Genomic DNA, 54,120 nt, shown 5'->3' on the forward strand with positions numbered 1-54,120 from the left:
CTGCGCGCCAACCTCGAACGCGTCCGCGACCGGGTCGCCCTCGAGCCCAGCTCCACCCGCGACGCCGCCCGCTCCACCCTCGCCGGGCTGTCGCGACGCCTCGAGGACATCACCGTCCGCGCCCAGCGTGGCGCCGACGTCGGTGGACTCCTCCCTCCGCTCGAGGCTGACGCCTCCGTCTTCGAGCGCGACCTCATCGTCGGCAACTCCCAGCGACGGGCCGCGCGCCACGACCTCGAGGCCACGCGCGAGCTGCGCGCCGAGCTGGTCGCCCGCGCTGCCGCGCTCACCTCTCTCGTCACCCTGTGCGTGCGGACCATCGATCCCGCGCCGCACTACGCCGTACCCGACGTCGAGGCGCTCGGCCCCGTGCCCAACACGCCTGCCGAGATCGAGAGACACCGTCACAAGCTCCAGCGGGTCGGGCAGGCGCTCGGCGTCGCCGAGGGTGCGTACGCCGATGCGCTGGCCGAGCACCGCCAGCTCGCCGACCTCCTCGACGGCCTGCGCGCCAAGGCCGCCGCGCACGGGCTGGCCGACGTGGCCGACCTCACGGCGAGCGAGCAGCAGGCTCGCGACGTGCTCGCCCGTCAGCCCGCACCGATGGCCGTCGCCCGGTCGTTGGTGGCGGCCTACCAGTCATGGCTCACCCAATTGTTGAACCAGGAGTCCGCATGAAGTGTCAGCAGCCCGGGTGCACCGGTTCGATCCAGGGACGGCTACTGCGACGTCTGCGGCATGGCTGCCGACGCGGCCTCCGCGCCCTCCCCCGCCGCGGCGACGTCGGGTGGCTCCTGCAGCCAGCCGGGCTGCACCGGCACCATCGAGGACGGCTACTGCAACGTCTGCGGCTCCCCAGCGGCCGCCGCTGCCTTCATCGAGCAGCCCGACCCGGTGACGAGTGGCACGGCGTCGGCCAAGACCTCGGCCAGCCGCATCCAGTCCGCCGCCATCGGCTCACGGCGTGCCGGCGGCACCAGCGCCACCCGCCGCGCCGGCCACGGCTCGCAGCGGATGCGGGCCGCGCGCCTCGGAGCGGGGCTCACCGTCGTACCCGCAGCACCGTCCGTCGATGCGCTCAAGGCCGTGATCGCCGACCCGTCGGTCCCCGAGGACAAGCGCACGTGCTCCAAGTGCGACTCCCCCATCGGCCGCTCGTCGGCCGGCAAGCCCGGCTGCCTGAGGGCTTCTGCCCCAAGTGCGGGCAGGAGTTCTCGTTCACGCCCAAGCTCAAGCCCGGCGACCTCGTGGGCGGACAGTACGAAGTGGCCGGCGCCATCGCGCACGGCGGCCTCGGCTGGATCTACCTCGCCAAGGACCGCAACGTCTCCAACCGCTGGGTGGTGCTCAAGGGCCTGCTCAACTCCGGTGACCCCGACGCCCTCGCGGCCGCGATCGCCGAGCAGCAGTTCCCCGGCGCAGGTCGAGCACCCGCTGATCGTCGAGATCTACAACTTCGTCACCCACGAGGGCGCCGGCTACATCGTCATGGAGTGGGTCGGCGGCCGCTCGCTCAAGCAGATCCTCAAGCAGCGGATGAAGGACAACAAGGGCGCCTACGACGCCCTGCCCGTCGACCGTGCGCTCGCCTACATCCTCGAGATCCTGCCCGCGTTCAGCTACCTCCACGACCTCGGCCTCGTCTACTGCGACTTCAAGCCTGACAACCTCATCCGAGGTCGGCGACGCGGTCAAGCTCATCGACATGGGCGGCGTCCGCCGCATCACCGACGAGGAGTCCGCGATCTTCGGCACCGTCGGCTACCGGGCGCCCGAGGTGCCGCAGGTCGGCACCAGCGTCGCCTCCGACATCTACACGATCGGTCGCACGCTGGTCGTGCTCTGCATGGAGTTCCGCGGCTACCGGGGCACCTACCTCCACACCCTACCGCCGCCGGACACGACGCCGCTCTTCCAAGAGCACGACTCGCTCTACCAGCTGATCGCCAAGTGCTGCGCGACCGATCCGGCCGACCGCTTCCAGTCGGCCGAGGAGCTGCGCAGCCAGCTGCTGGGCGTGCTGCGCGAGGTCGTCGCCGCCGGGACGACGGGTACGGCGCTGACCTCTGCCGCCTCCCCCTGTTCGAGGCACCGGCCACGTCCGCGTCCGCGCTCGACTGGTCGCAGCTGCCCGCGCTGCGCCCGGATCCGTCCGACCCGCAGCACTCCTGGCTGACCAGCGTCGGCGACGCCGAGCCCGCCGACCTGCTCAAGGCGCTCGAGCAGGCCCCCGAGGAGTCGGCCGAGGTGCTGCTGCGCCGGGCGCGCGCCTCCATCGAGCTCGGCGACACCGCCGGTGCCCGCACGTCCACCGCCCAGCTGCTCACCCAGGGACCCGTGGGAGTGGCGGGCCCTGTGGCTCGACGGGCTCGCGGCGATGAAGGACGACGACTGGGAGCAGGCCAAGGCCTCGTTCAGCGCCGTCTACCAGCAGGTGCCGGGCGAGCTCGCCCCCAAGCTCGCGCTCGCGATCGCCTGCGAGAACGGCTCGTTGCCCGAGGTCGCCGAAGGCCTCTACGCCACCTGTGCGGCCACCGATGCCGCCTACGCCCCACCCGCTGCTTTCGGTATGGCGCGGGTGCGGGCCGCCGCCGGTGACACGGCCGGCGCCGTGCGGGCCCTCGACCCGGTGCCGTCGACCAGTCGGGGCTACCCCGAGAGCCGTCAGCTGCGTGCCGACGTGCTGCTTGCCGGTGCCCCCCGACGACCCGGGGGGTCCTCGACCGTGGCGTTGACCAGCATCGCCTCGGTCCGGATGGACCCGGCCGAGCGTCAGCGCTACACCGTGCGGATCCTCGGGCACGCGCTCGACGCCGTGACCAAGGCCGGTCCGTCCGGAGGCGGCAAGGCCACGGTGGGCGGCGTGACCGCCCAGGAGGTGCCGCTCCGCGATGCCCCGGAGAACGCCTATCGGGCGTTGGCCCGCGAGGCCGACTCCCTCGACGCCCGCGTGACCCCGGTGAACCAGGGCCAACGCCGTACGCAACAAGACACTGGTGTGACTGTGACCAACCGAACCTGTCCCTCCTGCGGCACCGTCGCGGAAGGCGAGTCCAACTTCTGCGAGGAGTGCGGCGCAGCACTCTCCGCAGGACCCGCGGCCTCCGACGCGCCCAAGGTGCTGATCACGGAGCCCGCCCCGGCCGAGCCCAGCCCGATGGACGACCTCGGCAGCGGCCCCATCTCGCGCGCGACCAGCCAGACCTCGGCGCCGCCCGCGGCTCCGACCGCGATCCCGGCGTGCGCGAGCTGCGGCGGCACCGTGGGACCCGACGGCTACTGCGAGCAGTGCGGCGTCAAGGCCCTCAGCCCGCGCGACCACTTCCGCGAGCAGGCCGCCCCGTGGGTGGCCGGGGTGTGCGACAAGGGCATCCGCCACCACCGCAACGAGGACGCGATGGCAATGGTCGCCAGCGCCGATGGCGCAGCCGCCGACCGGCGGGCCGTGCTGATCGTGCTCGACGGTGTGTCCAACACCGACGACTCGCAGGTCGGTTCGCTGGCCGGCGCGCAGGCGGCCCTCGACGCACTGCGGGTGCCGTTGCCGCGCGGGATGGGGACCCCCGACGGCGTGCTCGCCGCCGTCACCCGCGCCATGTCCGAGGCCGTGAAGGCGGCCAACGCCGGGGTCGTCTCCGCCGCTCCGGCCGACGCGAAGAACCCCGCCTCCGCGACCTACTGCGCGGCCGTGCTCGAGGGCGAGACGCTCACCTACGCCAATGTCGGCGACTCGCGGATCTACTGGCTGCCAGACGGAGAGCCCGGCGTGCAGCTCAGCGTCGACGACTCGGCGGCCCGAGGACCAGATGGAGGCCGGGGTGCCGCGCGAGGTGGCCGAGACCTCGGCGCAGGCGCACGCCATCACCAAGTGGCTCGGGCGCGACAGCGAGGACCACACCCCGCGCGTCGGCCAGCTGGAGCTCGCCACCCCGGGCTGGCTGCTCGTCTGCTCCGACGGGTTGTGGAACTACGCCTCCGAGCCTGCAGCGCTGGCCACGCAGATCGCGACCGCGGCGCAGACCGATCCCGCCGCGCTCGCCCTCGCGCTCACCGACTTCGCCAACGGGTGCGGCGGCCGGGACAACATCACCACCGTGCTGGCCCGCGTCGAACGCGTCACCACCGTGCAGAATGCCGATCAGACACCGACCACGAAGGAGCAGCCACATGGCTGAGTTCGCCGCCACCGTCTACCAGAACGAGTTCCTGCCGGACGGCGGGACCGACGTCAACGCGATCGTCACCGTCACCTGCACCGGAGCGGGCACGGCCGGCCAGACCGGCTCGGGCGCGGTCGGGGAGATCATCATCGTCGACACGTCCGGCTCGATGGGCTACGAGACGATGGAGGCGGCCAAGGACGGCGCCCGGGCGGCGCTGGCAGAGATCCTCGACGGCACCCGCTTCGCGGTGATCGCCGGCACCGAGGGCGCCACCCCGGTCTTCCCGCCCGTGCAGTCCGGCCCGGCGCTGGCCGTGATGGACGCGTCGAGCCGCGAGCAGGCCTCCGCGGCCATCTCCAGCTTCCGCGCTTCGGGCGGTACGGCGATCGGTTCCCGGCTCGACCCGGCCGGCACCGTCTTCGCGTCAGTCCCCGAGGTCACCCAGCGCCACGCGATCCTCCTCACGGACGGCGAGAACGGCGAGCAGCCGAAGGTGCTGGACGACGCGATCAAGCGAGCCACCGGCTACTTCCAGTGCGACTGCCGCGGCGCCGGCACCGACTGGAAGGTCGAGGAGCTCCGCCGCATCGCCACCGCGCTGCTCGGCACCGTCGACATCATCCCGTCGCCCGCGGAGATGCGGGAGCAGTTCAAGGCGATGATGCAGACCGCGATGGCTCGCGGCGTCGCCGACGCCCAGCTGCGCGTGTGGGCCCCGCAAGGCGCCCGGGTGATGTTCGTCCGTCAGGTCGCGCCGACCGTGGAGGACCTCACCGATCGTCGCGTCGAGGTCAACGCGCTCACCGGCGGCTATCCCACCGGCGCATGGGGCGACGAGTCGCGTGACTACCACGTCGCCGTACGCCTCCCGGCGAAGGCGGTCGGCCGGAGCAGCTCGCCGCGCGGGTGCAGGTCGCCATCGGCGCCGACGTCGCGGCCCGGGGCCCGGTGAAGGCCACGTGGTCCAACGACTCCGAGCTGACCGCCAAGATCGACAAGCAGGTCGCGCACTACACCGGGCAGACCGAGCTCGCCTCGATGATCCAGGAGGGGCTCGCCGCCAAGGCGGCCGGTGACGACGCCACCGCGACCACCAAGCTCGGCCGGGCCGTCCAGCTCGCCGCCGAGACCGGCAACGAGGAGGCGACCACGCGACTGAAGAAGGTCGTCGACGTGGATGACGAGAAGGAAGGGACCGTCCGCCTGAAGAAGTCCGTCGACAAGGCCGACGAGATGGCGCTCGACACCGCTTCCACCAAGACGTCGAGGATCAAGAAGTCATGAAGTGTCCTGCCGGCCACGACTCGACGGCGTCCGACTACTGCGACGTCTGCGGGGTGGCGATGCCCGCGGGTGCTTCCCCGGCGACGGCCCCGCCCGAGCCCGCGGCGCCCGCTGCCACCGAGTGCCCCAGCTGCTCGGCCGCCAACTCGAAGGACGCGCTGTTCTGCGAGGCGTGCGGCTATGACTTCACCACCGGCTCGATGCCGCGGCGTGCGGACACACCTCCGGCCGCGCCTGCCGCCGCCGACACCGGCAACATCTCGCCGGCCCTGTCGACCGGGTGGGTGGCGGAGGTCTGGATCGACCCGGACTGGTATGCCGACCGGGGAGGCACCGACCAGCTGCCCTCCCCCGGCCTCCCCGACGTCGTGCCGCTCAAGAACACGTCGATCCTGATCGGTCGCGCGTCCAAGAGCCGCAACATCACCCCCGACATCGACCTCAGCTCCGACACCGGCATCAGCCGTCGGCACGCCCAGCTGACCACCGACGGCAGCCGTTGGTGGGTCGAGGACCTCGGCTCGTCCAACGGCACCTACGTCGGCGGCGCGGTCGACGCCCTGCCCAAGACCCCGGTGGCCGCCGGGCAGAAGCAGGAAGTGAAGACCGGCGACCGGATCTACCTCGGCGCTCGGACGCGGATCGTGGTCCGCAAGGCCGCTCCGGGCGAGGTCTGAGCCGGTGATCCAGCCCTTCCGCGTCGGCTTCGTGACCGGCGCGACCCCCGACAAGTGGGCCCGCGCTCGGCGCGAGCGACGCCGTGAGACCCTCCAGCTCGTGCCGATGCTCGAGTCCGAGCAGGAGGACGGCGTCCGCAGCGGAGACTTCGACATGGCGCTCGTCCGGCTGCCCGTCAACCGCGACGGGCTGCACTGCATCACCCTGTACGACGAGGTGCCGGTCGTCGTCGCCGGCGCCGAGCATTTCGTCGCGGCTGCGGACGAGGTGGCGCTCGCAGACCTCGCCGACGAGCAGCTCGTCCGTCCGCACGCCAGCGGCTGGACCCCGTCCGCCTTCCAGATGGACTGGCCGCCGATGTCCGAGAAGGACGCCATCGAGACCGTGGCCGCCGGCACCGGCGTCGTCATCCTGCCGATGTCGATCGCCCGGCTGCACCAGCGCAAGGACATCGTCCAGCGCCCGGTCACCGACCTCGATCCGACGCAGATCGCACTGGTCTGGCTGCTCGATCGCGACGCCGAGGACACCCAGACCTTCGTCGGTGTGGTCCGCGGCCGATCCGTCCGGAGCTCGCGCTAGCAGTTCTCGCGCAGCCACGCGCCGAGCTCGACCGCGCTGGCCTCGATCGCGGCCGGCCAGTCCATCGCCGACTCGTCGGCCGAGTCGGACACGTGCTTGACGAGTCGGACGGGCACGCCGAACTGCTGCGCGGCCCATGCGACGGCGTAGCCCTCCATGTCGACCCAGGTGCGCCTGCTTCGCGAGTCGCGCGCACGAGCGGGTCGGTGACGAAGGTGTCGCCGGTGGCCGGGACGATGTCGGAGTCGCCCACGGAGAGGCGCTCGCGGACGTCGTACCCCAAGGACCTCAACATGTCCGCGCTGATGTCGTGGTTGAGCACGACGCCGGGTTCGTGCAGCCCGACGACGTCGTCGCGCAGTGATCCCGCGGTGCCGATGTTGATCACGACGAGCCCCTCGAGCGTGGACTGCGCGGCCAGTGCGCGGGCGGTGGCGACGCCCGCCGCGGTCTTGCCCATACCCGTGATGACCAGCGGAAACGACGACGGGACATGGGCTGCTTCGGCGGCCGTGGCGGCCACGACGAGGGTCTGCACGCGGTCACGCTAGCGGGTCGGGAGTTGACGGACACTGGTCCAGACCACCTAGGGTCGAACGGTTGCCCCTTTCAACCAACTCACCCCCTCGGGAGGTGTCACGACCTCGTGACCCGGGCTCCGCCGCACGATCACAAGCACCACGACCACCCGATCACGGACGCGATCAAGACCCCGACCGACACCGTGATCCCGCACCCCGCGCTCGATGTCGAACCGCCCGCTGAGTCGGCACGACCACAGGTCATCGACAAGATCGTCTTCAGCGTCACGGCGGTGATCGCGATCGCGTTCGTCGCCCGGGGGTTCCTCGACACGGCGTCGCTCTCCAGCGCCTCGGGCGATGCCCTGACCGGCACGATGAAGTATCTCGGCTGGCTGTTCGTCCTCTCCGCCTCGGGCTTCGTGGTGTTCGCGCTCTGGCTCGCGCTCGGCAAGTACGGCAACATCCCGCTCGGTCGCGACGACGACGAGCCGGAGTTCTCCACCACCTCGTGGGTGGCGATGATGTTCTCCGCCGGCATGGGCATCGGACTGATGTTCTACGGCGTCAACGAGCCGCTCACGTTCTTCGCCGACACGGCCGGCTTCGCGCCGCCCGGCACCGAGGGGCTCTCCGATCCCCAGCGCGCCGAGTCCGCCATGGCGCACACCCTCTTCCACTGGACCCTGCACCCGTGGGCGATCTATGCCGTCGTCGGTCTCAGCGATCGCGTACGGCGTCTACCGCAAGGGTCGCCTGCAGCTGATCAGCGCCGCGTTCGAGCCCCTGCTGGGCCGGCACGCCCACGGGCCCGCGGGCAAGGTGATCGACATCCCGGCGATCTTCGCGACCCTCTTCGGGTCCGCTGCCTCGCTCGGTCTCGGCGCGATCCAGATCGCGTCCGGCCTCGAGATCGTCGGCGGCATCGGCACTGTCGGCAACGGCGTCCTCGTCGGGATCATCGCGGTCCTGACAGTGTGCTTCGTGCTGTCCGCCGTGTCCGGGGTGGCCAAGGGCATCCAGTGGCTCTCCAACATCAACATGGTGCTGGCGCTCTCGCTGGCGGCCTTCGTGTTCGTCGTGGGTCCGACGATGTTCATCCTCAACCTCGGTGCCGAGCTCGATCGCGTCGTACGCACGAGAGCTCCCCACGATGGCGGGACGCACCAACGCCGAGGGCGAGGAGGCGGCCGCGTGGCTGAGCAGCTACACGGTCTTCTACTGGGCCCGGTGGATCAGCTGGACCCCGTTCGTCGGCATGTTCATCGCGCGCATCTCGCGCGGTCGCACGATCCGTCAGTTCGTCACTGGCGTGCTGCTGGTGCCCTCGCTGGTCAGCCTGATGTGGTTCGCCATCTTCGGTGGCTCCACGATCAAGCTGCAGATGGACGGCACCGACATCTACGGCGCCGGCGGCGTCGAGGGTCAGCTCTTCACGATGCTCGACCAGTTCCCGCTGGCGACCGTCGCGAGCGTCGTGGTGATGGTGCTGGTCGCGATCTTCTTCGTGTCCGGGGCCGACGCCGCATCCATCGTGATGGGGTCGCTGTCGTCCAACGGCGCGATCGAGCCGAAGAAGTTCCCGGTGATCTTCTGGGGCTGCGCCACCGGCGGCGTGGCCGCGGTGATGCTGCTCGTCGGTGGTGACACCGCGCTCGACGGGCTCAAGACGATCACCATCGTGGCGGCGGTGCCGTTCGTGCTGGTGATGATCGGGCTGTGCGTCGCGCTGGTGCGCGATCTCAGCACCGACTCGATGATCGTGCGTACGCGTTATGCCCGCGAGGCAGTGCACGACGCCGTGATCGCCGGGGTCACCGAGCACGGTGACGACTTCCGGCTCACGGTCGAGGAGGAGCCGGCCTCGGAGCCGGCCTCGGAGCCGTACGACTCGAAGGATTGACCGACGCTGGGCACGTCCTCACCGGGACGTGCTCAGCGGCCGTCCCTCGTGGAAACCGGCCGCTGACTGGAGCCCGATGACCGCGCTTCGTGGAACTCGGCCAGCGACGAGGCACCGGCATAGGTGCACGACGACCGCAGCCCGGAGCAGATCTGGTCGATCAGGTCCTCGACGCCCGGGCGGGCCGGGTCGAGGTACATCCGCGAGGACGAGATGCCCTCCTCGTAGAGCCCCTTGCGCGCCCGGTCGAAGGCCGACTCGCTCGACGTACGGTTGGCGACCGCCCGCGCAGACGCCATCCCGAAGCTGACCTTGAAGGCTCGCCCGTCGGCGTCGTGCATCAGGTCGCCCGGCGACTCGTGCGTGCCGGCGAACCACGAGCCGATCATCACCGAGCTCGCGCCCGCCGCCGGGGCGAGCGCGACGTCGCGCGGGTGCCGCACTCCCCCGTCGGCCCAGACGTGCTTGCCCCGCGCCCGTGCGGCGGTCGCGCACTCGAGCACCGCGGAGAACTGCGGCCGTCCGACGCCGGTCATCATCCGCGTCGTGCACATCGCGCCCGGCCCGACGCCGACCTTGACGATGTCCGCACCCGCGTCGATCAGCGCATCGGTCCCGGCCGCGTCCACGACGTTGCCGGCCGCGATCGGCACGCTCGGGTCGAGGGCACGGATCGCCTTGAGGGCCTCGATCATCCGCTCCCCGGTGCCCGTGCGCCGTGTCGACCACGAGGGTGTCGACCCCGGCCTCGAGCAGGCTCGCCGCCTTGGCCGCAACGTCACCGTTCACCCCGACCGCGGCCGCGATCCGCAGGCCACCGTTCGCGTCGACCGCAGGCGTGTAGAGCGTCGCCCGGAGCGCGCCGAGACGAGTGAGTACGCCGACGAGCTCTCCCGCAGGGGACACGGCCACCGCCAGCGTGGCCTTGGCATCGTCCAGCGACTCGAAGACCGCCCGCGGGTCGGCGTCGTGCGCAACCCGGACGAACTCGCGCTTCATCACCCGGCCGACCTGCGCGAACCGGTCGACCTCGGCGCAGTCGTCCTCGGTCACGACGCCGACGGGCCGACCTTGATCAACGACCACCGCGGCCCGGTGGGCGCGCTTCGGGCATCAGCGCCAAGGCCTCGGCCACTGTCTGGGTGGGGTGCAGCTCGATCGCGGTGTCGAAGACGTGGTGCCGCTTCTTGACCCAGCTCACGACGTCTGCGACGACCGGGATCGGGATGTCCTGCGGGATCACGGTCAGGCCGCCGCGACGCGCCGTCGTCTCGGCCATCCGCTTGCCGGCGATGGCGGTCATGTTGGCGACGACGAGCGGCAGTGTCGCGCCGGTCCCGTCGTCGGTCGAGAGATCGACGTCGTAGCGGCTGGCGATCGCGGAGCTCCGCGGCACCATGAAGACGTCGTCGTAGGTCAGGTCGTGCGGCGGAGCCGCGTCGTGGAGGAAGCGCACCCGGCGAATCTACGCCGCAGGCAAGCGGCGCGGGCGCAGGCCGACGTCGCGCAGCTCGAGCTCGGCCAGCCGCGTCACCACGACCGGGTCCCGTCGTCGCCAGTCCCCCGCCGGGTCGTCGCTGACCTTCGCCAGCACTCGCATCGGCTGGTTCGTCAGCGCCCGCAGCGCGAAGAGGTCGAGGTCGTGCCCGGAGTCGATGAACTTCACGCCCGCAGTCGCCTCCCGGATGAATCTCAGCCGGCCGGGCACGTAGAACGCCATCACGACCGGGATCGGGATCAGGGCGATCGACAGCCCCAGCACGAACGCCAGCTTCTCCACCGCCGCCACCGACGACCGGCCGGCCGCGGCGAGCCCGTCGGAGGCATCCGCTGCCTTGTCGAAGGGCGTCGCGACGTCGTCGCCGATGAGGGGTACGTCGTCGAGCCGGCCACCGGCGTCACGCAGCTGTCCCGCCATGGCGGACGCCGACTCGTCGGTCTGCCGACCGGGCGCGGCCAGCGCCATCGTGCCGTCGTGGACGACCAGCCCGATCCACACCCACATCACGAGCCGGGCGACGAAGGTCAGGTCCGCCACGATCTGGAAGGTGCGACGACGAGCCGTATCGGCGTAGAGCTTCATGCGTTCATAGTGCCCGCTGGAGCTCAGCCCGGGTCGTGTCGATGTCCGCGCGTCGTGCGCCAGCTGCCCACGGCCGGGCGCATCGCGGCCCGCCCCTCGACCACGGTGTGGCTCAGGTAGGCGACCCCACTGGCGTTCAGGGCATGCATCGCCGACAGGGTCTGCTCGTCTCCCCCGACGTGCCGGAAGACGACCGGGCTCAGCGATCTCGCCGTCACGAGCTCGAGCCGCTCGTCGTCGGCGACCAGCTCTTCGACGTACGCCGCGAGGTCGACGCCGTCACGGATGTGGGCGCGGAGTCCCTCGAGCCCGTAGGTGCGCAGCACCGCCCAGAGCTTCATCGCCCGGAAGCGGCGGCCGAGCTGCGGGTGCCAGTCGCGGTAGTCGACGACCTCGCCCGACTCGGAGGCGGGGTTGCGGAGGTACTCGGGGGTGATCGACAAGGCATCCGTCAGCGTCGAGCGGTCCCGCACCCACAGCACGCTGCAGTCGAACGTGGTCAGCAGCCACTTGTGCGGGTTCGTCACGATCGAGTCGGCGAGGTGCACGCCGCTCAGCAGGCGGTCGCGCAGCTCCGGGCAGACGGCGGCCACGCCCGCCCGGGCGGCGTCGACGTGCAACCACGCCCCGACACCGTCGATCGCCTCGGCGATCGCCTGCACGTCGTCGATCGCCCCGGTCGAGGTGGTGCCGACGGCTGCCTGCACGAAGAGCGGCGTCCAGCCGTCGTCGATGTCGTCGGCGAGCACCAGTTCGAGCTCCCGGACATCCATGGCCCGGGGTGGCGGGATCGACCGCGATCGAGCGCACGCACTCGGCGCCCGGGCCGGCCATCATCACAGCCTTCATCAGTGACGAGTGCGCCTGCGACGAGGCCGTAGACGGCCCACTTGCGCGACCCGACGCCGGCCTCGCGGGCAGTTCCGTGGCTGGCGGCGTGGAGGGCCGCGAGCAAGGCCGTGAACGTCGCGGTGGACGCGGTGTCCCGGATGACTCCCCCGCCGCGGCCGTGCTCGAGGAGCCGGAACTGCTCGGGCAGACCGAGCGCCTGTGCCAGCCAGTCGACGACGACCTGCTCGACCTCGGTGACCGAAGGGCTGGTGGCCCAGATCATCCCTTGTGCGCCGATGCCGCTCGAGATGAGGTCGCCGAGGATCGCCGCGGGCGACGAGTTGGCCGGAAAGTAGGCGAAGAATCGTGGGTGCTGCCAGTGCGTCAGGCCGGGCACGACGAGCTCGTCGAGGTCGGCCAACAGTGCGTCGAACGGCTCCCCGACCTCCGGGGGCGACGCCGGCAGCGTGCGGCGTACGGCGCCGGGAGACACCGGGACAGCACCGGCAGGTCGTCCGGGCCGGCCCAGTAGTCCGCGATCCAGTCGATCGCCGCGTGACCCTGCCTGCGGAACTCCTCGGGACTCATGTGCGCCCTGTCATCTGGCATGGCCCGAACGTACTGGTCACGGTTGAGCCGGTGTACTCAGGGACGGTCGGGTAGCGCGACAGGTCCGGCGGCACGCGGATCGGGCGAGGCTTCTGCCATGCCCACCTCACCGAGCACCACCGCCAAGAACACCACCGCCTTTGCCGCCCGGGCCGCGATCTCCTTCGGCGCCGCGTTGTTCGCGATGCTGGTCGGCATCTACTTCATGGATGCCGATCCCCGGATCAAGGGCTTCATGGCCCTCGGCACCCTCTACCTCACGACGTCGAGCTTCACGCTCGCCAAGGTCGTTCGTGACATGCAGGAGGACAGCATGGTCGTCCACCGCCTCGACGCCGCCCGTCTCGACAAGGCCCTCGCGCAGCACGACCCCTTCAAGTCCGCCTGACGCCGTACAGAAAGCACCGAAGCCCCTCCCGGATGGTCCGGGAGGGGCTTCAGGTGCGTGTACGGCGAACGGCGATCAGCGCAGCTCGGCGCTGGTCAGGCCCGGGATTCGGCGGGCGATGATCAGCAGCTGGATCTGCTGGGTGCCCTCGAAGATGTCGAGGATCTTGGAGTCGCGCGACCACTTCTCGAGCAGCTCGGCCTCGCTGTAGCCGACCGAGCCGGCCAGCTCGACGCAGCTGAGCGTGATGTCGGAACCGACGCGGCCGGCCTTCGCCTTGGCCATCGAGGCCTCGAGCGAGTTGGGCTTGCGGTTGTCGGCCATCCACGCCGCCTGCATGGTCAGCAGGTGCGCGGCCTCCCAGTCGGCCTCCATCTGGAGGAACTTGGCGGCGGCGGCCGACTGGACCTGCGCGGGACGGTCGTAGTCGATGACGATCCCGGCCTGTGCGAGCAGGTCGCGGGTCAGGTCGAGCGAGGCGCGCGCACAGCCCACGGCCATCGCGGCGACCAGCGGCCGGGTGTTGTCGAAGGTCGCCATGGCGCCGGCGAAGCCCTGCTTGACGTCGATCTCCGGCGATCCGAGCAGGTCGGAGGCGGGGACGCGGCAGTCGGTGAAGGTGATGACCGCGGTGTCGGAGGCGCGGATGCCGAGCTTGTGCTCGAGCCGCTCCACCTTCATGCCGGGGTTGCCCTTCTTGACCACGAACGACTTGATCGCGGTCCGGCCGAGTGCCTTGTCGAGGGTGGCCCACACGACGACGGAGTCGGCCCGGTCACCGGAGGTGACGAAGATCTTCTCGCCGTTGAGGACGTACTCGTCGCCGTCGAGGCGCGCCGTGGTGGTGATCGAGGCGGAGTCGGAGCCCGTGCTCGGCTCGGTGATCGCCATCGCTGCCCACGTGCCGGCGAAGCGCTTGCTCTGCTCGTCGTTGGCGACCGAGGCGATGGCCGAGTTGCCCGGGCCCTGTCGCGGCATCGAGAGCAGCAGGCCGGTGTCACCCCAGCACATCTCGGCGACCGAGAGGACGGAGGCGAGGTTGGCACCGTTCTTCACGGAACCGTCATCGGCACTCTCGTCGCGGCGGACACCGGTCGCGCCGGCGCCCTCGCCGGCGCCCGAGTCGGACAGCCCGTCGATCATGGCCGCGAGCATGTCGAGTTCCTTGGGGTACTCGTGCTCGGCCCTGGTCGTACTTGCGCGAGATCGGACGGAGCATGTTCATCGCGACCCGGTGGGCCCGGTCGACGAGCACGCGGTGCTTCTTGGGGGTCTCGAGATTGATCATCAGACGAGCACCGAACCTTCCATGATTCCGACGGCACGCAGATCGTGGTACCACCGCTCGACGGGGTGTTCCTTGACGAAGCCGTGGCCGCCGAGGAGCTGGACGCCGTCCAGCCCGATCTGCATGCCCTTGCTGGCGCACAGGTTGCGGGCCGGGGCGATGTCGCGGGAGAAGTCCTTGCCGGCGGCGGCCCGGGAGGCCGCCTTGTAGGTCAGGAGCCGCATCGACTGCAGCTCGATCGCGATGTTGGAGACCATGAACGCCACGGCCCGGGCGGTGGCTGATCGGCTCACCGAAGGCCTCGCGCTCGTTGACGTACTTCGTGACGTAGTCGAGGACGGCCCGGCCGGTCCCGACCGCGAGGGCACACCGGGCGAGGCGCGAGAGGCGCACGCACTCGGTGTACGTCGAACCGTCGGTCTCGCCCAGCACGGCCTCGGCCGGCACCCGGACGTTCGCGAGGGTCAGCTTGGCGAGGGACGCGGCCCGGACACCCATCGACGGGTCGGCCTCGACGGTGAGCCCCTCAGCTGCCGACTCGACCAGGGAACAGCGTCGGCGAGCCGTCGAGCAGGGCGCCGACGATGAAGAGCTCGGAGTCGGCACCACGCACGACGCTGGACTTCACGCCGTCCAGGACGTAGCCGTCGCCGGAGCGGGGTGGCGGTCGTCGTCGGGTTGAGCACGTCGAACAGGACCGTCGGCTCGGTCAGCGCGAGCGAGGCGACCGGGACGTCGTCGCCGGTGAAGGCGGGCAGGTAGGCCTCCTGCTGCGAGGCGGTGCCCCACAGGCCGAGCGCCGTGGCGACGGTGCCGGGGCTGAGGGCTGCTAGGGCAAGGCCCATGTCACCCTTGCCGAGCGCCTCGGCAACGAGGGTGCCGGCCATGGCCGAACGCTCCTCGGAGATGCCGCCGAGCGCCTCCGGCACGCCGAGGATCGGCAGCCCGATCTCCGGGCTCGCGGCCAGCACCTCGGCCGGCGCGACGCAGGTCTCGTTGGCGTCGGAGGCCGCGGGGCGCAGCACCTCGGTGGCGTAGTCGGTGACGACGTCGACGAGCATCTGCTCGTCCTCGGTCGGGGTCAGGTCGAAGAGACCGCTCCGGCCGGCGGCGGCGGGACGCGTGCCGGGGCCGGACTTTCGCGAGACCTTGCCGAACTGGCGGCTCGCGGCGGTCGCGGTCTTGAACCCGTTGCGGGTCGCGGTGAAGACCAGCTGCTCGGTCTGCTTGCGCAGCCCGAGCCGGTCGATGATGTCGTTCTGGGCCAGCTTGTGGAGCCCGGCGATGGCATAGCCGATCGCGTCACGGCTCTCACCGGAGGCAAGACCGTGCCGGTTGCCGGACGCACCCATGCTGCCTCGCTTGAAGGTGTCAGTGATGAGGGACATGCGATTACTGTAACTCCGAGTTACACACTGCGCCACAACTTCCGTCGTGTCGCCTGTCACTAGTATCCGCGCCATGTCCGCAAGCAGCCCAGAAGACGCACCACTCGCGCCCCATGGCCCCCTCCCCGACGGCGGCACGGCCCGACCGATGACCCGCTGGGGCACCGAGGTCATGCATCGTCCGCAGCAGCTCGTCACGGCGTACGGCGACGAGCTGGCCGCCCTCGCGGCCGACATGGTCGCCACCATGCGCGCGGCCGAGGGTGTCGGCCTCGCCGCGTGCCAGATCGGCGAGGACGTGGCGATGTTCGTCTTCGACTGCCCCGACGAGTCCGGTCGGCACACGGTCGGGATCGTCTGCAACCCGACCCTGACCCTGCCCGAGGGACGTGATCGCCGCCTCGACGCCGACGACGAGGGCTGCCTGTCCTTCCCCGGCGCCTTCGTCGAGTGCGCCCGCCCTGACTGGGCCGCGGTGGACGGCTTCGGCCTCGACGGCGAGCCGGTGCACTTCGAGGGCGACGGGCTGCTGGCCCGCTGCCTGCAGCACGAGACCGACCACACGTTCGGCACCGTGTTCGGCGACCGGCTCGCGACCAAGGCGCTGAAGAAGCTGCAGAAGCAGCACGACAAGGTCGCCGCTGACTATCCGCCGCAGTGGCCCGTCGGAGCCGGCGAATGACGATCCGGGTCACCACCCGCAACGCGAAGTTCCAGCTGTGGGAGGCGCTGCTCCACAACCGCACCAAGCGACACCGCCGGGGGCGAGTTCCCGGTGCAGGGCGTGCGGCCGATCACGCTGGCGATCGAGCACGGCTGGACCATCCGCAGCCTGATCACCGATGGTCGGCCGCGACTCTCGGCCCGGGCCGGCGACGTCTGGGAGAGCACCACGGCCGAGCAGGTCGTGATGGCACCCGAGCTGGTGGCCGAGCTCGCCGAGAAGGACGAGCCCAGCGAGCTCCTCGCCGTCGTCGAGATGCCGTCCGACGACCTCGCACGTCTCGACCCGACCGGGCTCACGGTGGTCTTCGACCGTCCCAGCCAGCCGGGCAACCCGGGCACGCTGGCCCGCTCGGCCGACGCCTTCGGCGCATCCGCCCCGGTCGTGACCGGCCACGCGGCCGATCCCTACGACCCGCGGGCGGTGCGCTCGAGCACCGGATCCCTCTTCGCTCTCACCGTCGTGCGCCAACCCGGCCACGCTCCCCCGGTCGAGTGGGCCCGGCAGCACGGTTGCCGCGTCGTCGGCACGGACGAGACCGGCACCGTCGACGTACGCGAGGCAGACCTGACGGGACCGGTGATCGTCGTCGTCGGCAACGAGACCAACGGCATGACCGCAGCCCGGCGGGAGGCCTGCGACCCACTGGTGTCGATCCCGATGGCCGGGTCGGCCAGCTCGCTGAACGCGGCGACCGCCGGGTCGATCGTGCTGGAGGAGGCCTTCCGTCAGCGCCGGGCGTGAGCGGATGGTCGAAACCCGGCGCTGCACCCCCACCCCTCGGTAGTTCAGTGGCAGATGGCTGTCCAGAGGCCGATCGACAGCCGTCTGCCACTGAACTATCCACCTGCCTGCCGTGGCTGGCCCGCGCCGGCCTTCCGTCAGCGCCGGGCGGCGATGTAGCAGGCGACCGCGCTGGCGGCGGCGACGTTGAGGGAGTCGATGCCCGCGCGCATCGGGATGTTCGCGCGGCGGTCGGCCGACTGCTCCCAGCGTGGCGAGAGCCCGTGCCCCTCGGACCCGAGGACCGGGGCGAGGCGTTCGACGCCGGCCACGGCGTCCTCGATCGGGGTCGAGTCGTCGGCCGTGGTCAGCGCGACGGTGGTGAAGCCTGCGGCCGAGAGCGCCGGCAGTGCGGCGTACCAATCGGGAAGGCGCGTCCGGGGCATCGTGAAGACCGCGCCCATGCCGACCTTGATCGAGCGGCGGTAGAGCGGGTCGCCGCACCGCGGCGCCAGCAGGACGGCGTCGAAGCCCGGGGCTGCGCCCGAGCGGAAGATCGCGCCGACGTTGGTGTGGTCGACGATGTCCTCGAGGACGAGGACCGAGCGGGCGGTGGCGAGGACCTCCTCCACGCTCGGCAGGGGCTTGCGTTCGAAGGACGCCAGCGCACCCCGGTGCACGTGGAAGCCGGTGACCTCCTCGGCCCGCGACTCGGGCAGGACGTAGCAGGGGGCGTCGGCGCCCTCGAGCACGTCGGCGAGCCCGTCGACCCACCGCGGCGCCATCAGGAACGAGCGCGGGGTGAAGCCGGCCTCGACCGCTCGGCGTACGACCTTCTCCCCCTCCGCGAGGAAGAGCCCGTGCTCGGCCTCGAGGTGCTTGCGCAGCTCGACGTCGCGCAGGTCGCGGTAGTCCGCCAACCGCGGATCCGCTGGGTCGTCGACCCGGTGGAGATCAGCCACGCGCCGGTGCTTGATCTTTGAAGTGCTCCGGGTGGGCCACCGCGACCACCGCGCCGACCACGATGATCGCGGGCGGGCGGACCTGCTGGGCCGCGATCTCCTCGGCCGGGGTGCCGAGAGTGGCGAGCACGGTGCGCTCCTCCGGCATCGTGCCCTCGACGATCACGGCGACCGGGGTCTCGGCGCCGCGGCCCTCGGCCACCAGCGTCTCCGCGATGGCCGCTGCGTTCTCGACGGCCATCAGCATCACCAGCGTGCCGCGGAGCTTCGCCAGCGCGGCCCACTCGACGAGCGAGTCGGGATGGCCGGGCGGCAGGTGCCCGGAGATGACGGTGAACTCGTGCGCCACGCCGCGGTGAGTGACCGGGATCCCGGCCCGGGCAGGTACGGCGATGGCGGACGACAGTCCCGGCACGACGGTCACCGGGACGCCCGCCGCGGCGCACGCAATGACCTCCTCGTAGCCACGCCCGAAGACGAAGTTGTCACCGCCCTTGAAGCGCACGACCCGCTTGCCCTCGAGGGCACGCGCGACGATCACCTCGTTGATGAAGTCCCGGGAGGCGTAGCGGCCGCGGGGGAGCTTGGCGACGTCGATCAGCTCGACCCCCGGCGGCAGCACGTCGAGGAGCTCGCGGGGCGCGAGCCGGTCGGCCACGACGACGTCGGCCGAGGCGAGGGCGTGGCGGGCGGCGATCGTGACCAGCTCGGGATCGCCCGGGCCGCCACCGACCAGCACCACGCCGGGGGTGCGGTCGTGCGCGTCGACGGCGGTGAGGTCGCCCTCGCGCAGCGCGGTGAGGATCTCGTCGCGCAGGGCGGCCGACTTCTTCGGCTCGCGGTTGCCGACTACGCCGACGGTGACCGTGCCGTGCTTGCCCGTGGCGGGCGTCCGGGCCGACCCGCGTGTCGCGTCATCACTGCGGACGCAGAAGATGCGGCGCTCCTCCGCGGCCGAGCTGATGCGCTCGTTGGCCTCCGGGTCGTCGGTCGCCGCCACGACGTACCACGCACCATCGAGGTCGGACTCGGTGAACTCGCGCAGGACCGGGGTCACCTCGGCCGCCATGCCCTCCGGGGCCGGCGTGACCTCGGGGCTGACGACGTGGACGCGTGCCCCGGCAGCGATCAGCGTGGGCACGCGACGCTGCGCGACGTGTCCGCCGCCCACGACGACGACGAGGCGGTCAGTGAGGATGAGGCCCGAGAGATAGGGGCTGGACTGGTCCATGTCGCCCATTCTCCCGTCACGCCCTGTTCACGCGACACCAGCGTCCACTGCTTGCCCGAGGCCGGGCGGCCTCCTAGGTTCGCTGCTATGAGCATCGAGCGCCCGATCGCACCCAATCCCTACGACTACCTCCCGCCGGTCCCGTCGTTCACGGTGAGCAGCGCCGACGTGTCCGACGGCCAGCCGTTGAAGGACGACCGGGTGGCGGACCTCGGCAACACCTCACCGGAGCTGACTCGGTCGGGTGCGCCGGAGGGCACCCGGTCGTTCGTGGTCACGTGCTTCGACCCCGACGCTCCGACGCCGTCAGGCTTCTGGCACTGGAGCCCGGTCGACCTCCCGGCCGACGTCACGTCGCTGGCGACCGGGGCCGCCGGCGGCGAGCTCCCGGCGGGCGCTTTCCACGTCCGCAACGACGGTGGCGAGGCCGGGTTCATGGGCGCCGCTCCCCCGCAGGGCGACCACCCGCACCGTTACTTCTTCGTGGTGCACGCCGTGAAGGAGCCCACCCCGGGCGTCGACGCCGACGCGTCCAACGCCGTCGTGTCGTTCAACCTTGGCCTTCAAGACGCTGGGCCGCGCGATCATCCACGGGACCTACCAGCACTAGTCACAGCCACTCCGTGCGACCACCCGAACGGACTAGAGCACAACGTCCGTTCTCCGGATGGTCGCACGCCTCCGCATCCCCAATTATGGGGACGTTCGAACGGGCACTGGGTCTCGTTCTCGGCAGGCTCCGGAGGCCCCCATGAAGCTGGCGCACGGGCGACTCGCAGCCGCGCTGCTCGCGGGCCTCATCAGTGTCGCCGTCGCCCCGGTGATCGCAGCTCCGGCCAACGCGGAGGTCTGGGCCGTGCCGCGCACCAGCTCGACGGCCATCACCACTACGCAGTCCGACTTCGCCTCGTTCGAGGACGAGGTCATGATCGGGATCAACCGGGCCCGCAGGTCTGCGGGGCTGCGAGAGATCAAGTACTACGACTCGTGCGTCGATCGGCTCGCCGAGGAGTGGGGCACCCGCATCGCCGCGACGGGCAGGTTCGCCCACCGCGACCAGCGCCACGTGCTCAAGAGGTGTCGTCAGAACTGGGTCGGCGAGTGCCCGGTCCAGGGGCACGTCCCTCACCCCGGCAACCATCGTGCAGGCATGGCTGGACTCCCCGGCACACCGGCAGATCCTGCTGAAGCGCCGCGCCACGCGGACGGGGATCTCCATCACGACTGACGCCCGCGGCAACTACGTCGGCGTGCTCAACTTCAGCGACCCGACCTGAGTCATCGTCAGGCCGGTACGGCGATCACGACGACGTTGCTGCGATAGCCCTCGCCGTCCCAGTCCTCGCAGGTGACAAGGATCAACCGACCCCGGACGCCTTGGCTGAACAGCGATCCCGCCCGCTGGGCGATCACGTCCTTGTCCGGGACCCGGACCGAGCGGACGACGTAGTCGATGACACCGCGGTCGGTGTGGACGATGACGTCTCGGCCGGCCCGGACACGCTCGAGGTCGTCGAGGGCGCCGCCACCACCGTGCACGGTGTGACCGGTGAACAGGGCGCTGCCCCCGAGCAGCACCGGGCCGAGCACCGTCGCGCCACCACCCGAGCGACCGCGGGTCGTCCGGGGGCACGAGCCCGGACCCGTCGGTGGAGATCGGGACGACGGGTGCACTGATCCCCGGGGCCGGCACGACGACGCGGCGAGGCTGCCAGCCGAGCCGCGGCACCGCGCTGACGGGCCGGGGCTCGACACTGAGGCGAGCCCGGTCGCGCCGGATGCCGGCATCGGTCATGACGGCCTCGGCGCTGCTGGCGGACCCCGCACGGTCGGCCGTGATCCAGCCGAGACCGGCGAGTGCCAGCAGGACCCCGACCGCCGCCGCCAAGCGGCGGCGGTCGGGACGTGCAGGCGGCGTCAGGGCCTGCTGGATCAACGCCCCGCGTCGATCATGGTCGGCACCTTGACGTGACCGGCCGTGGCCCGGACGCCCTTGACCTCCACCTCGGGGGACTCCTCCCCGTCGGCGTTGTCGTCGTCCGACGCGGTGCTGGTGTCGAGCTCGGGACCGTCGTCCTCCGCCCGGACGCCGAGGACCGTCGGCGTGGCCGTGGGCGTCCGCGTGGCCGTGGGCGACTGCGACGAAGCCGCGGTCGCGGTCGTCGTGGGTGACGGCGTCTGGGTGCTGCTCGGCGTGGCCGAGGCGACCTTGGTGGGCGCCACCGTCGGCGTCGGCGTCGCCGAGAGCGACGGCGTCGGCGTCGGCGTCGGCGTCGGGACCAGCGTCACGGTGTAGTGGCTGATGTCCTTGCCCGACGGGTGCGTGATCGTCACGGACGCGGCGGGCGGATCGACCACCACGTTGACGGGACCGTTCCCCTGCTGTGCCGAGCCGGCCTTCACGCAGTAGCCGCTGATGAGGAAGCCCTCCGGTGCCGTGTAGGTCAGGGTCCCGGTCCGAACCGTTCGACGGGAACAGGTGGCCGCTCTGCGGCTGGCAGACGGCCGCGGCCGCCATACCGGTGTTGCCGGGCGAATCCGCCTCGGGCCGCGGTGGACGTTGCCACCCAGCCCCCCAGGACGATGACGGCCGAGGCCGCGATGGGACCTCCCATAGGCATGCGCGCGCATATGTTGTTCCTCTCCCCGATGGCAAGCCGTCCCGATACGGCTCGTGTACTTGCCAGTAGCGGCCGCCGGGACAGCGGCCAAGCGCGGGAGACTAGCCCCTCCTGACCATGGGCCATGACCCGGATGGTCACATCGCGGAAAGTGCGCCTGACCCGATCGGGCCACGCCGTTGCACGAGCATGTGCGGGACCCACGCGTCGCGCGTGACGCTCGTCACTGAAGCAGCACCCTTCAGGGGGCCGGGGGGTAGTCATGCCGGACCGGGAATTAGGCTCTCCTCTTTTTTAGTGACTACCGTGCAGTAGTTCGTTGAAAACTTTCTGGTCAAACTGCGTCATGCTCCAAGGACCAGAGCGTCTCAACGGAGACCTCAGCTCGAGGACCCCCGCCTCGAGGCCCCCCACTGAGGTGACCCCGAACCCCCACGGAGACCCCGTGAAGCTCTTCCGCGCCCTGATCCTGCCTGCCCCGGGAACGATCGTCTTCCTGTCCAGCCTCGTCGGTGCCCCGGCCCACGCCAGCCTCTCCCGCGTGCCAACCAAGGCCCCGGTCTCTGCCGCCGACAGCGGCGCTGCGTTCGAGTCCAAGGTCATGGTCGAGATCAACGATGCACGAGCACGCTTCGGCCTGAAGCCCGTCCGCTTCTTCGACTCCTGCGTCGAGCGGATGGCCACCTCCCCGGGGCAACCACATCGCGACGACCGGCATCTTCGCCCACCGCGACCAGCACGAGGTCCTGCGCAAGTGCAACCAGTCCCGGGCCGGCGAGAACCTCATCCGCGGCACCGGGCTCACGGCCCGCGCCATCGTCGACGCCCGGCTCAACTCCCCCTCGCACCGCGCCGTGCTCCTCAAGGGCCGCGCGACCCTCGCCGGCATGGCGGTCGTGATCGACGGCCGGGGCCGTCAGGTCGGCGTCCTCAACGTCGCCGACGCACACTGATCCACGCCTGACCCGGCCACGACCTGTGGCACGATCGGTCGCTCACGCGCACGGGGGCTGGATCTTGGTGTACGTCGCCATCGCGACGCGGGCTTTTCGCCGCTACTCGACCTACCGTGCCGCCACCCTGTCCGGCATCTTCACCAACTCGGTGTTCGGCATCATCTACTCCTTCGCCTACCTCGCACTGTGGGAGGCGAACCCCACTGCCGGTGGCTACGACAAGGTCGACGCGGTCACCTACGTCTGGCTCGGCCGAGCCCTGCTGATGACGGTCGCGCTCTGGGGCGGCGGCACCACCGACGACCTGGCCGAGCGCATCCGCACCGGTGACATCGCCATCGACCTCTACCGCCCGATCGGCCTCGTGTCCCGGTACCTCGCCGCCGATCTCGGCCGGGCGCTCTTCCACCTGCTCACGCGCGGCCCGGCACCCACGATCGTCGGTGTGATCCTCTTCGACATCTCCCTGCCCGCCTCCCCCGCCGCGGCGCTGGGTTTCGCGTTCGCCGTACCCCTCGCGGTGGTCGTCAGCTTCGGCATCCGGTTCCTTGTGGCCAGCTCGGCCTTCTGGCTGCTCGACCAGTCGGGCGTGAAGGTGATGAGCGGTGCCTTCGCGATCTTCTTCAGCGGGATGATGCTGCCGCTCGTGCTGTTCCCCGGCTGGCTGGGCACGCTCGCGCGGGCACTGCCATGGGCGGCCTACGTGCAGGTCCCGGCCGACATCTGGCTCGGCAAGCGTCCCGGCGCGGACCCGGTCGTCGCGCTCGGCTTCCGGGTGATGTGGGCGGTGATCCTGCTGTCGGCCTGCCTGCTCGTGGTGCGAGCCGCGACTCGCAAGGTGGTGGTGCAAGGTGGTTGAGGCCCTGCACCACTCTCGCCGCTACCTCGACATCGCCCGGCTCTGGGTCCGGGCCGCGTGGGCCTATCCGGCGTCCTTCATCATGTTGGCCGTCGGCAACGGACTGATCACCGGCCTCGACTTCATCGGGCTCTGGATCATGTTCAGCCACCTCGACGACCTCGCCGGCTTCTCCCCGGCCGAGGTCGCCTTCCTGTACGGCGCCGGCTCGGTCGGCCTCGGGATCGTGGACACCCTGATCGGCAGCGTTGAACGGATCGGCACCTACGTGCGCACCGGTCGCCTCGACCAGATGCTGACCAAACCGGTGCCGCTGCTGGTGCAGGTCTGCGCCGACCAGTTCACGCTGCGTCGGCTCGGCCGGATCACGCAGGCCGTCGTCGTCTTCGGGTGGGCCTCGACGTACGTCGACTGGACGCCCGCGCGGTCCTCGTCGCCGTCTCCATGATCGTGAGCGGTGCGGCGGTCTTCTTCGGGCTGTTCGTCGGCTTCTCGTGCATCCAGTTCTGGACCACCGACGCGACGGAGTTCGCCAACGCATTCACGTACGGCGGAGCCACGGTCACGCAGTACCCGCTCTCGATCTTCCCGCGCGAGGTGATGGTGGCGCTCACCTTCGTGATCCCGGTGGCGTTCGTGAACTGGTATCCGGCGCTGTTCGTGCTCGGCCGCGACGACCCGTTCGGGATGCCGCAGTGGCTGCAGCTCGCCTCACCCCCGGCCGCGGTGGTCACCGTGGCGTTGAGCCTGCTGGTGTGGCGCACCGGGGTGCGGCACTACACGTCGACCGGGAGCTGAGGCTCACACCGGCCGGGCGATGACCACGACGTTGCCGGCGTAGCCGGTGCCGTCCCAGTCCTCGCAGGTGATCAGGACGAGTCGACCCCGGATGCCCCGGTTGAACAGGTGGCTCGACGCGCGGCTCACCCGCGTCTTGTCGTAGATCTCGACGCGACTGACCCAGTAGTCGATGCTGCCGGCGTCCGTGCGAACGGTGAAGACGTCACCGACGACGAGTCGCTCGAGGTTGTCGAGCGCGCCACCGCCCGTGTGCACGGTGTGACCGGTGATGATCGCGCTCCCGTCCTTCGCGCCGGGCACCGCTCCGTCGGCCCACCACCCCGGGGTCTGCGGGTCCGACGGCGGCACCAGTGTGCTGACCTGCAGGTTGATCGGCACCACCGGCACATCGATCCCGAGGGCTTCGATCTGCACCCGGTTGGGCACTCCGGCACCGGCCTCCCTCGAGCGGGGTACGGCGACGTACCCCGCGGTCGCCGACGGCGGCCCGGTCACGGAGGGCCCGGAGTGCCGCACGAACTCCTTCGACGATGCGGCGCCCGCGCCGTCCCGCCCCGGTCCCGGGCGGCTGCCCGCGTAGTCGAGGGCGAGGATGAGAGAGCAGACCGCAAGACCGGCCGCGACGAGTCCGAGACTCGCGCGACCGGCCTTGATTGCTCGATTCCTAGGCACGTCCCCTCAGGTGACGGGAGGAGATCAGGCCCGGGCCGATGGCGAGTGCCATCAGACCGGCCATGCCAGCCAGCCAGAGCTGGGTGCTGGACGAGGAAGCCTGCTGCATGTCACCGGAGAGACCAGCCGCGACCGTGGTCGGCACTGCTGCCTGCTCGCCGAGGACCTCGACCTTGGGCTCGTCCTTGACCTTGGGCTCGTCCTTCTGCTTGACCTCGTTCTCGGCGGCCTGCTCACCCTTGACCTCGGGGGCCGCGGTGGGCTCGGACGTGGCGACCGTGACGGGCGGAGCCGCCGGGGTCGTGGCAGGCGTCACCGGTGTGGTGACCGGCGTCGTCAGGGGTGACCGGCGTCGTCGGGGTGACCGGCGTCGTCGGGGTGACCGGCGTGGTCGGCGTGGTCGGCGTGGTCGGCGTGGTCGGCGTGGTCGGCGTGGTCGGCGTGGTCGGCGTGGTGGGCGGCGGGATCGGGATGGTGGTCACGCTGTAGTGGCTGATGTCCTTGCCCGACGAGTGCTCGATCGTGACTGACGCTGCGGGCGGGTCGACGAGCGTGTATTCAGGGACCGTCACCCTGCTTGATCGAGCCGGCCTTCACGCAGTAGCCGCTGATGAGCTGCCCCTCGGGTGCGGTGAAGGTGAGCGACTTGGTCGTCTGGTTGTCCGGCTCGAGGTGCGTGCCCGTGCACACCCCTTCGTTGTCGTTGTCGGCCGCACTGGCGGCGGCAACGCCGAACGGTGCGACGGCCAGCAGCATGGTTCCGGCAAGTAGCGCCAGCGTGTTTCTCGTTCGCGATGGTGCGGTGGATCGCATCCGGGGCTCCCCTCTCCCGACGGAGCACGCCGGTGAGTCATCTGTGACAGACCCTTCCGGCCTGATACCCAAACGATGTCCGAGCACCCGATTCACAAGTAGCCCCATTTTGGGGATATCCCCTCGGCGCCCCGCCGGGTCTCGCGTCGCCGGCGCATCGGACATGATGGCCGCGTGCCTGCGACCGCCGATGCGTTGATCTCCGTCCGCAACCCGGAGCGCGATTTCGTCGTACGGCGCCGTGTGGACGGGCGCCGGCGCAAGGTGCGCGAGCACGTCCGCGCCGTGCGCGACCTGACGTTCGATGTGGCCGCGGGCGAGATGGTGGGCTACATCGGGCCCAACGGTGCCGGGAAGTCCACGACGATCAAGATGCTGACCGGGATCCCGGGTGCCGACGCGCGGTGAGCTGCGCGTCGCCGGCCTCGAGCCGCAGCGCAACCGCGTCGAGCTGGCCAAGCGCATCGGTGTCGTCTTCGGCCAGCGCACGACGCTGTGGTGGGACCTGCCGCTGCGCGACTCGTTCGAGCTGCTGCAGAAGATCTATCGCATACCCACATTGAGGTACGCCGAGAATCTCGACCGCTTCGTCGAGCTGCTCGACCTCGGCGACCAGCTGGACACGCCTGTGCGCCAGCTCTCCCTCGGGCAGCGCATGCGCGGCGACATCACCGCCGCGCTGCTCCACGACCCGGAGATCCTCTACCTCGACGAGCCGACCATCGGGCTCGACGTGATCAGCAAGGGCCGGCTGCGGGAGTTCCTACGAGCGCTGAACGCCGAGCGCGGCACCACCCCACGGTGCTGACCACCCACGACCTGCAGGACATCGAGGCGTTGTGCGACCGGGTCATCGTGATCGACCACGGCACGGCGGTCTTCGACGGCCCGCTCGCGGGTTTGCACGAGCAGGGCGGCTCCACCCGCACCCTCGTGGTCGACCTCGTCGACGAGACGTCGCCCATCGTGGTCCCGGGCGCCACCGTGCGCCGGGTGGAGGGGCCGCGACAGTGGCTCTCGTTCCCGGCCGACGCCAGCGCCGCTCCCATCGTCGGCGCGATCGCGGCGGCCTACGACCTCGCGGACCTCTCGATCCGGGAGCCCGACATCGAAGACGTGATCCGCGAGCTGTACTCCCGCTCCTAGGCTAGCGTTCGACGCATGCCGGACGCCTTCAGGACAGACGTGCTGGGCCGCCCCTACGTGGTCGAGAACATCGAGCTGCCCGATGACGGTGAGGGCCCGGTCGTGGCGACGTTGGTCCGCAAGCCCACCCGCAAGCGGGCGGGGAAGGCCGTGCTGCACGTGCACGGCTTCGCCGACTACTTCTTCCACCGTGAGTACGCCGAGTGGTGGACCGCTCGTGGCTACACGTTCTATGCCATCGACCTGCGCAAGTACGGCCGTTCCCTGCGCGAGCACCAGACCCCCAACTTCGTCGAGGACCCGGCGGACTACTTCCCCGAGCTCGACGCGGCCCGGCAGCGGATCACCGAACGGGACGGGCACACCAGCGTGGTGGCGACCGCGCACTCGACCGGCGGTCTCACGCTGCCGCTGTGGCTCGACGAGCGACGCCCGCCGGAGCTGTCGGCGATGTTCCTCAACGCGCCCCGGCTCGACATGCAGGGATCGGCCCGGCTGCGCAACCCGGCGGCCGCGGCGGCCCTCAACCAGCTCGGCGCGCGACAGCCGCATCGGCTGATCCCGCGCACGGTCAACACGTTCTACGGACGCTCGCTGCACCGCGACCACGAGGGCGAGTTCGACTACAACTTCGAGTGGAAGCCACTCGAGTCCTACCCCGTCTACGCCGGCTGGTTGCGCGCGATCAGGCGCGGCCACGGGCAGATCCATCGCGGGCTGGACATCAAGGCCCCCACGCTGGTGCTCTCGTCGGGGCGCACGGTCTATCCCAAGGAGATGGGCGAGGACGTCCACACCAACGACATCGTCCCGGACGTCCAGCAGATCCGGCGCTGGGCCTCGTCGCTCGGCTCCCACGTCACCAGCATCGGCATCGACGGCGCCCGCCACGACGTCGTGCTGTCCCGTCCGGAGGTGCGCGTCCGCGTCTACGCCGAGATCGATCGCTGGCTCACGGCGTACGTCGAGAAGCCGGCCTGATCAGGTCAGCAGGGTGATCAGGGCGGCGACCCCGACGACCACGATGAAGCCGCGCAACACAGCGGCCGGCAGCCGCCGACCGATCGAGGCGCCGAGCACTCCGCCGACGATCGCGCCACCGCCGATGAGCACCACGATCAGCCAGTCGACGTCGGCGACCAACGCGAAGAGCACCCCGGAGACGCCGTTGACGAGCACGGCCGGGACATTCTTCAGCCCGTTCAGCCGCTGCAGGGTCTCGTCGATGCCGATCCCCATGATGGCCATCATCAGCACGCCCTGCGCGGCGCCGAAGTAGCCGCCGTACACCCCGCACGCGAACATCAGCGGCCACACCCACCGGGCCCCGCGGGCCGGGAGGCCGCCGGTCGCCTCGTGCCGGCGCGCGACCCGTGCGGAGAGTCCGGGGACCGGCAATGACGAGCACCAGCCCGAGCAGGATCAGGGCGGGCACGATCATCTCGAAGGCACCGGGCTGCCAGAGCAGCAGCAGGCCGCCGAGCAGGCCGCCGCCCGCCGAGGCGCTCGCGAGGTGCAGGACCCGGCTGCGCTGGCCGACCAGCTCGCGGCGGTAGCCCGGGGCGCCGGTCACCGAGCCGGGCACGAGGCCGATCGAGTTGGAGACGTTGGCGGTCACGGGCGGCACGCCGAACGCCAGCAGGGTCGGGAAGGTGATCAACGTCCCCGACCCCACCACGGTGTTGATGGTGCCGGCCGCCACTCCCGCGAGGGCGATCAGCACGGCTTCGAGCGGGCTCACTCCGAGGGGGGCTCCTGAGCAGTGGGAGGCTCGACCGGCGGCGCCACGGGAGCGGCCGTCGGCGTCCGGCTCGCCGACTCGGCCGCCTTGATGGCTTCCTCGACGGCCTTGTTGGTGGAGCCCGCGCCCGACGACTGCGGCAGCTGCGGCTCGGTCGGGCCCATGTCGACGCGGGTGCGCGGCGTGGCGTCCTGCGGGATACCGGCGATCTCGTGGATGGAGGAGCCGAGGCCCTCGAGCGCCCCGGTGATCTCGGAGGGGATCACCCACACCTTGTTGGCGCTGCCCTCGGCGATCTTCGGCATCATCTGGAGGTACTGGTAGGCCAGCAGCGACTGGTCGGGCTGGCCGTCGTGGATCGCCCGGAAGACGGTCTGGATGGCCTGACCCTCACCCCCGGGCACGCAGGATCGAGGCCTCGCGGTCGGCCCTGGGCACGCAGGATCTGCGACTCACGATCACCCTCGGCGTTGAGGATCTGCGACTGCTTGGAGCCCTCTGCGGTGAGGATGGCCGCCCGGCGCGAACCCTCGGCCGTGAGGATCACGGCGCGCTTCTCGCGGTCGGCGCGCATCTGCTTCTCCATCGAGTCCTTGATGGAGGGCGGCGGGTCGATGCCCTTGAGCTCGACACGGTTGACGCGGATGCCCCACTTGCCGGTGGCCTCGTCGAGCACGCCACGCAGTCCGGAGTTGATCTGGTCGCGGCTGGTCAGCGTCTCCTCGAGGTCCATCCCACCGACGATGTTGCGCAGGGTCGTCATGGTGAGCTGCTCGATGGCCCGGATGTAGTTGGCGATCTCGTAGGTCGCGGCGACCGGGTCGGTGACTCGGAAGTAGATGACCGTGTCGATCGAGACGACGAGGTTGTCCTCGGTGATGACGGGCTGCAGCGGGAACGACACGACCTGCTCGCGCAGGTCGATGAGGTAGCGAAGCCGGTCGATGAACGGCATCAGGATGTTCAGGCCGGCGGGCAGCGTGCCCTTGTACTTGCCGAACCGCTCGACGATCCCGGCTCGGGCCTGCGGCACGATGCGCACCGTCTTGGCGAGCACGACGATCACGAACAGGACCAGCAGCGCCAACAGGATGAGGGCGATCTCCATGGACGTCTCCTTCGGGAGGTGTCGGGTGGTTCAGGACTCGAGTCGGGCGACCGGGTGGACGATGGCGGTGGCTCCGCGGATCTCCAGCACCTCGACGGTCTCGCCGGCAGCGATCGTGGTGGTCTCGTCGTAGGGCTCGGCGGTCCAGAACTCGCCGGCGAGCTTGATCCGGCCGGCGGCCGGGCTCGATACCTCCTCGGTGACCGTGCCCTGCTTGCCGACCAGCTTGCCGTGGCCGAGGGACAGCTCGGGACCGTGGTGAAGACGCTTGACCATGGTCGGGCGCACCATCGCGATCGCCGCCAGCGACGCGGCGGCCGCGGCCGGGACACGGAGGGCGATCGGCAGCCCGATGACCGCGGTGATCATGCCGACGAGCGCACCGGCCGCGAGCATGATCAGGATCAGGTCGAGGCTGAACATCTCGGCCACGCCCGGGACGATCGTCAGACCGAGCCAGGTCTCCCACGCGTGATCACGAAGCCACTCCATGAACCGACCCTATCCGGTGGCCCCGCACGCTCAGACAGCCATGTGCCGGGGGCGTCGCCGGGCCGCGAACCGGCCGTCCTCCCGGGTCAGCAGCATCGGCATGCCGAAGGTCTCCGACAGCGTCTCGGCCGTGACGACACGCTCGAGCGGACCCGACGCGACGACGCGCCCTTCACGCAGCAGCAGCGCGTGCGTGAACCCGGGCGGGATCTCCTCGACGTGGTGCGAGACCAGCACGGTCGCGGGCGAGTCCGGGTCGAGCGCGATCACGGACAGGGTGGAGACGAGGTCCTCGCGACCACCGAGGTCGAGGCCCGCGGCCGGCTCGTCGAGCAGCAACATCTCGGGGTCGGTCATCAGGGCGCGCGCGATCTGGACGCGCTTGCGCTCCCCCTCGCTGAGGGTGCCGAACGCGCGCTCGCTCAGGTGCGAGGCACCGACCTCGGTGAGCAGCGACGCCGCACGATCGTGGTCGAGGTCGTCATAGACCTCGCGCCACCGGCCGAGGATGCCGTAGGACGCGGAGACGACCACGTCCTTGACCAGCTCGCTGCGCACGGATCAGGTCGGCCAGCGCGGCGCTGGTGAGGCCGATGCGCGGTCGCAGGTCGAAGACGTCGGTCGTGCCGAGCACCTCGCCCGGGATGCCCGCGACCCCCGAGGACGGATGCATCTGCGCGGCCGCCACCTGCAGCAGCGTGGTCTTGCCTGCGCCGTTGGGTCCAAGGATCACCCAACGCTCGTCCTCCTCGACGGCCCAGTTGACCTCGTCGAGCAGCGTGGCGCCACTGCGGCGAACCGTGAGGTCGGCGAACTCGATCACGGCGGTCATGCGACTCACCCTATCCAGCGCCCGGACTGCGCGTATTGTCCCCGGCCGTGTCCCTCGAACTCCCGCTCTCGGCCCGCCTCGCTCGGTGGCTGACCGCCCGGCTGCGCGGCGCCGAAGTCACCGACCACGTGCTCGACGCCGTCACCGACGGCGACCTCGCGCACGTGGTGACCGGTCTCTCGGGGGGTACGGCGATGCTCGACCTCCTCCCCGGAGGCGCGACGTTCCGGCGCCACCGGAGCGGGGCTGGCGCTGCCCGTGGAGGGTGATCTGCTCGGGCTCGGCGGGCCACGCCAGCTCAACGACGCCGCCATCGACTCGGGCGAGGCCGTCGTCATCGGGCACTGGGCCGTGGTGCCCGCGGTGGTGGGCGAGGTGTGCCACTGGCACGTGCACCGGGCCGCGCCGCGGCAGCTGCCCGACGTCGGCGAGGCCGATCGGATGCTGCGCGCGGCACTGCTCGACTCAGCCACCCTGCTCGCCGACCTCGACGTCGCGCGCTGGCGGCCCGAGGTGGCCGACCAGCTGATGAACCTCGCCCACCGCCCGAGCATCGAGGCCCCGCTCGGGACGCCGGCGCGCTGCGCCGACCTCGCGGCGCGCGGGCTCCGGGGCTGGGCCATCACGGAGCTGGCGCTCGAGGACGACGGCGGTGCCGTGTCGGCGTACAGAGATCGAAGCCCGCAGTGGTGCCCTGCGACCGCTCGAGCGCGCGGCGCGGCGCGCGCTCGTCGCGGCGTGCTCGCCGGAGGTGTGGCCGGACGACCCGTCTCGCTAGGAGAAAAACTCCTCGGCACAAACCCTTGCCTGTGACGTGCTGTCACAGTAACTTGTCTGCGACACGGTGTCACAGATGATCAAGGGAGCACGTCCATGACCGCGCAGACCGAGCAGCTGACCTACGACGAGCTGCTGAACCATCTCTCCGTCGCCTCCGTCAACCAGCACTTCGACGCGTTCGTCGACATCGCCCGGGACGACCCGGACTTCGCCGTCGACCCGACCGACGTCCGCTGGGTGATGCCGCGGGCCGACTCGCTCGGCGGCACCGAGTGGTATCGCTCGCTGCCGCTCGAGCGGCAGATCCAGATCGGGATGTACCGCCAGGCCAACATCGCCAAGGTCGGCCTCCAGTTCGAGCAGCTCCTCATCAGCGGGCTGATGAACCACGCGATGACCCTGCCCAACGGCTCCGCGGAGTTCCGCTACTCGACCCACGAGGCGACCGAGGAGTGCCACCACACGCAGATGTTCCGGGAGATGGTCAACCGCATCGGGCAGGACGTCCCGGGTGGTCCCCGCTGGTTCCGCGCCGTCGCCCCGCTGCTGGCCCTCGCGGCCGGTCCGCTGCCCAACATCTTCTTCATGGGGGTGCTCGCCGGCGAGGAGCCCATCGACCACCTGCAGAAGTCCATCCTGCGCTCCGGCGAGGACATGCACCCGATGGTCACCCGGGTCATGCAGATCCACGTCGCCGAGGAGGCCCGCCACATCGGCTTCGCGCACTCCTACCTGACCGAGCGCTCGAAGGACTACTCGATCCCCCAGCGCGCCGTGCTGTCGGTGCTGATGCCGGTGATCATGCGGGTGCTGTGCGACGTGATCATGAAGCCCAGCCGGCAGATGCAGCGCGACCTCGACATCCCCGCCGAGGTGATCAAGGAGATCTGGTGGGACGGCGAGCACTCCCGCAAGCTGCTGCGCGACACCTTCGGCGACGTCCGGATGCTGGCCGACGAGCTCGGCCTGATGAACCCGGTGTCGCGCCGGGTCTGGAGCCTCCTCGGCATCGGTGGTCGCCCGTCTCGCTTCCGTAGCGAGCCCCACTCGGCGGCGAGCTGACCGATGCCCTACGTCATCACGCAGTCCTGCTGCGCGGACGCCTCCTGCGTCGTCGCCTGCCCGGTCAACTGCATCCATCCCGCGCCCGGCGAGCCCGGCTTCGCCGAGGCGGAGATGTTGTACGTCGATGCCGACTCCTGCGTCGGCTGCGGCGCCTGCGTCACGGCCTGCCCGGTCGGGGCGATCGTCCCGGACACGAAGCTGACGGCCGCCCAGCAGCCGTTCCCGGCCCTGAACGCCGACTACTACGACACCTTCCCGCACCGCGACCGCACACCGATCGCGACCGTGCCCGAGCAGCGGCGACTCCGGTCACGGGGTCCGTTCCCGCGTCGCCGTGGTGGGGGCCGGCCCGGCCGGCCTCTACACCGCCGACGAGCTGCTCAAGCACCCCGAGGTCGAGGCGGTCGACGTCTACGAGCGGTTGCGGACGCCATGCACGGTCTCGTCCGGCACGGCGTGGCCCCCGACCACGCCTCCACCAAGCGGGTGACCGAGCTCTTCGCGGCCATCGAGGAGCAGCCGGGCTTCCGCTACTTCTCGGGCGTGGACGTCGGGACCGACGTGACCCCCGGCCGACCTGCGCAGCCGCTACCACGCGGTGGTCCACGCCGTGGGTGCGTCGTCCGACCGCCGACTCGACATCCCGGGCGAGCAGCTGCCCGGATCGCTCGCGGCGACCGACGTCGTCGGTTGGTACAACGGTCACCCCGACCAGCGTGGACTCGACGTGCCGCTCAGCCACGAGCGCGCGATCGTCGTCGGCAACGGCAATGTCGCCCTCGACGTCGCCCGGATGCTGACCCGTGACCCCCGAGCGGCTGGCCGCGACCGACGTCGCCCCCGGACCGCTCGACCAGCTGCGCTCCAGCGCGGTCCGCGAGGTCGTCGTGCTGGGTCGCCGCGGACCGGCCGAGTCGGCCTTCACCGTCCCCGAGCTGATCGGCCTCTCCGGGCTCGAGGACATCGACGTGCTGGTGGAGACGGACCCCGGCTCCTCGGGCGGGCCCGACCAGCGCAGCCGGCTCCTCGCCGAGATCGCGTCCCGGCCCCCGTCGTCCGACCCCACCCGACGCCGCATCGTGCTGCGCTTCGCGGCGTCACCCGTGGAGATCCTCGGTGAGGACGGGCGGGTCACCGGCGTGCGCCCGGTGCGCAACGAGGTCCTCACCGGCCCGGACGGCCGGGTCCACGCGCGGGCGACCGGGGAGGAGTCGACGCTCGACGCCGGACTCGTCATCCGCTCGATCGGCCACCGGGGCCAACCGGTGCCGGGCCTGCCCTTCGACAGTGCCACCTCGACCGTGCAGCACGACGCCGGGCGGGTCGAGCCCGGGCTCTACGTCGTCGGCTGGATCAAGCGCGGCCCCGTCGGCTTCATCGGCACCAACAAGACGTGCGCCCGGGGAGACCGTCAACAGCCTGCTGGACGACCTCGACGCGGGACTACCCGACCCGGCTCCCGCGCCGGAGTCGACGAGCGCGTTCGTGCGGCGGCACCGGCCCGACGTCACCGGACTCGACGGCTGGCGGCGGCTCGAGGCGGAGGAGCTGGCCCGGGGCGCCCCGGTCGGCCGGCCACGGCTCAAGGTCACCGACCCCGAGGAGCAGGCACGAGCGTCGCGACCCCTCGCCTCTCGTCGACTGCTCGACAGGGTGCTGACGTGACGCCGGTCCGATCTGAGGCGTCCGCAGGAGACGGCCGCCAGTCCGCTGGCGCGGCCACAACGAGGAGCGACGCCAGCTGGTGCTCGAGGCTGCGTTGCAGGTCATCGACGAGTCGTGCCCGGGTCAAGAGGTCCGGATCGCCCAGATCGCCGACCGCACCGGCATCAACCGCTCGGCCCTCTACCGCTACTTCGAGGACCGAGCCGACACGGAGGTCGCCGTCCAGCGCGAGATCTGTGCGCGCGTCGGCGGCGAGGTGCTGGGCGCCATCACCCTCGACGGGACTCCGCGCGAGATCGCGCACCGGATCATCTCCACCTACACGCAGTGGGCCGTGACCCACCCGTCCCTGCTCCGCTTCGTCGAGGCGCGACGTGACCGGCTCCACCGAGAGACCGCTCGAGGAGACGATCGCGCAGGTGGCGAAGGCCGTCGAGGGCGTCATCGTCGTGCTGATGACGACCCCGGGCGGCGAGCTGACCGACCGCGACAAGGAGGTCCTCGACCCGTGGGCCTTCGGCCTGATCGGCGGCTGCATGCAGGCCGTCCGGCGCTGGACCTCCGTCGCCGACACCAGCGCCGACATCAACCACTTCGTCGGCGTGCTCACGCAGGCCGCCTGGTCCCAGATCGACGACCTCGCGTCGAGCCGCGGCGTCGCCGTACCCGACCTGCCCGTCGAGAGCCTCGTCCCGGCCGCCGCGGCCCGGTGACCGCACCGTCCTCCCCCACCCGTCCCTCCAGAGAAGAGACCCCATGAGCGAGCACGTCGACGTCCCGGTGATCGGTGCCGGCCTGTCCGGCATCGACGCTGCCTATCACGTGAGCAAGGCCTTCCCCGAGCGCAGCTACGCCGTGCTGGAGATGCGGGAGAGCTCGGGGTGGGACACCGGGACCTGTTCCGCTATCCCGGGGTGCGCTCCGACTCCGACATGTACACGCTGGGCTTCAGCTGGAAGCCGTGGCTGGGCAAGAAGGCCATCGCCGACGGCGCCGACATCTCGGCCTACCTGCGCGAGGCCGCAGCCGAGCACGGCATCGACGAGAACATCCGCCTCCGGCACCGCTTGGTGCGGGCCGACTTCTCCAGCGCCGAGGCCCGGTGGAGCGTCTCCGTGGAGCGCACCGACACCGGCGAGCTGTTCGAGATGACCTGCCACTTCCTGATGTCCACCTCGGGCTACTACCGCTACGACGAGGGCTTCACCCCCGACTTCCCGGGACGCGACGACTTCACCGGTCGGGTCGTCCACCCCCAGCACTGGCCCGAGGACCTCGACCACCGCGACCAGCGGATCGCCGTGATCGGGTCCGGCGCCACCGCCGTGACCCCGGTGCCAGCGCTCGCCGGGAGCGGCGCCGGCCACGTCACGCTGGTGCAGCGCACGCCGACCTACATCATCAGCCAGCCCGCCACCGATCCCGTGTCCCACCGGATGCTGCGCACCCTGCCCACCAAGGTCGCCTCGAAGCTGGTCCGGGCCCGCTACCTCGCGATGCACGTCGGCTTCTACGAGTTCTGCCGGGCGCCTGCGCGCGAGGCCCGCTTCCTGCTGCGCAAGCTGCTCGAGCGCCAGCTGCCGAAGGACATCGCGTTCGACGAGCACTTCAAGCCGCCGTACGACCCCCGGGACCAGCGGCTGTGCCTCGTGCCGCAGGGTGACCTGTTCAAGGCGCTGCGCCAGCACTCGGTCGACGTCGTCACCGACCGCATCGAGCGCTTCACGCCCACCGGCATCCGGATGCAGTCGGGCCTCGAGGTCGAGGCCGACATCATCGTCACCGCGACCGGTCTCAACCTGCTGGCCTTCGGCGGCGCGACCTTCTCCGTCGACGGGCGTGACATCGACCTGCCGGACACGATGGCGTTCAAGGGCATGATGCTCAGCGACATCCCCAACTTCGCCTTCGTCGTCGGCTACACCAACGCCTCCCGGACGCTCAAGGCCGATCTCGTCTGCCAGTACGTCGTGCGGGTGCTCGAGCACATGGAGCGCACCGGCACCAGCATCGTCGTGCCGCGCCGGGACCCCGAGGTCGACGAGGAGCCCTTCCCGGACTTCGCCGCGGGCTACGTGCTCCGCGCGGTGCAGGACTTCCCGACCCGGGGCACCAAGGAGCCGTGGAAGCTGAAGATGAACTACTTCCGCGACCTCAAGGTGTTCGCCGCCCCGGTCGACGACCCGGCGCTGGTCTACTCCGAGCCGGCCAAGGCCCTCACCGGGGCGAAGCGAGTGCGCGCATGAGCATCGCGTCCCCGGAGCGCAGCAGCGCCCACACCCGCGAGGTGCACACCCGGGACGGCCTGCGCCTCCACGCGACCGTGCGCGGTCGCGACGACGCCCCACTGACCGTCGTGCTGGCACACTGCTGGACCGCCGACGAGTCCGACTGGCACTACCAGGTGCACGACCTGCTGGTCGCCTACGGCCACGACATCCGCATCGTCACCCGGGACCACCGCGGCCACGGTCGCTCGGACTCCGCGCGATCGGCGGCCTGCACGATCCCCGACCTCGCGCGCGACCTCGGCCACGTCATCGACGCCTTCGCCGCGAGCGGGCCCCCGGTGCTCGCCGGTCACTCGATCGGCGGCATGACCATGTGCGCGCTCCCGGCCGAACGTCCCGACACTGTCGAGCGGGATCGCCGGGCTGGTCTTCGTCGCGACCTCGTCCGGTCGGCTGAACACCGTGACGCTGGGCCTGCCGAGGATCACCGCCCCCATCGTCCGTCACCAGCTCCCCCGGCTGCTGACCACCCGGGCCAAGCGGCTCAGTCGCACGGAGCGCCGCAACTCACCCCTGCTCGAGCGCTGGCTCGTCGACACCTTCCTGTTCGGCGAGCCCCGCAGACCGCGGGACACGGGGCTGGTCGTCGACCAGATGATCAACTGCCCGCCCGCCACGATGTGGGGCTTCTACAACGACTTCATGACCCACGAGCGGACCGAGCTCCTCCCGGCCTACGACGACATCCCGACCGTGGTCCTCGTCGGCACCCGTGACCTGCTCACCCCGCCGCGCCACGGCCGCCGCATCGCGGACAACGTCCGGGGTGCCGAGCTGCGCGTCGAGCAGGGAGCCGGCCACATGCTCACCCTCGAACGCCCGCGGGCCGTCAGCGATGCCCTGCACGAGGTCGTTGACCGCGCCCTCGCCAGCCACGACTCGAGAAGGAACAACGCATGAAGACCCTCACCGACAAGGTGGTCGTGATCACGGGGGCGGCCTCCGGCATCGGCCGTGCCCCGGCCGTGGACATCGCGCGTCGGGGTGCACACCTCGCCCTCTCCGACGTCGATGCCCACGGGCTGGCCGCAACGGTCAGGCTCGCCAAGCAGGCCGGCGCCACCCGGTGCACTCCAGGGCGCCTCGACGTCGCGGACCGCGAGGCGTTTGCGGCCTACGCGATCGACGTCGACGACCAGTTCGGCCGCGTCAACGTGGTCATCAACAACGCGGGCGTCGCGCTCTCAGGCGACCCGGCAGACCTCTCCTACGAGGACATGGACTGGATCGTCGGGATCAACTTCTGGGGCGTCGTCCACGGCACCAAGGAGTTCCTGCCCTACCTGATCGCCTCCGGTGACGGCCACGTCGTCAACATCTCGTCCCTGTTCGGGCTCGTCTCGATGCCCAGCCAGAGCGCCTACAACGCCACCAAGTACGCCGTACGCGGTCTGACCGAGGCCGTGCGCGAGGAGATGCTCGTCGCCGGCCACCGCGTCGGCGTCACGTCCGTGCACCCGGGCGGGATCAAGACCGCCATCGCCCGCAACGCCCGCGTCTCCGACGCCGAGGACAAGGAGGCGACGTCGGCCTTCTTCGACCAGCGGCTGGCCTCCATGTCGCCGGAGAAGGCGGCAGAGATCATCGTCAAGGGCATCCTGCGGAACCGGGCGAGGGTGCTGGTCGGCCTCGACGCGCACGTCCTGCACCACTTCGCCCGCCTCACCGGGTCCCGCTACCGGGACGTCGTCGCCCCGGTGTCCAAGCGAGTCCTGCCGGGCAAGGCCGTCTGACCGGAGGGGCCGTCGAGTCTGGACGAGTGCCGACATGAGTCGCTCGGGCCCATAGGCTCTGTGCCGACATGAGCGACATCGAAGAGATCCCGAAGACCCTCCTGATCACGATCACCGGCAAGGACCGCCCCGGTGTCACGTCGGCGATGTTCTCGACGTTCGCCGCCGCGGGCGTCGAGGTGCTCGACATCGAGCAGATCGTGCTCCGGCGCCGGCTCGTCCTCGGCGTCCCGGTGACCGCTCCCCGCGACTGGAAGAAGCTGCGGCTCGCCATCGAGCAGACCGCCGAAGGGCTCGGCATGCAGGTCGAGGTCGAGCGCGGCCGGGGGTGACAACAAGCCCCGTCGCGTCGGTCGCTCGCACGTGACGATCATCGGTGCGCCGCTGAAGGCGTCGGCGATGTCCGCGATCGCCGGCCGGATCGCCGACTCCGGTGCCAACATCGACCGGATCGAGCGCATGGCGCGCTACCCGGTCACCGCGATCGACCCGGCGATCTCCGGTGTCGAGCCCGAGATCCTGCGCCCGCTGCTGGCGGCCGAGGCTGCGCACCGGGGTGTCGACATCGCCGTACAACCTGCGAACCTGCTGCGCCGGTCCATGCGGCTGATCGTGATGGACGTCGACTCCACGCTGATCCGGGGCGAGGTGATCGAGATGATCGCCGCGCACGCCGGCTGCGAGGCCGAGGTGGCCGACATCACCCACCGGGCGATGGCCGGCGAGCTCGACTTCGAGGAGTCGTTGCGGGCGCGGGTCGCACTGCTGAAGGGCGTGCCGGCCTCGGCCCTCGACGAGGTCTACGAGGCGATCAACCCGGCGCCCGGCGCCCGCACGCTGGTACGCATCCTGCGCCGCTCCGGGCTACCGCTTCGCCATCGTGTCGGGCGGCTTCAGCCAGATCACCGACCGGCTCGCGGCCGACCTCGGCATCCACTACTCGCGCGCCAACGAGCTCGAGATCGTCGACGGGCTTCTGACCGGACGCGTCATCGGCGACGTGATCGACCGCGCCGCGAAGGCCCGCGCGCTGCACGAGTTCGCCGCCGACATCGGCGTCTCCGACGCGGCCACCATCGCGATCGGCGACGGAGCCAACGACCTCGACATGCTCAACGCGGCCGGGCTCGGCATCGCCTACAACGCGAAGGCCGTCGTGCGCGACGCTGCCGACGCGTCGGTCAACGTGCCCTACCTCGACACGATCATGTATCTCCTCGGGATCACCCGTGAGGAGATCGAGCTGGCCGACGCCGAGGTCGGCTACGTCACGCCCGCTCCCCCGGTCTGAGGCCACGCACCACGCAACCGTCGATGTCGTGGTCGACCAGCACGTCGGTCACCAGCCCGGCGTCGCGCATCGCCGCCGCCGTCAAACGCGCCTGCGTGGGCGACGTCTCGATCAGCAGCACCCCGCCGGGGGCGAGCCACTCGGGTGCCCCTGCCGCGATCCGGCGGTGCAGCTCGACCCCGTCGGCGCCGCCGTCGAGGGCCATCCGCTGCTCGTGCTCGCGGGCCTCCGGCGGCATCAGCGCGATGTGGTCGGTCGGCACGTAGGGGGGCGTTGGCAGCCACGACGTCGACGCAGCCCCGGAGGTCGACCGGCAGTGCGGCGTACAGGTCGGACAGATGGGTGTGGCCGTGCGGGACGTTGGTGCGCGCACACGACAAGGCGGCCGGGTCCGGGTCGGCGAGGTGGACCTCACCCGCGACGACGCAGGCCCCGACCGGCCCGACGCCGCAGCAGAGCTCGAGCAGGACGGAGTCGGGACCGCAGCGGTCCCGGGCGATGCGGGCCAGCAGCTCCGTACGGCGACGTGGGACGAACACGCCCGGGCGGACCACCAGTCGACGGCCCGCGAACAGCACCCAGCCGAGGACCGTCTCGAGGGGCTCGCCGGCAACTCGTCGGGCGATGAGCGCCTCGAGGTCGGAGGCGCCGCTGTCCAGCAGGAGCGCGGCCTCCTCCTCGGCGAACACGCAACCCGCTTCCCGCAGCCGGCTGGCGAGCTCGGCGGCGATCAGGCGCGCCCCACGTGGAACGCTGCGACGGACGCCGAGGCCATGTCGAGGTCGGACCAGTCACCGTCGAAGCGCAGCGCGGTGATGGCGCAGGTGGGGTAGCCGCCGGCCATGTCGGCGCTGGCCGTCGGGTCGCCCTCGCCGTCGTCGAGCATCTGGGCGAGATAGGCGACTGTCGGGTTGTGCCCGATGACCACCAACGACCGGGCCTGCGTGGGCGTGGCCCGGATCAGGTCGAGCGCTGTGTCCGGGCCCGCGGAGTAGAACCCGTCGTCCAGCGTCGGCTCGAGGTCCCAACCGGCGGCGCCTGACAGTGCGGCCCACGTCTCCACGGGTGCGGGTGGCGCTGGACACCAGCGCCCGGTCGGGGACGAAGCCCTGCTCGGCCAGCCAGCGACCGGCCGCGGCCGTGTCGGCGAGACCCTGCTCGGTGAGGCGTCGGTCTCGGTCGCTCTCACCCCGGGACTCGGCCCCGGCGTGGCGCATCACGACGAGGAGACGACCGTCGGTCGGGGAAACGAGTGCTGGCACCGGGCAACTCTCCCAGCCCGGGCCAAACTCTGTCACCCTCCCGATGCGCGTCCGGGACGGGCCGTCGTCGCGCTAGCCTGCGTGCCATGTCCTCAGTGCTTCCCCCTGCCCCGACCCGCGGACCACTGATGATCATCGGCGGCGCCGAGGACAAGCTCCGCAAGCGCGCCATCCTCAAGGACTTCGTCGTGGCCAGCGGCGGGCACGAGGCGCGCATCGTCGTGATTCCCACCGCTTCGTCGCTGGGCCCGGAGATCCACGAGGTCTACGAGGCGCTCTTCACCAAGCTCGGCGCGGCGGAGGTCGTCACCGCCCGCCCCGAATCGCGCGACGCCGCCCACGACCCCGGCCCTGGTCGAGCTGCTCGACAACGCGACCGGCATCTTCATGACCGGTGGCAACCAGCTCAAGCTGTCGGGCGTCATCTGCGGAACCCCCTTCGGCGAGGCGATCCTCGACGCCCACGAACGCGGTGCCGTCGTGGCCGGCACCTCGGCCGGAGCGAGCATCCAGTCGTCGCACATGGTCGCCTTCGGCGTCGGCGGGGCGACCCCGGAAACAGCGGATGACGCAGGTCGCCGCCGGCCTCGGACTCCTCGCCTCGTCCGTGATCGACCAGCACTTCGACCAGCGCAACCGCTACGGCCGACTGCTGATGATCGTGTCGCAGAGCCCGCAGCTGCTCGGGATCGGCGTCGACGAGGACACCGCCGCGGTCGTCGAGCACATCGGCGACCACGAAGTCCTGCGGGTCACCGGCAAGGGCTCGGTGACGATCTTCGACCCGGCCCGCATGGTGACCAACGCGCACGAGGCGCGTCGCTCCGCCCCGCTGCTCGCGAGCGGCGTGATGCTGCATGTGCTGCCGGCCGGTGCGGCGTACGACCTGACCACCCGGACCCCGGTGCCACTGCCGCACGAGGTCGACGACACGGAGGCGGCCGAGATCGCCGAAGCCGGGCGCGACCTGCGCCAGCTGGCCCACGACATCGCCGCCGGCGACGTCTCCCCACCAACCTGCGCCGGCGGCTCGCCCGCAACCGGCGCCGTGTGACCGCATCACCCACCCCCGCAAGTGATGGAGAGAACTGAATGACTGAGCGCCCGACGCCCGACCTGAGCATCCTCGAGACGCGGGTCTACCGCGGCGCCAACGTGTGGTCCTACGAGAAGTCCATCCATCTCGTCGTCGACCCGGGCTCGCTCGAGGAGTTCCCCACCAACACGCTGCCCGGCTTCACCGACGAGCTGATCGCCATGCTGCCCGGGTTGCGCGAGCACTCCTGCTCGCGCGGGCGCCGCGGCGGATTCGTCGAGCGCCTCAACGAGGGCACTCGGCTGGGCCACGTCGCCGAGCACGTCGCCCTCGCCCTGCAGCAGGTTGTCGGCCACGACATCCGGCGCGGCAAGACCCGGATGGTCAAGGGCCAGAAGGGCGTCTACAACATCATCTACGGCTACGTCGACGAGCAGGTCGGCATCGAGGCCGGCAAGCTCGCGATCCGGCTGGTCAACCACCTCGTCGAGGGCGACCCCGACTTCGAGTGGGAGACTGAGCGCGACGCCTTCATCCGGCGCGCCGAGCGCACCGCCTTCGGCCCGTCGACGCAGGCGATCGTGGACGAGGCCGTCTCCCGCGACATCCCGTGGATCCGTCTCAACCGGGCCTCCCTCGTCCAGCTCGGCCGGGGCGTCCACGCCAAGCGCATCCGCGCCACCATGACCAGCGAGACCAGCTCGATCGCCGTCGACATCGCCTCCGACAAGGACCTCACCACCAAGCTGCTCGGCGCCGCCGGGCTCCCGGTCCCCAAGCAGGGTTCGATCCGTACGTCGGACGGCGCCGTCCAGTCGCCGAGCGGATCGGATATCCGGTCGTGATCAAGCCGCTCGACGGCAACCACGGCCGCGGGGTGTGCCTCAACCTCCAGAACGAGGAGGAGGTGCGCAACGCCTTCCCCATCGCGGAGGAGCAGTCGCGTCGCGGTGTGGTGATCGTCGAGACGATGGTCACCGGCAAGGACTACCGCTGCCTGATCATCGACGGCCGGATGGTCGCGATCGCGGGAGCGGGTGCCGGCGAGCGTCACCGGCGACGGCACCTCGACCGTCGAGCAGCTCGTCGACCTGACCAACGCCGACCCGCGTCGCGGTGTGGGGCACGAGAAGGTGTTGACCCGGATCAAGGTCGACGCGGCCGCCCTCGAGGTGCTCGAGGGCCGGGGGCACTCCCTGCAGTCGGTGCCGGGCGAGGGCGAGATGGTCAAGCTCGCCCTGACCGGCAACATGTCGACCGGCGGAATCTCCATCGACCGCACCCTCGAGGCGCACCCGGAGAACGTCGAGATCGCCGAGGAGGCCGCCCGGATGGTCGGGCTCGACATCGCCGGCATCGACTTCATCTGCCCCGACATCACGGAGCCGGTGCGCGAGACCGGCGGCGCGATCTGCGAGGTCAACGCGGCGCCCGGCTTCCGGATGCACACGCACCCGACGATCGGTGAGCCGCAGTTCATCGCCAAGCCCGTGGTGGACATGCTCTTCCCGCCCGGCGCGACCTCGCGGATCCCGATCATCGCGGTCACCGGCACCAACGGGAAGACCACCACCAGCCGGATGATCAGCCACATCTTCAAGGGCATGGGCCGCAAGGTCGGCATGACCTCGACCGACGGCGTCGTGATCGACGAGCGCCCGGTGATCCGCGCTGACGCGTCCGGTCCCCGTTCTGCCCGGATGGTGCTGCAGAACCCGCGCGTCGACACGGCCGTCTTCGAGGTCGCCCGCGGCGGCATCCTGCGCGAGGGCCTCGGCTACGAGCGCAACGACGTCGCCGTCGTGCTCAACGTCCAGCCCGACCACCCGGGGCTGCGCGGCATCGACACGATCGAGCAGCTCGCCGACGTCAAGGCCGTCCTCGTCGAGGCCGTCCCCCGCGACGGCCACGCGGTGCTCAACGCCGACGACCCGCTGGTGCGCGAGATGCGACGCAAGTGCTCGGGCCGGGTCGTGTGGTTCTCCATGGAGGAGCCCGGCAGCGAGTCCCGCGACCTGATCGACGCGCACTGCCGTCGCGGCGGCAAGGCGCTGGTGCTGAACCCGTCCGAGCGCGGCGAGATGATCGTGGTCAAGCACGGACGTCGCGAGATGCAGCTCGCCTGGACGCACCTGCTTCCCGCCACGTTCGGCGGCAAGGCTCGGATGAACGTCCAGAACTCGCTCGCCGCCGCGGCCGCCGCCTTCGCCGCGGGGGCTCCCCTGCACGACATCCGGCAGGGCCTGCGCACGTTCTCGACGAACTACTACCTCTCCCCGGGCCGCCTCAACGAGATCGAGGTCAACGGCGTCACCGTCATCGTCGACTACTGCCACAACGCGCCCGGCATGAAGGCCCTCGGCGACTTCGTCGACCGCGTGGGCGAGTCCCCTGGAGTCGGCGCACGAGCTCGCCCGGCCCTCGCGGATCGGGGTGATCGCGACGGCGGGCGACCGCCGTGACCGGGACATGCGCGAGCTCGGTCAGATCGCAGCCCAGCACTTCGACGTACTCGTGGTGCGTGAGGACGTGCAGCTGCGAGGCCGCAAGAGGGGCAACACGTCGGCCCTCGTCGCCGAGGGTGTGCGCGAGGCCATGGAGGCCGGCAGCAGGTGCAAGCAGGTCGAGGTGATCACGGACGAGATCAAAGCCGTTCGCCGCGCGATGAACCGCGCCAACCGCGGCGACCTCGTCGTGGTGTGCGTCGACAAGCACGGCGAGGTCATGAGCGAGCTGGAGAACTGGTCTTCGCAGGCCCGGCGGGCGCCTCCGGCTTCAGCGACGACGTCCCAGCCGCCGACCCCGACTACACGGCACCCTCGGACTCCTGAGTTGCGCATCCTGTCCCTCCGCGACCTGCCTCGACGACCCATCGATGCGCACGGCTCCAAGAGCTTCTCGGTCGGCGCGTTCGGCATCTGTGCGGATGCGCACCTCGTCGCGGTCACCCTCGCACCCGGCGGGGTGATCGGGCGCCACCCGGCCGCCGGGCGTCAGCTGCTCGTGGTGCTCTCGGGTTCCGCCGAGGTAGCGGGACACGATTGCGAGGTCCGCACCATCGGCGCCGGTGAGGCCGCCGTCTGGGAGCCGGGCGAGGCACACGAGACCCGCTCGCCGACCGGCTTGACGGCGATGATCGTCGAGGGCGACCTCGACATCGGCGCCCCGGGCGAGCAGATCGACCGTGGGGACACCTGATCGGTCTGGTCGGAGTTCCCTGACAGGTGGTGGAGTCCCCGGATATCCGGGGACTCCCGCACGTGTCAGGTGTTGCAACCCCTGACATGTGACGGGCTTGCCTGCGCGGCCCGCACCCGCCCGCGCACCACGCTCATGATCGCTGCGCCGAGCGCACCTTCGCCGACAGCTCGTCGGGCCCGTCGGCGGTGCCGCCGTGCTCACCGATCCAGGCGTACGCCGCCTCGCGCTCGGCATGGCACATCAGCCCGACCACGTCGCCGGCGCGAGCCTGCGCCACGAGGGCGGCCGGGCACTCGACCTCGGTCTCGTAGGTCTCGATGTCGGTGACCCCGACCCGGGCGGCACCCGCACGCAGCAGGACGTCGATCTCGTCCATGGTGCGGTTGCGGAGGTAGCGCTCCTTGTGGCCGATGGCGACCACGTCGCTGCCCTTGGCACCGATCTCGCCCGGGGCGTCGATGAGCTCGTCCGTGCGGTCTCCGACGGCGCCGAGCCCGAGCAGGAGGCGGGCATCGCTTCGGCGTACGCCCTCCATGATCTCCGGGAGGGCCTCCAGCCCGGCCTCGTTGTGTGCCGGGTCCATCACGACGGTGACCTCGCCCGGCAGGGAGAAGAAGTTCATCCGACCGGGATTGTGCTCGGCGTCGGGCAGGAAGGTCCGCAGACCGGCGACGACCGTCTCGGCGGAAATGCCGATCGCGAGGGCGGCGGACGCCGCGGCGAGGGCGTTCTCGATGTTGAACCTGCTCAGGCCGGCCAGCGTCATCGGCACGTCGACCAGCTCCACCAGCGGGAGCGGGTCGGAGCCGGGCCGCAGCACGGTGATCCAGCCGTCGATCACCGTCGTGGCGCGGCCGCCGGCGTTCATGACGTCGCGGATCGCGGGCGAGTCGGGGTCGCGGGAGAAGACCCACGGCTGGGCCTTGATGATCGACGTCATCGCGAGCACACGGGGGTCGTCGCCGTTGAGGACGGCCCAGCCCTCCTTGCGGGTGATCCGCGGGACCACCGACTTGACCTCGGCCAGCTGGTCGACGGTGTCGATGCCCTGCAGGCCCAGGTGGTCGGCCGTCACGTTGGTGACGACCGAGACGTCGTTGCGGGTGAGGCCGATGCCCTTGAGGAGGATGCCGCCGCGGGCGGTCTCGGTGACGGCGAGCTGCACCTGTGGGTGGGCGAGCACCCGCCCGGCGCCGCTGGGGCCGGAGTAGTCACCGGCCTCGACGACCTCCCCGTCGATGTAGATGCCGTCGGTGTTGGACCAGCCGACGAGCAAGCCGTCCCCGCGCGATGTGCGCGATCATCCGGCTGGTCGTGGTCTTCCCGTTGGTGCCGGTCACCGCGACCACCGGCACCTTGGGCGTGATCGTGGTCGGCCGGGCGCCCGGCTCGGCGGCGGCGACCTGCTCGGCGGCTGCGCTCACCGCGCCCTCGATGTCGGGCGTCGGCAAAGCATCCAGCGCGTGTGCCACAGCGTGGCCCAGCGCCTCGGCGCGACCGCGGTTGCGCCGGGGAAGGCGACGACGAGCTGGTTGGCGTCAGAGGTGGGACGCACCCTGACGGCCAGCCTCGACGTCCCGGACTCACTCGCGATGGCTCGCACCAGCCGTTCGACGGCACGCATCGCGAACCGCTGCCGGAAGCCGCTCCCGGGGGCGCCGGGGCGGGTGGTGCGCAAGCCGATGCGCCGGGCGAAGCGCAGGACCGTCTCGTCGGAGGCGTCCGCGATCGTGCCGATGTCGAGCGTCAGCTTGATGGCCGCGCGCGGGAAGTAGAGGTTGGGGCCTTCCGGGACACGTAGCTCGACGAGAGAGGTCACGACGAAAACGTAGTGGGTCACAGACCCATCGCGTGGAAGCCGCCGTCGACGTGCACGATCTCGCCGGTGGTGGCCGGGAAGAAGTCGCTGAGCAGCGCGCACACGGCCTTGGCCGTGGGCTCGTGGTTGCTCTCGTCCCAGCCGAGCGGTGCGCGGTCCTTCCACGCGGACTCGAGGTCCTCGAAGCCGGGGATCGCCTTGGCGGCCAGCGTCTTGAGCGGACCCGCCGACACGAGGTTGCAGCGGATGCCACTGGGCCCGAGGTCCCGGGCGAGGTAGCGGGAGGTCGACTCGAGGCCCGCCTTGGCCACGCCCATCCAGTCGTAGGCCGGCCACGCGACCGTCGCGTCGAAGGTCAGCCCCACGATCGAACCGCCCTCGGAGAGCAGCGGTCGCGTCGCGACGGCCGGGGACTTCAGGCTGTACGCCGACACTGGACCGCCTGCGCCACATCGGCCCGGGGCCCTTCGAGGAACTTGCCACCGAGCAGGGTCTCCGGGTTGCCGTAGGCGATGGAGTGGACCACGCCGTCGAGGCCGTCGACGTGCTCGCGCACTGGTCGGCGAGACCGGCGAGGTGGTCCTCGTCGGTGACGTCGAGCTCGAGCACCGGCGCCTCCTGCGGGAGCCGCTTCGCGATGCGCCCGGTGATGCCGAGCGCGCGCCCGAAGTTGGAGATCAGCACCGTGGCGCCCTGCTCCCCGGGCGACCTTGGCGGTGGCGAAACCGATGGAGGAGTCCATCGTCACGCCCGCCACGAGGATGCGCTTGCCGTCGAGAATGCCCATGTCAATGCCCCATTCCGAGTCCGCCGTCAACCGGGATGACGGCTCCTGTCACGTAGGCCGCGCCGTCCGACGCCAGCCGGGTCACGGCCGAGGCGACCTCGGTCGTCGATGCGTAGCGCCCGAGCGGCACCTGCGCCTTGATCTGCTGCTTCTGCTCATCGGTCAGCACGTCGGTCATGTCGGTCTCGACGAAGCCCGGCGAGACGACGTTGGCGGTGATCCCCGCGAGCCGTACTCGCGGGCGATCGAGCGCGCCATCCCGACGAGCCCGGCCTTGGAGGCCGCGTAGTTGACCTGCCCGCCGGACCCGAGCAGGCCCACCACCGAGGAGATGAAGATGATCCGGCCGCGGCGCAGGCGCATCATCTTCGACACCGCGCGCTTCGCCAGCCGGAAGGAACCCGTGAGGTTGGTGTCGATCACCGACGACCAGTCCTCGTCGGACATGCGGACCAGGAGCGTGTCGGCGGTGATGCCGGCGTTGGCCACCGGGATCTCGACGGGCCCGTGGGCAGCCTCGATCTCGGTGAAGGCGGCCTCGACCGCGGCCGGGTCGGTGACGTCGCAACGGACGTCGAGGGCGCCGTCGGGCGCTCCGCCCGAGCGGGTGGTCACGGCGACCTTGTCGCCCCGGGCGAGGAACGCCTCGGCGATGGCGCGCCCGATGCCGCGATTGCCGCCGGTGACGAGCACGGACCGTGGGGTGGCTTGCGTCGAGTCAGTCACGGTTCACGACGCTAGTGATTACCCGGGGGTAGGACAGAATTTGCGTCACTCGTCCTCGAGTCGGAAGCCCACCTTGAGGCCGACCCGGAAGTGCTCGACCCGGCCGTCCTTGGCCCGGCCCCGGACCCGGGTGATCTCGAACCAGTCAATGTGTCGCAGCGTCTTGCTGGCGCGCTCGATGCCGTTGCGGACAGCCCTGGTCGATGCCGTCGGGTGAGGTGCCGACGATCTCGGTGACGCGGTAGGTGCGGTTGGACATGGCGGGCTCCTCAGGTCGGCGGAATGGGCGGCACCCGATGCGGACATCCGGGCCGTGTCGACCGAGCCTAGCGACGTACAGTGATGGCATGGCCTCACGGGACTCGCATTCGGTCCGCATCACCACTGCGGCCACGAGTCATGCCGACGACATCGCCGGCCGGCAGCGTCGCTACCTCATCTCGATGGCCATCCGGACCGCCTGCGTGATCGGCGCCGTCGCCGTCGGACCCGGCCTGCTGCGATGGGTGCTGGTCGCCGGAGCGGTGCTGCTTCCCTACGTCGCCGTGGTATTCGCCAATGCCGGAAACCAGAAGGACGACGGCTTCGACCTGCGCGACAACGCCTCGCGTCGCGAGCTCGATTGAGCCGCAACTCACCGGGCACGACATGTTGGTTTTCGGTGTTCTGTCGTGCAAGAATCAACTTGCGACCCCAGCATCCCCCGTCTGTGGTCGCACATCGGTGCCGGACGGCTTCCCCCGTGGCTGTCCGGCACCGGCCTATTTCCAGCCATGGTGAGGTGAACCCGTGACCACCCCGGAAGAGCCCGCCATCTGCTCGGCCAAGGGCTGCCGGGCACCCGCCGTCTGGGCGCTGCTGTGGAACAACCCCAAGCTGCACACCCCCGACCGCCGCAAGAGCTGGCTGGCCTGCGACGAGCACCGTCAGTCGCTCAGCGACTTCCTCGGCGCGCGCAACTTCCTCAAGGACGTCGTGCCGCACGTCCAGCCCTGAGGACGGCTATCCACCGATCGCGGACATCGGCCGATCGGGCTGCAGGAACGACTCGTCATCGATGCCGTGACCCGCGCGCTTGCCGGCCATCGCGGTGACCCAGCGGGCGGCGAGGTCGTCGTCGGTGGCTCCGGCCCTCATCGCCGTACGCAGGTCTGACTCCTCGCGGGCGAACAGGCAGTTGCGGACCCGGCCGTCGGCCGTGAGTCGCACGCGGTCGCAGTCGCCGCAGAAGGGGCGGGTCACCGACGCGATGATGCCGACCGTGGCCGGCCCGCCGTCCACGTCGAACAGCTCGGCCGGGTCGCTGCCGCGGGGGACGCCGTGCGGGGTGAGGGTGAAGTCGGTGCTGAGCCGCTCGAAGATCTCGTCGGCGGTGATCATCTCGGCGCGGCTCCAGCCGTGCTGGGCGTCGAGGGGCATCTGCTCGATGAAGCGCAGGTCGTAGGCGTGGTCGATCGCCCACTTCAGCAGCTCGCTCGCCTGATCGTCGTTGGTGCCGCGCAGCAGGACGGCATTGATCTTGAGCGGCGACAGTCCAGCTTCGCGGGCGGCCTCGAGGCCGGCGATGACGTCCTTGAGCCGATCGCGTCGCGTGATCTCGTTGAAGGTCTCGGGCCGCACGGAGTCGAGCGACACGTTGATCCGGTCGAGGCCCGCCTCGCGCAGCGCCTTCGCCATGCGGGCGAGGCCAAGCGCGTTGGTGGTCAGCGAGGTCTCGACGCCGAGCTCGTGCGTGCGTCGCACGATGTCGACCAGACCGCGACGCACCAGCGGCTCACCGCCCGTGAAGCGGACCTCGGCGATCCCGAGGCGGCGTACGGCGATGGTGATCAGCCGGACGATCTCGTCATCTGTCAGCGTCTGGTCGTCGGGCAGCCACTCGAGCCCCTCGGCCGGCATGCAGTAGGAGCAGCGCAGGTTGCAGCGATCGGTGAGGGACACGCGCAAGTCCTTCGCCACGCGGCCGAAGCGATCTGCCAAGGGGAGCATTCACTCAGTGTAGGTGCGTACCGGTCGCGAGGGGGCTGCGGCTAGCCTCTTCCGGTGCGAAGCTTCCGGTTCCTGCTGAGTCGTCGGTGGGTGCTGTTCCTCCTCACGGTCATCGCCCCGGCGTGGGTCGCGTGGCGTCTCGGCGAGTGGCAGTTCCACCGTCTGGAGGACCGCAAGGAGCGCAACGCGATCATCGAGCGCAACGAGCTGCAGGACCCCGTTGCCGTCACCGACGTGATGGCGCCCGACTCCCCCTTGGGCGCTGACGACGAGTGGAAGCGCATCACGGCCACCGGCACCTACGCCGTCGAGGACACCGTCGTCGTGCGCTATCGCACCCGCGAGGGGGCGGCCGGTGTGGACGTGGTCGTGCCGCTCGAGCTCGCGGACGGCTCCAGTGTGCTGGTCGACCGCGGCTGGTTCGCCACCGACAATCGCGGCGCCACCCCGGACGACGTGCCGGCGCCCCCCGCCGGAGAGGTCACCGTCGAGGGCTGGGTGCGGCTCGACGCGACCGGCGACAGCACCGCGGTCACCGACCAGTCCACTCGGGCGATCAACAGCGAGCAGATCGGCGACGCGCTCGATCGCGAGGTCGTCACCGGCTTCGTCGACCTGCGCTCCGAGTCACCGTCCGCCGAGGTCGAGCTCCTGCCCGTGGAGCTGCCCGAGCTCGACAACGGGCCGCACTTCTTCTACGGCCTGCAGTGGTGGTTCTTCGGCGTGCTGGCGCTCTTCGGCTTCGGCTATCTCGTGTACGACGAAGCGCGAGGCGGCAGGGGCATGGTCCGTGGCAGTCGCCGGTCAGAGGGCCCGGAGCATCCCGCCGTCGACCGGGGAGCATGACGCCGCTCACGAATGACGCCGCGGGCGACAGCAGGAAGGCAGCGGCCCGGCCGAACTCCGCTGGTTCGCCGTAGCGGCCCAGCGGGATCGTCGCCTCCACCGCGGCCCGGGCAGCGGCCGGGTCATCCGACGCTGCGTCGAGCCCGGCCACCCGTTCGGTGCCGATCCGACCGGGCAGCAGCCCGTTGACGCGCACGCCCCCGAGGGCCGAGCTCGTCGGCCGGGGTCTTGGCCACCATCGCGAGACCGGGGCGCAGGCCGTTGGAGATCGCCATGTCGGCCAGCGGAGCGCGCACGCTGCTCGAGAGCACCAGCGCGAGCGAGCCGCCATCACCCAACGCCGTACAGATCTCGCGCGACAGCCGGACCGCCCCGAGGAAGACCGACTCGAAGGCGGTCGACCACTGTTCGTCGGTGATGCCCGTGACGGGGCCCTTGGGCGGACCGCCGACCGAGATCAGGGCACCGTCGAGGCGCCCGAAGGACTCCTGCGCCGCGGCGATCAGCCGGCCGGGGGCGGTGGGGTCGGAGTTGTCGGCCACCACTCCCCGGGCGCCGTCGCCGAGCTCGGCCACGGCGGCCTCCACCGCCTCGGGCGAGCGACCGGAGATGACGACCCGCGCTCCCTCCGCGACGAGCACGTCGGCGGTGGCTCGACCGAGCCCGCGCGTCGCGCCGGTGAGGATGAAGACCTTGTCCGCGAGTTGGAGATCCATGTCACGAGCCTAGTCACGCACGACGGAGTCGTGCGTGGCGTGGCGAGGGAGGTTGAGCAAGTCCGCCGACCGAGCTTGCGAGGTCGCGTCGGCGCGACGAAACCAAGCTATTCGCGGAACTGGGTGTCGTGGAGCGTGCGGTAGAGCCCGCCCTCGGCGATCAGCTCGGCGTGGGTGCCGCTCTGCACGACCCGTCCGCCGTCGAGGACCGGGATCAGGTCGGCGTTGCGCACGGTCGAGAGCCGGTGCGCGATGACCAGCGAGGTCCGCGACGCGAGGGCCGCGTCGAGGGCACGCTGGACGGCGGCCTCCGACTCGGAGTCGAGGTGGGCCGTTGCCTCATCGAGCACCACGATCGACGGCGCCTTGAGCAGCAGTCGGGCGATCGCCAACCTCTGGCGTTCGCCACCGGAGAGGCGGTAGCCGCGATCACCGACGACGGTGTCGAGGCCGTCGGGAAGGGACCGGACCAGCGTGGCGATCTGCGCGGCCTCCATCGACCGCCAGATCGCGGACTCGTCCGCATCGGGTCGGGCATAGAGCAGGTTGGTCCTGATGGTGTCGTGGAACATGTGCGCGTCCTGCGTGACGTAGCCGACGACGTCCTCCAGCGACTCGAGCGTCACGTCGCGGACGTCGAGACCACCCACGCGTACGGCGCCCGCGACCGCGTCATAGAGGCGGGCGACGAGGTGGGTAACGGTCGTCTTGCCCGCCCCCGAAGGCCCGACCAGCGCGACCATCTGTCCCGGCTCGGCAGTGAAGGTGACGTCGTGCAGCACCTGTCCGCTCGGCCTCGACTCGACACGCGCGACCTTCTCCAGCGACGCCAGCGAGACGTCGTCGGCGCTCGGGTAGGTGAAGTCGACGTGGTCGAACTCGAGCGACGCAGCCGTCCGCGGGAGCTCCGCCGCACCCGGCTTCTCCTCGATCAGTGACGGCAGGTCGAGCACCTCGAAGACCCGGTCGAAGCTGACCAGCGCCGTCATCACGTCGATGCGGACGTTGGAGAGCCCCTGCAGCGGGCCGAGCAGGCGCAGCAGCAGGATGCCGAGGGCGACCGGGGTGCCGACGGACAGGTCACCCCGGATCGCGAGGTAGCCGCCGATGCCGTAGACCATCGCGGTCGCCAGCTGCGGCAGCAGGGTCATCGCGGCGAAGAACACCCGGGTGAGCAGCGAGATGCGCACGCCCGGGTCGCGGACCACGGCCGCCTTGGTGGCGTACAGCCGATCCTCGATCTCGCGACGGCCGAAGAGCTTGAGCAGCATCGCGCCGCCGACGTTGAAGCGCTCGGTCATGGCGTTGCCGAGGTCGGCGTTGCCGTCCATCTGCTCGCGGGTCAGTCCGGCGAGCCGGTTGCTGACCCAGCGCGAGGTGAGCAGCAGCAGCGGGAAGAGCAGGAGGCACAGCAGGGTGACCTGCCAGCTCAGGGCGAGCATGGTGACGCCGACGACGAGCGCCGAGATCATGTTGGACACGGTGCCCGACAAGGTGGAGGTGAACGCTGCTGC

The 54,120-nt window shown here is 70.8% G+C and carries 63 protein-coding genes and 16 pseudogenes (2 of these 79 only partly in view); 46 read left to right on the plus strand and 33 right to left on the minus strand.

The features are described 5' to 3' along the window. The 8 genes and pseudogenes from LP418_RS34770 to LP418_RS26455 form a co-directional block, all read left to right on the plus strand. A protein-coding gene (locus tag LP418_RS34770) for a transporter substrate-binding domain-containing protein (RefSeq protein WP_442940036.1) crosses the window boundary here: on the plus strand, positions 1–170 show its 3' end. The gene continues 1,387 nt to the left of window position 1, outside the view; only the last 170 of its 1,557 coding nucleotides appear in the window; the start codon falls outside the window, past its left edge; the stop codon is at positions 168–170. Between the two features lie 139 nt (positions 171–309). Next, positions 310–678, plus strand: coding sequence for a hypothetical protein (locus LP418_RS26420; protein ID WP_257954293.1), 369 nt, complete (start codon positions 310–312; stop codon positions 676–678). 336 nt (positions 679–1,014) lie between these two features. Next, a pseudogene (locus LP418_RS34775) lies at positions 1,015–1,614 on the plus strand (serine/threonine protein kinase); the annotation flags it as partial. Positions 1,615–2,377: 763 nt separating this feature from the next. Then, a complete protein-coding gene (locus tag LP418_RS26435; protein ID WP_257954294.1) occupies positions 2,378–4,414 on the plus strand; it encodes a tetratricopeptide repeat protein in 2,037 nt (678 codons plus the stop codon). Further along, positions 4,330–5,115: a vWA domain-containing protein gene (locus LP418_RS26440; protein ID WP_257954295.1), complete on the plus strand. Its 786-nt coding sequence runs from the start codon at positions 4,330–4,332 to the stop codon at positions 5,113–5,115. Before LP418_RS26435 ends, LP418_RS26440 begins: the two co-directional genes overlap by 85 nt. Then, positions 5,070–5,447: a hypothetical protein gene (locus LP418_RS26445; protein ID WP_257954296.1), complete on the plus strand. Its 378-nt coding sequence runs from the start codon at positions 5,070–5,072 to the stop codon at positions 5,445–5,447. Before LP418_RS26440 ends, LP418_RS26445 begins: the two co-directional genes overlap by 46 nt. Beyond that, entirely contained in the window at positions 5,444–6,124 is a 681-nt protein-coding gene (locus LP418_RS26450) for an FHA domain-containing protein (RefSeq protein WP_257954297.1), read from the plus strand. Before LP418_RS26445 ends, LP418_RS26450 begins: the two co-directional genes overlap by 4 nt. Positions 6,125–6,128: 4 nt before the next feature. Next, entirely contained in the window at positions 6,129–6,707 is a 579-nt protein-coding gene (locus LP418_RS26455) for a LysR family transcriptional regulator substrate-binding protein (RefSeq protein WP_257954298.1), read from the plus strand. Here the strand turns inward: LP418_RS26455 and LP418_RS26460 are convergent. Further along, a complete protein-coding gene (locus tag LP418_RS26460) occupies positions 6,704–6,865 on the minus strand; it encodes a hypothetical protein (protein ID WP_257954299.1) in 162 nt (53 codons plus the stop codon). The genes LP418_RS26455 and LP418_RS26460 overlap by 4 nt on opposite strands. Before the next feature lie 335 nt (positions 6,866–7,200). On the opposite strand from LP418_RS26460, the pseudogene LP418_RS26465 reads away from it, so the two are divergent. The 3 genes and pseudogenes from LP418_RS26465 to LP418_RS26475 all read left to right on the plus strand — a co-directional run. Beyond that, positions 7,201–7,890: pseudogene (locus LP418_RS26465) on the plus strand (BCCT family transporter); the annotation flags it as partial. Between the two features lie 43 nt (positions 7,891–7,933). Further along, positions 7,934–8,275, plus strand: a pseudogene (locus LP418_RS26470) (BCCT family transporter); the annotation flags it as partial. A 106-nt stretch (positions 8,276–8,381) separates the two neighbouring features. After that, positions 8,382–9,131: a BCCT family transporter gene (locus LP418_RS26475; protein ID WP_257954300.1), complete on the plus strand. Its 750-nt coding sequence runs from the start codon at positions 8,382–8,384 to the stop codon at positions 9,129–9,131. A gap of 18 nt (positions 9,132–9,149) precedes the next feature. Here the strand turns inward: LP418_RS26475 and LP418_RS26480 are convergent. From LP418_RS26480 to LP418_RS34780, 4 genes and pseudogenes are all read right to left on the minus strand, one after another. After that, a pseudogene (locus LP418_RS26480) lies at positions 9,150–10,587 on the minus strand (GuaB1 family IMP dehydrogenase-related protein). Between the two features lie 9 nt (positions 10,588–10,596). After that, entirely contained in the window at positions 10,597–11,214 is a 618-nt protein-coding gene (locus LP418_RS26485) for a hypothetical protein (protein ID WP_257954301.1), read from the minus strand. Positions 11,215–11,237: 23 nt separating this feature from the next. After that, complete coding sequence (locus tag LP418_RS26490) at positions 11,238–11,987, minus strand: pyridoxal phosphate-dependent decarboxylase family protein (RefSeq protein WP_257954302.1); 750 nt, start codon at positions 11,985–11,987, stop codon at positions 11,238–11,240. A gap of 221 nt (positions 11,988–12,208) precedes the next feature. Continuing rightward, positions 12,209–12,538, minus strand: a pseudogene (locus LP418_RS34780) (pyridoxal-dependent decarboxylase); the annotation flags it as partial. A 213-nt stretch (positions 12,539–12,751) separates the two neighbouring features. Here LP418_RS34780 and LP418_RS26500 point away from each other — a divergent pair. Then, on the plus strand, positions 12,752–13,042 hold the full coding sequence (locus tag LP418_RS26500) for a YiaA/YiaB family inner membrane protein (RefSeq protein ID WP_257954304.1): 291 nt from the start codon (positions 12,752–12,754) through the stop codon (positions 13,040–13,042). 75 nt (positions 13,043–13,117) lie between these two features. On the opposite strand, the gene LP418_RS26505 is transcribed toward LP418_RS26500, so the two are convergent. The 3 genes from LP418_RS26505 to LP418_RS26515 form a co-directional block, all read right to left on the minus strand. Continuing rightward, complete coding sequence (locus LP418_RS26505; RefSeq protein WP_257954305.1) at positions 13,118–14,197, minus strand: acyl-CoA dehydrogenase family protein; 1,080 nt, start codon at positions 14,195–14,197, stop codon at positions 13,118–13,120. Positions 14,198–14,329: 132 nt separating this feature from the next. After that, on the minus strand, positions 14,330–14,623 hold the full coding sequence (locus tag LP418_RS26510; RefSeq protein ID WP_257954306.1) for an acyl-CoA dehydrogenase family protein: 294 nt from the start codon (positions 14,621–14,623) through the stop codon (positions 14,330–14,332). A 171-nt stretch (positions 14,624–14,794) separates the two neighbouring features. After that, positions 14,795–15,718 carry an acyl-CoA dehydrogenase family protein gene (locus LP418_RS26515; protein WP_257954307.1) on the minus strand — a complete coding sequence of 308 codons (924 nt, stop codon included), beginning with the start codon at positions 15,716–15,718 and terminating at the stop codon, positions 14,795–14,797. Between the two features lie 73 nt (positions 15,719–15,791). Here LP418_RS26515 and def point away from each other — a divergent pair, with 73 nt between their 5' ends. Then, positions 15,792–16,400, plus strand: a complete 609-nt coding sequence (def, locus tag LP418_RS26520; RefSeq protein ID WP_257954308.1) for a peptide deformylase — start codon at positions 15,792–15,794, stop codon at positions 16,398–16,400. Positions 16,401–16,493: 93 nt separating this feature from the next. Continuing rightward, a complete protein-coding gene (locus tag LP418_RS26525) occupies positions 16,494–17,186 on the plus strand; it encodes a TrmH family RNA methyltransferase (RefSeq protein WP_257954309.1) in 693 nt (230 codons plus the stop codon). A gap of 137 nt (positions 17,187–17,323) precedes the next feature. Here the strand turns inward: LP418_RS26525 and LP418_RS26530 are convergent, their stop codons facing one another. The 3 genes from LP418_RS26530 to LP418_RS34785 form a co-directional block, all read right to left on the minus strand. Further along, complete coding sequence (locus tag LP418_RS26530; protein ID WP_257954310.1) at positions 17,324–18,127, minus strand: TrmH family RNA methyltransferase; 804 nt, start codon at positions 18,125–18,127, stop codon at positions 17,324–17,326. Beyond that, positions 18,120–19,358, minus strand: a complete 1,239-nt coding sequence (gene cobA / locus LP418_RS26535; RefSeq protein ID WP_257954311.1) for a uroporphyrinogen-III C-methyltransferase — start codon at positions 19,356–19,358, stop codon at positions 18,120–18,122. Before cobA ends, LP418_RS26530 begins: the two co-directional genes overlap by 8 nt. Positions 19,359–19,483: 125 nt before the next feature. Continuing rightward, on the minus strand, positions 19,484–19,636 hold the full coding sequence (locus tag LP418_RS34785) for a hypothetical protein (RefSeq protein ID WP_442940358.1): 153 nt from the start codon (positions 19,634–19,636) through the stop codon (positions 19,484–19,486). Between LP418_RS34785 and LP418_RS34790 the strand changes: the two are divergent. Beyond that, positions 19,590–19,850, plus strand: a pseudogene (locus LP418_RS34790) (YbhB/YbcL family Raf kinase inhibitor-like protein); the annotation flags it as partial. The gene LP418_RS34785 and the pseudogene LP418_RS34790 sit on opposite strands and share 47 nt — an antisense overlap. Positions 19,851–20,353: 503 nt before the next feature. Then, positions 20,354–20,635, plus strand: a complete 282-nt coding sequence (locus tag LP418_RS34795) for a CAP domain-containing protein (protein WP_442940329.1) — start codon at positions 20,354–20,356, stop codon at positions 20,633–20,635. Positions 20,636–20,642: 7 nt separating this feature from the next. Here the strand turns inward: LP418_RS34795 and LP418_RS26550 are convergent, their stop codons facing one another. Then, positions 20,643–20,936: a sortase domain-containing protein gene (locus LP418_RS26550; protein ID WP_257954313.1), complete on the minus strand. Its 294-nt coding sequence runs from the start codon at positions 20,934–20,936 to the stop codon at positions 20,643–20,645. Here LP418_RS26550 and LP418_RS26555 point away from each other — a divergent pair. Then, positions 20,908–21,330 carry a hypothetical protein gene (locus LP418_RS26555; protein WP_257954314.1) on the plus strand — a complete coding sequence of 141 codons (423 nt, stop codon included), beginning with the start codon at positions 20,908–20,910 and terminating at the stop codon, positions 21,328–21,330. The two genes, LP418_RS26550 and LP418_RS26555, sit on opposite strands and share 29 nt — an antisense overlap. Here LP418_RS26555 and LP418_RS26560 read toward each other — a convergent pair. Continuing rightward, positions 21,291–21,761, minus strand: a complete 471-nt coding sequence (locus tag LP418_RS26560) for a hypothetical protein (RefSeq protein WP_257954315.1) — start codon at positions 21,759–21,761, stop codon at positions 21,291–21,293. The two genes, LP418_RS26555 and LP418_RS26560, sit on opposite strands and share 40 nt — an antisense overlap. Before the next feature lie 663 nt (positions 21,762–22,424). Here LP418_RS26560 and LP418_RS26565 point away from each other — a divergent pair. From LP418_RS26565 to LP418_RS26575, 3 genes and pseudogenes are all read left to right on the plus strand, one after another. After that, a complete protein-coding gene (locus tag LP418_RS26565) occupies positions 22,425–22,943 on the plus strand; it encodes a hypothetical protein (RefSeq protein ID WP_257954316.1) in 519 nt (172 codons plus the stop codon). Between the two features lie 56 nt (positions 22,944–22,999). Beyond that, a complete protein-coding gene (locus tag LP418_RS26570) occupies positions 23,000–23,794 on the plus strand; it encodes an ABC transporter permease (protein ID WP_257954317.1) in 795 nt (264 codons plus the stop codon). Positions 23,795–23,933: 139 nt separating this feature from the next. Continuing rightward, positions 23,934–24,592: pseudogene (locus LP418_RS26575) on the plus strand (ABC transporter permease). A 3-nt stretch (positions 24,593–24,595) separates the two neighbouring features. Here LP418_RS26575 and LP418_RS26580 read toward each other — a convergent pair. Together LP418_RS26580 and LP418_RS26585 are read right to left on the minus strand one after the other, a co-directional pair. Next, positions 24,596–25,267, minus strand: a complete 672-nt coding sequence (locus LP418_RS26580; protein WP_257954318.1) for a class F sortase — start codon at positions 25,265–25,267, stop codon at positions 24,596–24,598. Further along, entirely contained in the window at positions 25,260–25,583 is a 324-nt protein-coding gene (locus LP418_RS26585) for a hypothetical protein (RefSeq protein ID WP_257954319.1), read from the minus strand. Before LP418_RS26585 ends, LP418_RS26580 begins: the two co-directional genes overlap by 8 nt. Before the next feature lie 26 nt (positions 25,584–25,609). Between LP418_RS26585 and LP418_RS26590 the strand changes: the two genes are divergently transcribed. Continuing rightward, complete coding sequence (locus LP418_RS26590) at positions 25,610–25,756, plus strand: hypothetical protein (RefSeq protein ID WP_257954320.1); 147 nt, start codon at positions 25,610–25,612, stop codon at positions 25,754–25,756. 69 nt (positions 25,757–25,825) lie between these two features. On the opposite strand, the gene LP418_RS26595 is transcribed toward LP418_RS26590, so the two are convergent. After that, positions 25,826–26,023: a hypothetical protein gene (locus tag LP418_RS26595; RefSeq protein ID WP_257954321.1), complete on the minus strand. Its 198-nt coding sequence runs from the start codon at positions 26,021–26,023 to the stop codon at positions 25,826–25,828. Between the two features lie 231 nt (positions 26,024–26,254). Here LP418_RS26595 and LP418_RS26600 point away from each other — a divergent pair, with 231 nt between their 5' ends. The 4 genes from LP418_RS26600 to LP418_RS26615 are packed head-to-tail and all read left to right on the plus strand — an operon-like array spanning position 26,255 to position 28,207. Beyond that, positions 26,255–26,488, plus strand: a complete 234-nt coding sequence (locus tag LP418_RS26600) for an ATP-binding cassette domain-containing protein (RefSeq protein WP_257954322.1) — start codon at positions 26,255–26,257, stop codon at positions 26,486–26,488. Continuing rightward, the gene (locus LP418_RS26605; RefSeq protein WP_257954323.1) at positions 26,472–26,888 is read left to right on the plus strand and encodes an ATP-binding cassette domain-containing protein; all 417 of its coding nucleotides are present in this window, start codon (positions 26,472–26,474) and stop codon (positions 26,886–26,888) included. Before LP418_RS26600 ends, LP418_RS26605 begins: the two co-directional genes overlap by 17 nt. Continuing rightward, positions 26,882–27,226 (plus strand): hypothetical protein, encoded by a 345-nt coding sequence (locus tag LP418_RS26610; protein WP_257954324.1) that lies wholly within the window; start codon positions 26,882–26,884, stop codon positions 27,224–27,226. The genes LP418_RS26605 and LP418_RS26610 overlap by 7 nt, the downstream gene beginning before the upstream one ends. A gap of 15 nt (positions 27,227–27,241) precedes the next feature. Continuing rightward, positions 27,242–28,207 carry an alpha/beta hydrolase gene (locus LP418_RS26615; protein WP_257954325.1) on the plus strand — a complete coding sequence of 322 codons (966 nt, stop codon included), beginning with the start codon at positions 27,242–27,244 and terminating at the stop codon, positions 28,205–28,207. Here the strand turns inward: LP418_RS26615 and LP418_RS34800 are convergent. The 4 genes and pseudogenes from LP418_RS34800 to LP418_RS26640 form a co-directional block, all read right to left on the minus strand. Next, entirely contained in the window at positions 28,179–28,967 is a 789-nt protein-coding gene (locus LP418_RS34800) for a sulfite exporter TauE/SafE family protein (protein WP_442940037.1), read from the minus strand. The two genes, LP418_RS26615 and LP418_RS34800, sit on opposite strands and share 29 nt — an antisense overlap. Continuing rightward, a pseudogene (locus LP418_RS26630) lies at positions 28,964–30,075 on the minus strand (SPFH domain-containing protein). Before LP418_RS26630 ends, LP418_RS34800 begins: the two are co-directional and overlap by 4 nt. A gap of 30 nt (positions 30,076–30,105) precedes the next feature. Beyond that, positions 30,106–30,567: an NfeD family protein gene (locus LP418_RS26635; RefSeq protein ID WP_257954326.1), complete on the minus strand. Its 462-nt coding sequence runs from the start codon at positions 30,565–30,567 to the stop codon at positions 30,106–30,108. 30 nt (positions 30,568–30,597) lie between these two features. Continuing rightward, positions 30,598–31,399 (minus strand): annotated as a pseudogene (locus LP418_RS26640) (ABC transporter ATP-binding protein). A gap of 47 nt (positions 31,400–31,446) precedes the next feature. Between LP418_RS26640 and LP418_RS26645 the strand changes: the two are divergent. The 13 genes and pseudogenes from LP418_RS26645 to LP418_RS31740 form a co-directional block, all read left to right on the plus strand. Then, the gene (locus LP418_RS26645; RefSeq protein ID WP_257954327.1) at positions 31,447–31,668 is read left to right on the plus strand and encodes a hypothetical protein; all 222 of its coding nucleotides are present in this window, start codon (positions 31,447–31,449) and stop codon (positions 31,666–31,668) included. Then, positions 31,658–32,212, plus strand: coding sequence for a hypothetical protein (locus LP418_RS26650; protein WP_257954328.1), 555 nt, complete (start codon positions 31,658–31,660; stop codon positions 32,210–32,212). The genes LP418_RS26645 and LP418_RS26650 overlap by 11 nt, the downstream gene beginning before the upstream one ends. Before the next feature lie 60 nt (positions 32,213–32,272). Next, on the plus strand, positions 32,273–33,241 hold the full coding sequence (locus tag LP418_RS26655) for an AurF N-oxygenase family protein (RefSeq protein WP_257954329.1): 969 nt from the start codon (positions 32,273–32,275) through the stop codon (positions 33,239–33,241). 3 nt (positions 33,242–33,244) lie between these two features. Then, the gene (locus LP418_RS34805; RefSeq protein ID WP_442940040.1) at positions 33,245–34,051 is read left to right on the plus strand and encodes a 4Fe-4S binding protein; all 807 of its coding nucleotides are present in this window, start codon (positions 33,245–33,247) and stop codon (positions 34,049–34,051) included. Next, the gene (locus LP418_RS26670; RefSeq protein ID WP_257954330.1) at positions 34,048–35,247 is read left to right on the plus strand and encodes a hypothetical protein; all 1,200 of its coding nucleotides are present in this window, start codon (positions 34,048–34,050) and stop codon (positions 35,245–35,247) included. The genes LP418_RS34805 and LP418_RS26670 overlap by 4 nt, the downstream gene beginning before the upstream one ends. 36 nt (positions 35,248–35,283) lie before the next feature. Further along, positions 35,284–35,622 carry a hypothetical protein gene (locus LP418_RS26675; protein ID WP_257954331.1) on the plus strand — a complete coding sequence of 113 codons (339 nt, stop codon included), beginning with the start codon at positions 35,284–35,286 and terminating at the stop codon, positions 35,620–35,622. Between the two features lie 168 nt (positions 35,623–35,790). Beyond that, entirely contained in the window at positions 35,791–37,155 is a 1,365-nt protein-coding gene (locus LP418_RS26680) for a flavin-containing monooxygenase (RefSeq protein ID WP_336275833.1), read from the plus strand. Then, positions 37,152–37,535 (plus strand): annotated as a pseudogene (locus tag LP418_RS26685) (alpha/beta fold hydrolase); the annotation flags it as partial. The gene LP418_RS26680 and the pseudogene LP418_RS26685, both read left to right, overlap by 4 nt. 67 nt (positions 37,536–37,602) lie before the next feature. Further along, positions 37,603–38,100, plus strand: coding sequence for an alpha/beta fold hydrolase (locus LP418_RS26690; protein WP_257954332.1), 498 nt, complete (start codon positions 37,603–37,605; stop codon positions 38,098–38,100). After that, a complete protein-coding gene (locus tag LP418_RS26695; RefSeq protein ID WP_257954333.1) occupies positions 38,097–38,933 on the plus strand; it encodes an SDR family NAD(P)-dependent oxidoreductase in 837 nt (278 codons plus the stop codon). The genes LP418_RS26690 and LP418_RS26695 overlap by 4 nt, the downstream gene beginning before the upstream one ends. A 68-nt stretch (positions 38,934–39,001) precedes the next feature. Continuing rightward, entirely contained in the window at positions 39,002–39,265 is a 264-nt protein-coding gene (locus LP418_RS31730; protein WP_336275834.1) for an ACT domain-containing protein, read from the plus strand. Between the two features lie 67 nt (positions 39,266–39,332). Continuing rightward, positions 39,333–39,728, plus strand: a pseudogene (locus LP418_RS31735) (phosphoserine phosphatase); the annotation flags it as partial. Between the two features lie 82 nt (positions 39,729–39,810). Further along, a pseudogene (locus LP418_RS31740) lies at positions 39,811–40,059 on the plus strand (haloacid dehalogenase-like hydrolase); the annotation flags it as partial. Between the two features lie 137 nt (positions 40,060–40,196). Here the strand turns inward: LP418_RS31740 and LP418_RS26705 are convergent. Next, positions 40,197–40,913, minus strand: a complete 717-nt coding sequence (locus tag LP418_RS26705; protein ID WP_257954334.1) for a hypothetical protein — start codon at positions 40,911–40,913, stop codon at positions 40,197–40,199. A 41-nt stretch (positions 40,914–40,954) separates the two neighbouring features. Beyond that, a complete protein-coding gene (locus LP418_RS26710) occupies positions 40,955–41,287 on the minus strand; it encodes a SixA phosphatase family protein (RefSeq protein WP_257954335.1) in 333 nt (110 codons plus the stop codon). 586 nt (positions 41,288–41,873) lie between these two features. Here LP418_RS26710 and LP418_RS26715 point away from each other — a divergent pair. The 5 genes and pseudogenes from LP418_RS26715 to LP418_RS26735 form a co-directional block, all read left to right on the plus strand. After that, positions 41,874–41,957: pseudogene (locus LP418_RS26715) on the plus strand (hypothetical protein); the annotation flags it as partial. Positions 41,958–42,051: 94 nt separating this feature from the next. Then, positions 42,052–42,540 carry a cyanophycinase gene (locus LP418_RS26720; protein ID WP_257957285.1) on the plus strand — a complete coding sequence of 163 codons (489 nt, stop codon included), beginning with the start codon at positions 42,052–42,054 and terminating at the stop codon, positions 42,538–42,540. A 38-nt stretch (positions 42,541–42,578) separates the two neighbouring features. Next, positions 42,579–43,367: a cyanophycin synthetase family protein gene (locus tag LP418_RS26725; protein WP_257954336.1), complete on the plus strand. Its 789-nt coding sequence runs from the start codon at positions 42,579–42,581 to the stop codon at positions 43,365–43,367. 192 nt (positions 43,368–43,559) lie between these two features. After that, positions 43,560–44,984: a Mur ligase family protein gene (locus tag LP418_RS26730; protein ID WP_257954337.1), complete on the plus strand. Its 1,425-nt coding sequence runs from the start codon at positions 43,560–43,562 to the stop codon at positions 44,982–44,984. Continuing rightward, positions 44,914–45,720: a cupin domain-containing protein gene (locus tag LP418_RS26735; RefSeq protein WP_442940330.1), complete on the plus strand. Its 807-nt coding sequence runs from the start codon at positions 44,914–44,916 to the stop codon at positions 45,718–45,720. The genes LP418_RS26730 and LP418_RS26735 overlap by 71 nt, the downstream gene beginning before the upstream one ends. A 133-nt stretch (positions 45,721–45,853) precedes the next feature. On the opposite strand, the gene LP418_RS26740 is transcribed toward LP418_RS26735, so the two are convergent. The 6 genes and pseudogenes from LP418_RS26740 to LP418_RS26765 form a co-directional block, all read right to left on the minus strand. Continuing rightward, positions 45,854–46,999, minus strand: coding sequence for a Mur ligase family protein (locus LP418_RS26740; RefSeq protein ID WP_257954339.1), 1,146 nt, complete (start codon positions 46,997–46,999; stop codon positions 45,854–45,856). Then, complete coding sequence (locus LP418_RS26745; RefSeq protein WP_257954340.1) at positions 46,935–47,147, minus strand: Mur ligase family protein; 213 nt, start codon at positions 47,145–47,147, stop codon at positions 46,935–46,937. The genes LP418_RS26740 and LP418_RS26745 overlap by 65 nt, the downstream gene beginning before the upstream one ends. Further along, on the minus strand, positions 47,144–47,542 hold the full coding sequence (locus tag LP418_RS26750; protein ID WP_257954341.1) for a hypothetical protein: 399 nt from the start codon (positions 47,540–47,542) through the stop codon (positions 47,144–47,146). Before LP418_RS26750 ends, LP418_RS26745 begins: the two co-directional genes overlap by 4 nt. Positions 47,543–47,559: 17 nt before the next feature. Next, positions 47,560–48,329 (minus strand): annotated as a pseudogene (gene fabI / locus LP418_RS26755) (enoyl-ACP reductase FabI). Position 48,330: 1 nt separating this feature from the next. Then, a pseudogene (gene fabG, locus LP418_RS26760) lies at positions 48,331–49,055 on the minus strand (3-oxoacyl-ACP reductase FabG). Between the two features lie 45 nt (positions 49,056–49,100). Further along, positions 49,101–49,361 (minus strand): dodecin family protein, encoded by a 261-nt coding sequence (locus LP418_RS26765; protein ID WP_257954342.1) that lies wholly within the window; start codon positions 49,359–49,361, stop codon positions 49,101–49,103. Between the two features lie 41 nt (positions 49,362–49,402). Between LP418_RS26765 and LP418_RS26770 the strand changes: the two genes are divergently transcribed. Continuing rightward, positions 49,403–49,681, plus strand: coding sequence for a DUF3099 domain-containing protein (locus tag LP418_RS26770; RefSeq protein WP_257954343.1), 279 nt, complete (start codon positions 49,403–49,405; stop codon positions 49,679–49,681). A 163-nt stretch (positions 49,682–49,844) separates the two neighbouring features. Next, on the plus strand, positions 49,845–50,051 hold the full coding sequence (locus LP418_RS26775) for an acetone carboxylase (RefSeq protein WP_257954344.1): 207 nt from the start codon (positions 49,845–49,847) through the stop codon (positions 50,049–50,051). 6 nt (positions 50,052–50,057) lie between these two features. Here LP418_RS26775 and moaA read toward each other — a convergent pair whose 3' ends face one another. Next, positions 50,058–51,044 carry a GTP 3',8-cyclase MoaA gene (gene moaA / locus LP418_RS26780; RefSeq protein WP_257954345.1) on the minus strand — a complete coding sequence of 329 codons (987 nt, stop codon included), beginning with the start codon at positions 51,042–51,044 and terminating at the stop codon, positions 50,058–50,060. 54 nt (positions 51,045–51,098) lie between these two features. On the opposite strand from moaA, the gene LP418_RS26785 reads away from it, so the two are divergent. Then, on the plus strand, positions 51,099–51,890 hold the full coding sequence (locus tag LP418_RS26785; protein ID WP_257954346.1) for an SURF1 family cytochrome oxidase biogenesis protein: 792 nt from the start codon (positions 51,099–51,101) through the stop codon (positions 51,888–51,890). A gap of 55 nt (positions 51,891–51,945) precedes the next feature. Here LP418_RS26785 and LP418_RS26790 read toward each other — a convergent pair. The 4 genes and pseudogenes from LP418_RS26790 to LP418_RS26805 form a co-directional block, all read right to left on the minus strand. Continuing rightward, positions 51,946–52,041 (minus strand): annotated as a pseudogene (locus LP418_RS26790) (SDR family oxidoreductase); the annotation flags it as partial. Beyond that, a complete protein-coding gene (locus LP418_RS26795; RefSeq protein WP_257954347.1) occupies positions 52,013–52,606 on the minus strand; it encodes an SDR family NAD(P)-dependent oxidoreductase in 594 nt (197 codons plus the stop codon). The gene LP418_RS26795 and the pseudogene LP418_RS26790, both read right to left, overlap by 29 nt. 107 nt (positions 52,607–52,713) lie before the next feature. After that, on the minus strand, positions 52,714–54,078 hold the full coding sequence (locus tag LP418_RS26800) for an ABC transporter ATP-binding protein (protein WP_257957203.1): 1,365 nt from the start codon (positions 54,076–54,078) through the stop codon (positions 52,714–52,716). Next, on the minus strand, positions 54,075–54,120 hold the end of the coding sequence (locus LP418_RS26805) for an ABC transporter transmembrane domain-containing protein (RefSeq protein ID WP_257954348.1). It continues 437 nt past the right edge of the window; 46 of the gene's 483 nt are visible here — the last part of the coding sequence; its start codon lies beyond the right edge, outside the window; its stop codon occupies positions 54,075–54,077. Before LP418_RS26805 ends, LP418_RS26800 begins: the two co-directional genes overlap by 4 nt.

Origin of the sequence: Nocardioides sp. B-3, assembly GCF_024703895.1 — a bacterium.
GTDB lineage: Bacteria > Actinomycetota > Actinomycetes > Propionibacteriales > Nocardioidaceae > Nocardioides.

Bases quoted from the DNA above. Each gene is read 5' to 3' on its own strand.
- cobA (WP_257954311.1), bottom strand. From the start codon at position 19,358: ATGGACCAGTCCAGCCCCTATCTCTCGGGCCTCATCCTCACTGACCGC.
- LP418_RS26505 (WP_257954305.1), bottom strand. From the start codon at position 14,197: ATGCTCGCGGCCATGATCGACGGGCTGTCCGACTCGGGCGCCGGCGAG.
- def (WP_257954308.1), top strand. From the start codon at position 15,792: ATGTCCGCAAGCAGCCCAGAAGACGCACCACTCGCGCCCCATGGCCCC.
- LP418_RS26460 (WP_257954299.1), bottom strand. From the start codon at position 6,865: ATGGAGGGCTACGCCGTCGCATGGGCCGCGCAGCAGTTCGGCGTGCCC.
- LP418_RS26490 (WP_257954302.1), bottom strand. From the start codon at position 11,987: ATGGATGTCCGGGAGCTCGAACTGGTGCTCGCCGACGACATCGACGAC.
- LP418_RS26800 (WP_257957203.1), bottom strand. From the start codon at position 54,078: ATGATCTCGGCGCTCGTCGTCGGCGTCACCATGCTCGCCCTGAGCTGG.
- LP418_RS34805 (WP_442940040.1), top strand. From the start codon at position 33,245: ATGCCCTACGTCATCACGCAGTCCTGCTGCGCGGACGCCTCCTGCGTC.
- LP418_RS26500 (WP_257954304.1), top strand. From the start codon at position 12,752: ATGCCCACCTCACCGAGCACCACCGCCAAGAACACCACCGCCTTTGCC.
- LP418_RS26615 (WP_257954325.1), top strand. From the start codon at position 27,242: ATGCCGGACGCCTTCAGGACAGACGTGCTGGGCCGCCCCTACGTGGTC.
- LP418_RS26695 (WP_257954333.1), top strand. From the start codon at position 38,097: ATGAAGACCCTCACCGACAAGGTGGTCGTGATCACGGGGGCGGCCTCC.
- LP418_RS26595 (WP_257954321.1), bottom strand. From the start codon at position 26,023: ATGCTGCTGGCCGTCGCACCGTTCGGCGTTGCCGCCGCCAGTGCGGCC.
- LP418_RS26795 (WP_257954347.1), bottom strand. From the start codon at position 52,606: ATGGATCTCCAACTCGCGGACAAGGTCTTCATCCTCACCGGCGCGACG.
- LP418_RS26635 (WP_257954326.1), bottom strand. From the start codon at position 30,567: ATGGAGTGGCTTCGTGATCACGCGTGGGAGACCTGGCTCGGTCTGACG.
- LP418_RS26770 (WP_257954343.1), top strand. From the start codon at position 49,403: ATGGCCTCACGGGACTCGCATTCGGTCCGCATCACCACTGCGGCCACG.
- LP418_RS26485 (WP_257954301.1), bottom strand. From the start codon at position 11,214: ATGAAGCTCTACGCCGATACGGCTCGTCGTCGCACCTTCCAGATCGTG.
- moaA (WP_257954345.1), bottom strand. From the start codon at position 51,044: ATGCTCCCCTTGGCAGATCGCTTCGGCCGCGTGGCGAAGGACTTGCGC.
- LP418_RS26765 (WP_257954342.1), bottom strand. From the start codon at position 49,361: ATGTCCGCATCGGGTGCCGCCCATTCCGCCGACCTGAGGAGCCCGCCA.
- LP418_RS26725 (WP_257954336.1), top strand. From the start codon at position 42,579: ATGACTGAGCGCCCGACGCCCGACCTGAGCATCCTCGAGACGCGGGTC.
- LP418_RS26475 (WP_257954300.1), top strand. From the start codon at position 8,382: ATGGCGGGACGCACCAACGCCGAGGGCGAGGAGGCGGCCGCGTGGCTG.
- LP418_RS31730 (WP_336275834.1), top strand. From the start codon at position 39,002: ATGAGCGACATCGAAGAGATCCCGAAGACCCTCCTGATCACGATCACC.
- LP418_RS26655 (WP_257954329.1), top strand. From the start codon at position 32,273: ATGACCGCGCAGACCGAGCAGCTGACCTACGACGAGCTGCTGAACCAT.
- LP418_RS26720 (WP_257957285.1), top strand. From the start codon at position 42,052: ATGACGCAGGTCGCCGCCGGCCTCGGACTCCTCGCCTCGTCCGTGATC.
- LP418_RS26440 (WP_257954295.1), top strand. From the start codon at position 4,330: ATGGGCTACGAGACGATGGAGGCGGCCAAGGACGGCGCCCGGGCGGCG.
- LP418_RS26515 (WP_257954307.1), bottom strand. From the start codon at position 15,718: ATGTCCCTCATCACTGACACCTTCAAGCGAGGCAGCATGGGTGCGTCC.
- LP418_RS26435 (WP_257954294.1), top strand. From the start codon at position 2,378: ATGAAGGACGACGACTGGGAGCAGGCCAAGGCCTCGTTCAGCGCCGTC.
- LP418_RS26450 (WP_257954297.1), top strand. From the start codon at position 5,444: ATGAAGTGTCCTGCCGGCCACGACTCGACGGCGTCCGACTACTGCGAC.